This window comes from Actinophytocola sp. (assembly GCF_050699915.1).
In the GTDB taxonomy this organism is placed as follows: Bacteria; Actinomycetota; Actinomycetes; order Mycobacteriales; family Pseudonocardiaceae; genus Actinophytocola.
Map to the genome: position 1 here is coordinate 1 of NZ_JBOHGA010000029.1, position 44,096 is coordinate 44,096.

42 protein-coding genes, 2 tRNA genes and 2 pseudogenes are annotated in these 44,096 nt (G+C 70.4%); 29 read left to right on the plus strand and 17 right to left on the minus strand.

The annotated features are described in order from the left end of the window. Nucleotides 1-646 (plus strand): annotated as a pseudogene (locus ACRDSK_RS08115) (MFS transporter); the annotation flags it as partial. Here the strand turns inward: ACRDSK_RS08115 and ACRDSK_RS08120 are convergent. Continuing rightward, the gene (locus tag ACRDSK_RS08120) at nucleotides 615-2,033 is read right to left on the minus strand and encodes a CCA tRNA nucleotidyltransferase (RefSeq protein ID WP_431439375.1); all 1,419 of its coding nucleotides are present in this window, start codon (nucleotides 2,031-2,033) and stop codon (nucleotides 615-617) included. The pseudogene ACRDSK_RS08115 and the gene ACRDSK_RS08120 overlap by 32 nt on opposite strands. A gap of 122 nt (nucleotides 2,034-2,155) precedes the next feature. On the opposite strand from ACRDSK_RS08120, the gene ACRDSK_RS08125 reads away from it, so the two are divergent. The 9 genes from ACRDSK_RS08125 to ACRDSK_RS08165 all read left to right on the plus strand — a co-directional run bounded on the left by ACRDSK_RS08125 (nucleotide 2,156) and on the right by ACRDSK_RS08165 (nucleotide 12,493). Next, nucleotides 2,156-2,704: an NUDIX hydrolase gene (locus tag ACRDSK_RS08125; protein WP_431439333.1), complete on the plus strand. Its 549-nt coding sequence runs from the start codon at nucleotides 2,156-2,158 to the stop codon at nucleotides 2,702-2,704. A gap of 6 nt (nucleotides 2,705-2,710) precedes the next feature. Further along, nucleotides 2,711-4,873, plus strand: a complete 2,163-nt coding sequence (locus ACRDSK_RS08130) for a DUF6049 family protein (RefSeq protein WP_431439334.1) — start codon at nucleotides 2,711-2,713, stop codon at nucleotides 4,871-4,873. Between the two features lie 22 nt (nucleotides 4,874-4,895). Further along, nucleotides 4,896-6,518: a murein biosynthesis integral membrane protein MurJ gene (murJ, locus tag ACRDSK_RS08135; protein WP_431439335.1), complete on the plus strand. Its 1,623-nt coding sequence runs from the start codon at nucleotides 4,896-4,898 to the stop codon at nucleotides 6,516-6,518. An 80-nt stretch (nucleotides 6,519-6,598) separates the two neighbouring features. Next, nucleotides 6,599-8,149 carry a protein kinase family protein gene (locus tag ACRDSK_RS08140; RefSeq protein ID WP_431439336.1) on the plus strand — a complete coding sequence of 517 codons (1,551 nt, stop codon included), beginning with the start codon at nucleotides 6,599-6,601 and terminating at the stop codon, nucleotides 8,147-8,149. A gap of 53 nt (nucleotides 8,150-8,202) precedes the next feature. Further along, entirely contained in the window at nucleotides 8,203-8,829 is a 627-nt protein-coding gene (sigM, locus tag ACRDSK_RS08145) for an RNA polymerase sigma factor SigM (RefSeq protein ID WP_431439337.1), read from the plus strand. After that, on the plus strand, nucleotides 8,826-9,620 hold the full coding sequence (locus ACRDSK_RS08150) for a hypothetical protein (protein ID WP_431439338.1): 795 nt from the start codon (nucleotides 8,826-8,828) through the stop codon (nucleotides 9,618-9,620). The genes sigM and ACRDSK_RS08150 overlap by 4 nt, the downstream gene beginning before the upstream one ends. A 146-nt stretch (nucleotides 9,621-9,766) precedes the next feature. After that, nucleotides 9,767-10,774 (plus strand): thioredoxin-disulfide reductase, encoded by a 1,008-nt coding sequence (gene trxB / locus ACRDSK_RS08155; RefSeq protein WP_431439340.1) that lies wholly within the window; start codon nucleotides 9,767-9,769, stop codon nucleotides 10,772-10,774. A 40-nt stretch (nucleotides 10,775-10,814) separates the two neighbouring features. Continuing rightward, nucleotides 10,815-11,144 (plus strand): thioredoxin, encoded by a 330-nt coding sequence (trxA, locus tag ACRDSK_RS08160; protein WP_431439341.1) that lies wholly within the window; start codon nucleotides 10,815-10,817, stop codon nucleotides 11,142-11,144. A 203-nt stretch (nucleotides 11,145-11,347) separates the two neighbouring features. Beyond that, entirely contained in the window at nucleotides 11,348-12,493 is a 1,146-nt protein-coding gene (locus tag ACRDSK_RS08165) for an N-acetylmuramoyl-L-alanine amidase (protein ID WP_431439343.1), read from the plus strand. Between the two features lie 55 nt (nucleotides 12,494-12,548). On the opposite strand, the gene ACRDSK_RS08170 is transcribed toward ACRDSK_RS08165, so the two are convergent. Beyond that, the gene (locus tag ACRDSK_RS08170) at nucleotides 12,549-13,178 is read right to left on the minus strand and encodes a GNAT family N-acetyltransferase (RefSeq protein ID WP_431439344.1); all 630 of its coding nucleotides are present in this window, start codon (nucleotides 13,176-13,178) and stop codon (nucleotides 12,549-12,551) included. A gap of 196 nt (nucleotides 13,179-13,374) precedes the next feature. Between ACRDSK_RS08170 and ACRDSK_RS08175 the strand changes: the two genes are divergently transcribed. Then, nucleotides 13,375-14,694 carry a PLP-dependent aminotransferase family protein gene (locus ACRDSK_RS08175; protein ID WP_431439345.1) on the plus strand — a complete coding sequence of 440 codons (1,320 nt, stop codon included), beginning with the start codon at nucleotides 13,375-13,377 and terminating at the stop codon, nucleotides 14,692-14,694. A gap of 87 nt (nucleotides 14,695-14,781) precedes the next feature. After that, nucleotides 14,782-15,744, plus strand: coding sequence for a D-alanine--D-alanine ligase family protein (locus ACRDSK_RS08180; RefSeq protein WP_431439346.1), 963 nt, complete (start codon nucleotides 14,782-14,784; stop codon nucleotides 15,742-15,744). Between the two features lie 54 nt (nucleotides 15,745-15,798). Here ACRDSK_RS08180 and ACRDSK_RS08185 read toward each other — a convergent pair whose 3' ends face one another. The 8 genes from ACRDSK_RS08185 to rpmH all read right to left on the minus strand — a co-directional run bounded on the left by ACRDSK_RS08185 (nucleotide 15,799) and on the right by rpmH (nucleotide 21,316). Further along, nucleotides 15,799-16,788, minus strand: a complete 990-nt coding sequence (locus tag ACRDSK_RS08185) for a ParB/RepB/Spo0J family partition protein (protein ID WP_431439347.1) — start codon at nucleotides 16,786-16,788, stop codon at nucleotides 15,799-15,801. A gap of 5 nt (nucleotides 16,789-16,793) precedes the next feature. After that, nucleotides 16,794-17,696, minus strand: coding sequence for a ParA family protein (locus ACRDSK_RS08190; protein WP_431439376.1), 903 nt, complete (start codon nucleotides 17,694-17,696; stop codon nucleotides 16,794-16,796). Between the two features lie 73 nt (nucleotides 17,697-17,769). Continuing rightward, entirely contained in the window at nucleotides 17,770-18,477 is a 708-nt protein-coding gene (rsmG, locus tag ACRDSK_RS08195; RefSeq protein ID WP_431439349.1) for a 16S rRNA (guanine(527)-N(7))-methyltransferase RsmG, read from the minus strand. 53 nt (nucleotides 18,478-18,530) lie between these two features. After that, the gene (locus ACRDSK_RS08200; protein WP_431439350.1) at nucleotides 18,531-19,184 is read right to left on the minus strand and encodes a protein jag; all 654 of its coding nucleotides are present in this window, start codon (nucleotides 19,182-19,184) and stop codon (nucleotides 18,531-18,533) included. Nucleotides 19,185-19,218: 34 nt separating this feature from the next. Further along, the gene (gene yidC, locus ACRDSK_RS08205) at nucleotides 19,219-20,415 is read right to left on the minus strand and encodes a membrane protein insertase YidC (RefSeq protein WP_431439351.1); all 1,197 of its coding nucleotides are present in this window, start codon (nucleotides 20,413-20,415) and stop codon (nucleotides 19,219-19,221) included. 4 nt (nucleotides 20,416-20,419) lie between these two features. Further along, the gene (gene yidD / locus ACRDSK_RS08210; RefSeq protein ID WP_431439377.1) at nucleotides 20,420-20,764 is read right to left on the minus strand and encodes a membrane protein insertion efficiency factor YidD; all 345 of its coding nucleotides are present in this window, start codon (nucleotides 20,762-20,764) and stop codon (nucleotides 20,420-20,422) included. Nucleotides 20,765-20,787: 23 nt separating this feature from the next. Beyond that, entirely contained in the window at nucleotides 20,788-21,174 is a 387-nt protein-coding gene (rnpA, locus tag ACRDSK_RS08215) for a ribonuclease P protein component (protein ID WP_431439352.1), read from the minus strand. Nucleotides 21,175-21,178: 4 nt separating this feature from the next. Continuing rightward, entirely contained in the window at nucleotides 21,179-21,316 is a 138-nt protein-coding gene (rpmH, locus tag ACRDSK_RS08220; RefSeq protein WP_291413802.1) for a 50S ribosomal protein L34, read from the minus strand. A 509-nt stretch (nucleotides 21,317-21,825) separates the two neighbouring features. Here rpmH and dnaA point away from each other — a divergent pair. From dnaA to ACRDSK_RS08275, 11 genes are all read left to right on the plus strand, one after another. Beyond that, nucleotides 21,826-23,370 carry a chromosomal replication initiator protein DnaA gene (gene dnaA, locus ACRDSK_RS08225; protein WP_431439353.1) on the plus strand — a complete coding sequence of 515 codons (1,545 nt, stop codon included), beginning with the start codon at nucleotides 21,826-21,828 and terminating at the stop codon, nucleotides 23,368-23,370. A gap of 500 nt (nucleotides 23,371-23,870) precedes the next feature. Further along, nucleotides 23,871-25,004: a DNA polymerase III subunit beta gene (gene dnaN / locus ACRDSK_RS08230; RefSeq protein ID WP_431439354.1), complete on the plus strand. Its 1,134-nt coding sequence runs from the start codon at nucleotides 23,871-23,873 to the stop codon at nucleotides 25,002-25,004. Nucleotides 25,005-25,040: 36 nt separating this feature from the next. Next, nucleotides 25,041-25,955, plus strand: coding sequence for a phosphogluconate dehydrogenase (NAD(+)-dependent, decarboxylating) (gene gnd / locus ACRDSK_RS08235; protein WP_431439378.1), 915 nt, complete (start codon nucleotides 25,041-25,043; stop codon nucleotides 25,953-25,955). Nucleotides 25,956-25,957: 2 nt separating this feature from the next. Then, nucleotides 25,958-27,121 carry a DNA replication/repair protein RecF gene (recF, locus tag ACRDSK_RS08240; RefSeq protein ID WP_431439355.1) on the plus strand — a complete coding sequence of 388 codons (1,164 nt, stop codon included), beginning with the start codon at nucleotides 25,958-25,960 and terminating at the stop codon, nucleotides 27,119-27,121. A gap of 136 nt (nucleotides 27,122-27,257) precedes the next feature. Further along, nucleotides 27,258-27,827, plus strand: coding sequence for a DciA family protein (locus tag ACRDSK_RS08245; protein ID WP_431439356.1), 570 nt, complete (start codon nucleotides 27,258-27,260; stop codon nucleotides 27,825-27,827). Nucleotides 27,828-28,014: 187 nt separating this feature from the next. Next, on the plus strand, nucleotides 28,015-29,985 hold the full coding sequence (gyrB, locus tag ACRDSK_RS08250) for a DNA topoisomerase (ATP-hydrolyzing) subunit B (RefSeq protein WP_431439358.1): 1,971 nt from the start codon (nucleotides 28,015-28,017) through the stop codon (nucleotides 29,983-29,985). A 30-nt stretch (nucleotides 29,986-30,015) separates the two neighbouring features. After that, nucleotides 30,016-32,550 carry a DNA gyrase subunit A gene (gyrA, locus tag ACRDSK_RS08255; RefSeq protein WP_431439359.1) on the plus strand — a complete coding sequence of 845 codons (2,535 nt, stop codon included), beginning with the start codon at nucleotides 30,016-30,018 and terminating at the stop codon, nucleotides 32,548-32,550. A 482-nt stretch (nucleotides 32,551-33,032) separates the two neighbouring features. Continuing rightward, nucleotides 33,033-33,734: a DUF3566 domain-containing protein gene (locus ACRDSK_RS08260; protein ID WP_431439379.1), complete on the plus strand. Its 702-nt coding sequence runs from the start codon at nucleotides 33,033-33,035 to the stop codon at nucleotides 33,732-33,734. A gap of 55 nt (nucleotides 33,735-33,789) precedes the next feature. Beyond that, nucleotides 33,790-33,863: transfer RNA gene (locus ACRDSK_RS08265), tRNA-Ile, on the plus strand. A gap of 160 nt (nucleotides 33,864-34,023) precedes the next feature. Then, nucleotides 34,024-34,167 (plus strand): DLW-39 family protein, encoded by a 144-nt coding sequence (locus ACRDSK_RS08270; RefSeq protein WP_431439360.1) that lies wholly within the window; start codon nucleotides 34,024-34,026, stop codon nucleotides 34,165-34,167. Nucleotides 34,168-34,231: 64 nt separating this feature from the next. Further along, nucleotides 34,232-34,304: transfer RNA gene (locus ACRDSK_RS08275), tRNA-Ala, on the plus strand. A 51-nt stretch (nucleotides 34,305-34,355) separates the two neighbouring features. Here ACRDSK_RS08275 and ACRDSK_RS08280 read toward each other — a convergent pair. Further along, complete coding sequence (locus ACRDSK_RS08280; protein WP_431439361.1) at nucleotides 34,356-34,781, minus strand: YkvA family protein; 426 nt, start codon at nucleotides 34,779-34,781, stop codon at nucleotides 34,356-34,358. Nucleotides 34,782-34,857: 76 nt separating this feature from the next. On the opposite strand from ACRDSK_RS08280, the gene ACRDSK_RS08285 reads away from it, so the two are divergent. Then, nucleotides 34,858-35,409 carry a DUF2020 domain-containing protein gene (locus tag ACRDSK_RS08285; RefSeq protein ID WP_431439362.1) on the plus strand — a complete coding sequence of 184 codons (552 nt, stop codon included), beginning with the start codon at nucleotides 34,858-34,860 and terminating at the stop codon, nucleotides 35,407-35,409. Between the two features lie 59 nt (nucleotides 35,410-35,468). Here the strand turns inward: ACRDSK_RS08285 and ACRDSK_RS08290 are convergent, their stop codons facing one another. Further along, the gene (locus ACRDSK_RS08290) at nucleotides 35,469-36,155 is read right to left on the minus strand and encodes a hypothetical protein (protein WP_431439363.1); all 687 of its coding nucleotides are present in this window, start codon (nucleotides 36,153-36,155) and stop codon (nucleotides 35,469-35,471) included. 83 nt (nucleotides 36,156-36,238) lie between these two features. Between ACRDSK_RS08290 and ACRDSK_RS08295 the strand changes: the two genes are divergently transcribed. Both ACRDSK_RS08295 and ACRDSK_RS08300 read left to right on the plus strand, forming a co-directional pair. After that, the gene (locus tag ACRDSK_RS08295) at nucleotides 36,239-36,799 is read left to right on the plus strand and encodes a peptidylprolyl isomerase (RefSeq protein ID WP_431439364.1); all 561 of its coding nucleotides are present in this window, start codon (nucleotides 36,239-36,241) and stop codon (nucleotides 36,797-36,799) included. 72 nt (nucleotides 36,800-36,871) lie between these two features. Continuing rightward, a complete protein-coding gene (locus ACRDSK_RS08300) occupies nucleotides 36,872-37,708 on the plus strand; it encodes a rhomboid family intramembrane serine protease (protein WP_431439365.1) in 837 nt (278 codons plus the stop codon). Here ACRDSK_RS08300 and ACRDSK_RS08305 read toward each other — a convergent pair. Together ACRDSK_RS08305 and crgA are read right to left on the minus strand one after the other, a co-directional pair. Beyond that, nucleotides 37,705-38,124, minus strand: a complete 420-nt coding sequence (locus ACRDSK_RS08305; protein ID WP_431439367.1) for a PH domain-containing protein — start codon at nucleotides 38,122-38,124, stop codon at nucleotides 37,705-37,707. The two genes, ACRDSK_RS08300 and ACRDSK_RS08305, sit on opposite strands and share 4 nt — an antisense overlap. Before the next feature lie 141 nt (nucleotides 38,125-38,265). Beyond that, nucleotides 38,266-38,532: a cell division protein CrgA gene (gene crgA, locus ACRDSK_RS08310; RefSeq protein WP_431439368.1), complete on the minus strand. Its 267-nt coding sequence runs from the start codon at nucleotides 38,530-38,532 to the stop codon at nucleotides 38,266-38,268. Nucleotides 38,533-38,669: 137 nt separating this feature from the next. Here crgA and ACRDSK_RS08315 point away from each other — a divergent pair, with 137 nt between their 5' ends. From ACRDSK_RS08315 to ACRDSK_RS08325, 3 genes are read left to right on the plus strand one after another with little or no spacing between them, the layout of a single operon-like run. Continuing rightward, nucleotides 38,670-39,578 (plus strand): class E sortase, encoded by a 909-nt coding sequence (locus tag ACRDSK_RS08315; RefSeq protein ID WP_431439369.1) that lies wholly within the window; start codon nucleotides 38,670-38,672, stop codon nucleotides 39,576-39,578. Next, nucleotides 39,578-39,733 (plus strand): hypothetical protein, encoded by a 156-nt coding sequence (locus ACRDSK_RS08320; protein WP_431439371.1) that lies wholly within the window; start codon nucleotides 39,578-39,580, stop codon nucleotides 39,731-39,733. The genes ACRDSK_RS08315 and ACRDSK_RS08320 overlap by 1 nt, the downstream gene beginning before the upstream one ends. 28 nt (nucleotides 39,734-39,761) lie before the next feature. Further along, on the plus strand, nucleotides 39,762-40,415 hold the full coding sequence (locus ACRDSK_RS08325; RefSeq protein ID WP_431439372.1) for an aminodeoxychorismate/anthranilate synthase component II: 654 nt from the start codon (nucleotides 39,762-39,764) through the stop codon (nucleotides 40,413-40,415). Here ACRDSK_RS08325 and ACRDSK_RS08330 read toward each other — a convergent pair. The 3 genes and pseudogenes from ACRDSK_RS08330 to ACRDSK_RS08340 form a co-directional block, all read right to left on the minus strand. Next, nucleotides 40,412-41,452, minus strand: a complete 1,041-nt coding sequence (locus tag ACRDSK_RS08330; protein WP_431439373.1) for an NAD(P)/FAD-dependent oxidoreductase — start codon at nucleotides 41,450-41,452, stop codon at nucleotides 40,412-40,414. The two genes, ACRDSK_RS08325 and ACRDSK_RS08330, sit on opposite strands and share 4 nt — an antisense overlap. A gap of 3 nt (nucleotides 41,453-41,455) precedes the next feature. Next, on the minus strand, nucleotides 41,456-43,447 hold the full coding sequence (gene pknB, locus ACRDSK_RS08335; protein ID WP_431439374.1) for a Stk1 family PASTA domain-containing Ser/Thr kinase: 1,992 nt from the start codon (nucleotides 43,445-43,447) through the stop codon (nucleotides 41,456-41,458). An 85-nt stretch (nucleotides 43,448-43,532) separates the two neighbouring features. After that, a pseudogene (locus ACRDSK_RS08340) lies at nucleotides 43,533-44,096 on the minus strand (hypothetical protein); the annotation flags it as partial.

The following is a 44,096-nucleotide window of genomic DNA, read 5'->3' on the forward strand; positions in this document are numbered from 1 at the left end:
GCCGGACACCGCGGTCGCCGCGGTCGCGCACGGGCTCTTCGACGGCGCCCGGGTCGCCGCCCGCACGCCCAGCGTCGCGGCCGGGTTCTGCGCGCTGCTCGCGCACCGGGCGTCGTTCGGCATCTCGCTGCTGCTCACCGTGCTGCTGATGCGGTTCAGCTTCGAGGACTTCGGTCCGATCGAGGCCGGGCTGCCCGGCCTCGGCGTCGTGCTCGGCGCAGGCGCGGTCGGCATCTTCGTCGCCGGGCTGACGACCGCGCGGCTGGTCACCGGCCTCGGTCGCAAGCGGACCGTGCTGGGCGCGCTCGGCCTCGCCGCGCTCGCGCAGCTCGGGCTCGGCCTGCCCATGGTCCTGCCGACGGCACTCGGCGCGGCGTTCCTCATCTCCTTCGCCGGCCAGGTGGTCAAGCTGTGCGTGGACGCCGCCGTCCAGCGCGACATCGGCGACGAGACCCGCGGCCGGGTGTTCGCGCTCTACGACATGCTGTTCAACATCACCCAGGTCGTGGCCATCGCGATCGCGGCCGCGATGATCCCCGCCAACGGCGAGTCGGCCACGCTGATCGTCATCGCGACCGTGCTCTACCTCGTCGGCATGGTGGGCTTCGAGGCCGTCACCCGCCGGGGGGCGGTTCGGACGGGCTGATGCCCTGCTCGGCGGCCCAGCGGCGCAGCTCCGCGACCGCCTCGTCGTGCTCCAGCGGGCCACGGTCGAGCCGCAGGTCCTTGAGGAACCGCCAGGCCTGGCCGACCAGCGGCCCCGGCGGCAGTCCGAGCAACCGCATGATCTCGTTGCCGTCGAGGTCCGGGCGCACCCGCGCCAGGTCCTCCTCGGCGGCGATCCTGGCGATCCGCTCCTCGAGGCCGTCGTAGGTGCGCTGCAGTGCGGCCGCCTTGCGCCGGTTGCGGGTGGTGCAGTCGGCGCGGACGAGCTTGTGCAGCCGGGAGAGCAGGGGACCGGCGTCGGTGACGTAGCGGCGCACCGCCGAGTCCGACCACTCGCCGCGGCCGTAGCCGTGGAACCGCAGGTGCAGGTACACCAGCTGGGCCACGTCCTCGATGATCTCCTTCGAGTACCGCAACGCCCGCAACCGTTTGCGGGTCATCTTGGCGCCGACCACCTCGTGGTGGTGGAAGCTGACCCCGCCGCCCTGGACGAGCCGTCGGGTCGGCGGCTTGCCGATGTCGTGCAGCAGCGCGGCCAGGCGCAGCACCAGGTCCGGCCCGGCATCCGGGTCCTCGAGCGCGATGGCCTGGTCCAGCACAACCAGCGAGTGCTGGTAGACGTCCTTGTGCTGATGGTGTTCGTCGATCTCCAGCCGCATCGCCGGGACCTCGGGCAGCACGTGCTCGGCGAGCCCGGTGTCGACCATGAGCTCGACGCCGCGCCGCGGGAACGCACCGCACAGCAGCTTCGACAGCTCCGCCTGGATCCGCTCGGCGGTGATCCGGGTGAGCTCGTCGCGCATGTCGCGGATCGCGGCCAGCACCCGGGGGGCCGGCGTGAAGCCGAGCTGGCTGACGAAGCGGACCGCGCGCATCATCCGCAGCGGGTCGTCGGCGAAGGACTCCTGCGGGGTGGCCGGGGTGTCCAGCCGCCGCTTGGCCAGCGCGGAGAGCCCGTCGTGCGGGTCGATAAATGTCCTTGTCGACAGGTCGACAGCCATCGCGTTGACCGTGAAGTCGCGCCTGACCAGGTCGTCCTCGATCGAGTCGCCGAAGTGGACCTCGGGCTTGCGGCTCTTCCGGTCGTACGTGTCGGCCCGGAAGGTGGTGATCTCGAGCTCCGTGCCGTGCCGGCGCGAGCCGATCGTGCCGAAGGCTATCCCGGTGTCCCAGACGGCGTCCGCCCACCCGGTGACCAGCCGCCGGATCTGCTCGGGGCGCGCGTCGGTGGCGAAGTCGAGGTCGTTGCCCAGCCGGCCCAGTACGGCGTCGCGCACGGTGCCGCCGACGAGGTAGAGCCGGTGCCCGGCCGTGGCGAAGCGCTGCGCGAGCTCCTCGGCCACGGGAAAGTGCAGGCGCTCCACCATTGCATCGGGTCGGGTCAGGTTGGACACGGGGAACGAGCGTATCTGGCGGGTCTGGCCGCGGCGGGCACCGGCCGCCGGGCGAAGGCGGACCCGGCCACGAGCGCCACACTACGATCGCGTGCATGCCCTCGTCGTCCGGCAGGCCCCGGGGCGCCCGGTCGGGGCGCCGCGGACGACGTCGCGGTCGGCGGATGGCGGCGGTCGACGAGACGTCGGCGGGTGGCGTGGTGATCTCCGACGACCGGACGAGCGTGGCGCTGATCGGCCGGTTGGACCGGCGCGGCCGGCTGCTGTGGTCGCTGCCGAAGGGCCACATCGAGGAGGGCGAGACGCCCGAACAGACCGCGGTGCGAGAGGTCTCCGAGGAGACCGGCATCCTGGGCGAGATAATCCGACCACTCGGCACGATCGACTACTGGTTCGTCGCCGACCGACGCCGGATCCACAAGACGGTGCACCACTTCTTGATGACCGAGCGCGGCGGCGAACTGTCCGACGAGGACGTCGAGGTGACCGAGGTCGCCTGGGTCCCCATCGACGAGCTGGAGGAGCGGCTTGCCTACGCCGACGAGCGCCGGCTGGTGCTGCGCGCGCTCGAACTGCTCGGCACCCACGCGTCCCCGGACGGCACGGCGCCCGACGAGGAGCCGGCCAAGGCGGACGGGAGCTGAGCCGTCGTGACGAGGTGGAAGGCGGGCGCGGGCCTGTTCGCGACGGCGCTGCTGGCGCTCGCCCCCGCCGCGGTCCCGGCCGCGGCCGACCCGATCGGGCACGCCGTGCCGCAGCGGGAGGGCACCCAGCCACTGTCGCTCGAGGTCGAGTCCATGACTCCGCGGGTGATCACCTCGAGCACCCCAGAGCTGACCGTCACAGGCCGCATCACCAACACCGGCGACCGGCGGGTCGACGAGGTCCGCGTGAAGGTGCAGCGCGGCGAGCCGGTCGAGGGCGACACGCAGCTGCGTGACCTGGCCGACCTGGACACCGACTCGGCCAGCTCGCCGTTCGTGGACGTGGCCGACGAGCTCGACCGCGGCGACAGCGTGTCGTTCAGGGTCACTGTCGCGGTCCGCGGCGCCGAGCAGTCGCTCGCGCTGTCCCGGCCCGGCGTGTACCCGGCCCTGGTCAACGTGAACGGCCGGCAGGAGTACAGCGGGCAGGCCCGGCTCGCGGTGGTCTCGCTGCCGCTGCCGGTGCTGTCCGTGCCCGGCGGCAAGGCGGCGCAGCGCACGCCGTCCCCGCCCGGACTGACGTTCCTCTGGCCGATCATGGACACCCAGCCGCGCCGGCTGCCCACCACCGACGGCCAGGTCGTGCTCACCGACGACGGGCTCGCCGAGTCGCTGTCGGTCGGTGGCCGGCTGTTCGGCCTGGTGAACTCCGTGACCACGGCCGCCGCGGCGAACAGCGCGCTGCTGGGCTCGATGTGCTTCGCGGTCGACCCGGACCTGCTGCAGACCGTCGACGCGATGACCCGCGGGTACAAGGTGCGCGCCGAAGGCGGGCGGACGGTCGCCGGCACGGGCGAGGCGGCGGCCGAGGACTGGCTGAACCGGCTGAGCGAGCTGGCCGTCGGCCAGTGCGTGATCTCCGTGCCCTACGCCGACGCCGACCTCGTCGCGCTGTCCCGCTCGTCCGCGGTGGACCTGTCCGAGCTCGCGCTCGGCAGCTCGTCGGTCGTCTCGCAGCTGCTGTCGGTCAAGCCGGCGACGGAGCTGTTCTGGCCGGCGGGCGGCTCGGTCGACCAGCGCACGCTCGTCGACCTGGCCGCCAACGGACCGACCACGCTGCTCGCCGACCCCGGCCACCTGCGGGACGTCAAGGGGGCGGCGCCCTACCGGATCAACAGCCCGCACACCGCCAACCCGGTGCGCGCGCTGCCGGTCGACGCGCTGCTGTCCCGGACGCTCGCGCCCGTGTCGGGCAGCGGCGACCTCCAGGACGGGCTCGCCGCGCTCGCCTTCCGGACCCTGTTCGACACGCGCGCCGCGGACCAGGTCATCGTGGCGCCGCCGCGGCGGTGGACGGCCTCGGCCACCGACCTCGACCTCTACCTCGACCTCGCCGGCCGGCTCTTCGACGGCGGCTACGCCACCCCGCGGTCGCTGGTGCAGGCGCTGTCCGGCGCGGACCGGGGCACCGCGGCCGGCCTGACGTACACCCCGCAGGACAGCGCGCAGGAGGTGCCGCGCTCGGTCACCACGGACGTGCGGCGCATCAACGCGACCAAGCGCGACCTGCTCGACGCCATGGTCGACGACAACACCACCGACGTCGACCCGAACCAGCTGCTCTCCCCGATGCAGTACGGCCTGCTGCGCGGCGTGTCCACGGCCTGGCGCGGCCGGCGCGAGCAGGCGACCGCGTGGGTCGAGTACGTCGACCAGCAGCTGGCCGCGCTGTGCGGCAAGGTGGTCGTGAACGACCCCCGCCGCCCGCTGACGCTCGCCTCCGGAGAGAGCCCGATCCCGGTGAACATCACCAACCAGCTGCCGGTGGCGATGGTCGTCCGGATCAGGCTCAACGCGACGGCGGGCCTGCGGCCGGTCCCGTTCACCGACATCCGGATCCCGCCGCTGTCCTCGCGCAACCCGCTCATCCCGGCGGAGGTGATCCGCGCGGGCCGGTTCACCGTGGACGCCTCCCTGACCACGCCGGGCGGCACGCAGCTCGGCAGCACCGCGCGGCTGGAGCTCACGTCCACCTCCTACGGGTTCATCACGGTCGCGATCACCGGCGTCGCGGGCGGCGTGCTCGTGGTGCTGGTGGTGTTCCGGCTCTTCCGCCGGGTGCGCGCGGCGCGGGCCGGGACGAGGGACGAGGTCGTCGTTGACTCCTAGCCGCGGTACAGAATCGACGACCATGACCGGGCAGAGCGGCGAGCAGCCCTCGCTGGCGCGCGCCAGCGGGTCGATGGCGATCGCCACCCTGGTCAGCCGGATCACCGGGTTCGCGTGGAAGGTCATGCTCGCCTGGGCGGCGAGCCTGGGCGTGGTCAACGACTCGTTCACCGTGGCCAACACGCTGCCCAACATCATCTACGAGCTGCTGCTCGGCGGAGTGCTCGCGAGCATCGTGGTGCCGTTGCTTGTGCGCGCACAGGACGACGAGGACGGCGGCGCGGCCTACACCCAGCGGCTGCTGACGGTCGCCATGACGATGCTGCTGGGCGCGACGGTCATCGCGGTCGCCCTGGCTCCGCTGTTCACCCGGCTCTACATGGACGGCTCGACCGGCGAGGCCAGTCCCGAGCTCGCCACGGCGTTCGCCTACCTGCTGCTGCCGGAGATCGTCTTCTACGGCCTGTTCGCGCTGCTGTCGGCGATCCTGCAGGCCAAGCACGTGTTCGGGCCGCCCGCGTGGGCGCCCGTCGCGAACAACGTGATCGTCATGCTGACGATCCTGGTCTACGCGCTCGTGCCGGGCGAGATCTCGCTCAACCCGGTTCGGATGGGCGACGCGAAGCTGCTCGTGCTCGGCATCGGGGTCACGTTCGGCATCGCCGTGCAGGCGATCGTGCTGCTGCCGGCGTTGCGCCGCATCGGGTTCCGCTTCCGCTGGAACTGGGGCATCGACGCCCGGCTGCGCGAGTTCGGCGGGCTCGCGCTGTGGATCGTCGGGTACGTCGCGGTCAGCCAGATCGGCCTGGTCTTCACCATGCGGGTGCTGACCGCGGGTGCCTCGGGCGGTGCGGCGATCTACTCGAACGCCTGGCTGCTCTTCCAGCTGCCCTACGGCGTCATCGGGGTCTCGCTGCTGACCGCGATCATGCCGCGGCTGAGCCGCTCGGCGGCCGACGGCGACACGGCCAAGCTCGTCGACGACCTCTCCCTCGCCGGGCGGTTGTCGACCGTGCTGCTGGTGCCGCTGAGCGCGGTGCTCACGATCGCCGGCTCGGCCATCGGCGTCGCGTTGTTCAACTACGGCAACGCCGACGTCGTCGACGCGCGCCGGCTGGGCGACGCGCTGGCCTTCTCCGCGTTCGGCATCCTCCCGTACGCCCTGGTCATGTTGCAGCTGCGGGTCTTCTACGCGATGAAGGACGCGCGCACCCCGACGCTGATCATGATCGTGATGACGCTGGTGAAGATCCCGCTGCTGTACCTGTGCCGCGACCAGCTGCAATCCGAGCACGTGGTGATCGGCGTGCTGCTGGTCAACTCGCTGACGTTCGTCGTCGGCGCGGTGCTCGGGCAGATGTGGCTGTGGGTGCGGCTGGGTCGGCTGCAGAGCATGCGGGTGGTCCGGGTGATCGTGCAGAGCGTCGTCGCCGGCGTCGCCGGCGTCCTGCTCGGGTTCGGCGCCGGCCTGCTGGCCGGCATGGTGCTGCCCGACGGTTTCGGGGACACCGCGACCGCCTGGGTGCTGTTGGTCGTCCAGGGTCTGGTGACACTCGTGGCGACCTTCGGCTTGCTCGTCGCGTTCAAGGTGCCCGAGCTCGACCCGGCGTTGCGACGAATCACCCGACTGGTGCGTCGTAGGTAGGGACAAAGAGCGGCGATAACCCCCGCGACTCACGTAGGCTCATTTCGATCGGCCAACGAGAAGGGTGTCCGGCGAGAGCAGTGACCACGAGGCGAACCGACTCCCCGGCGGGAGAGTTGAGCCCCGGCGGTGGCGCCGGGGAGAACTTCCTGTTGCCGGGCGCCGTGATCGGCGAGGGGCGCTACCGGCTGCTCGCCCAGTTCGGCATCGACGAGCGGGTGAACGCGCACCTGTGGCGTGCCCGCGACAACCAGCTGCGCCGGGACGTGGCGCTCACCGTGCTCGTCGGCGAGCCCGGTGACGCGACCCGCGCCCAGGACGCGCGGCGCACGCTCGAGCGAGCCATGCACGCGGCACGGTTCAGCCACCCCGGGATGGCCCGGGTGCTGGACGTGCTGAGCCTCGGCAACGGGGTGGCCGCCGACGAGGGGCTGCTCGGCATCGTGGTCGCCGACTGGTCGACCGGCACCGACGTGGTGGACCTCGTCGCCGAGCACCCGCTGCCGCCCGCGACCGCCGCCCGGCTGCTCGAGCCGCTCGCCGCGGCCGTGGAGCGCGCACACGTCGCCGGCCTGGTGCTGGGCGTCGACCACCCGCAGCGGATCCGGGTCACCCCGGAGGGGGCGCTGCGCCTGGCGTTCCCGGGGGCGCTGCCCGAGGCCGTGCCCCGCGACGACGTCAAGGGCCTCGGCGCGATCCTGTACCTGCTGCTCACCGGCCGCTGGCCGCTGCCTGGTGGGCCGGCCGCCATCCCGGATGCGCCGGTCGCGCCGGACGGCTCGATCGTCGCGCCGGAGACGCTCACCCCGGTGCCGCACGAGCTGTCCGCGGTCGCGCTGCGCAGTCTCGAGGACACCTCGATCGGCGGCATCCGCAACAGCGCGACGCTGCTGGCGGTGCTCGGCGAGGCCGCCCGGTCGGCCGAGCAGACCGAGCACCTGCGGCCGGTCGTGCCGGGCGCGGAGGACGACGAGGGGCCGGTGTGGACCACCCGCCCGCCGGTCGAGGACCGGTTGAAGCGGCGCAAGCTCGCCATCGGCGTCACCGCGCTCGCCGTGGCCACCGTCGGCGTGCTCGCCTGGGCGGGCATGCTGCTGATCGACTTCTTCGGCGACGACACCGGCAGCTCGAACGCCCCGGTCACGATCACCCAGCCGCCGCCGGAGGAGGGCGAGAGCACGCCGCCCAAGCCGCAGGCGGCCGGCCCGATCGACCCGGCCGGCGTGTCCGAGTACAACCCCGAGGGCGAAGAGGACGACGAGCAGGACGCCAGCAACGTCACCGACGGCGACGTCGGCACCCTCTGGGAGACCGACACGTACAAGCAGCAGTTCCCCGCGCTCAAGCCGGGCGTGGGGATCATGGCGGCGTTCGCCGACTCGGTCCGGTTCGCCGCGGTGGAGATCGACTCGCCGAGCCCCGGCACGGTCGTCGAGATCCGCACCGCCCCGTCGCCGGATCCGCAGCTCAGCGAGACGAAGGTGATCGCTAAGGGCGAGCTGCAGGACGGCAAGACGCGCATCGAGCTGCCCACGACCGAGCCGACGCAGTACCTCATCGTGTGGGTCGCCCAGCTGGCCGACGGCAACCAGTCCTCGCTCGGCGAGCTGTCCTTCGTCCGCGCCAAGTGAGTGTCCGGGGCCACACCTCTGGTAGCTGACCGGCCGCCCGATATCCTCATCGCGTGACCACCGCCGCCAGCTCGGACGCCGATCTCATCGCGGCCCATGCCGCCGGTGACCCGCGTGCCTTCGCTGAGTTGGTCCGCCGCCACCGGGACCGGATGTGGGCCGTCGCGCTGCGCACGCTGCGCGACCCGGAGGAGGCGTCCGACGCGTTGCAGGAGGCGTTCATCTCGGCGTTCCGCGCGGCCAGCTCGTTCCGCGCGGAGTCGCAGGTCACGACGTGGCTGCACCGGATCGTGGTCAACGCCTGCCTGGACCGCGTGCGCCGCAAGCAGGCCCGGCCGACCGTGCCGCTGCCCGAGACCGGTCCCGGCGAGCCGGCCGCCCCGCGCGACTCGATGTCCGAGCGGGAGACCCGGCTGGTCGTGCAGAACGCGCTGAGCCAGCTGTCGGAGGATCAACGGGTGCCGATCGTGCTGGTCGACGTCGAGGGTTACTCGGTCGCCGAGACCGCCAAGATGCTGGGGATCGCCGAGGGAACCGTGAAGAGCCGGTGTGCTCGCGGACGGGCCAAACTGGCCAAAGTTCTCGGTCATCTCCGGAACCCCGATGGAGACGGCAGCGTCCCAGATGGCGCAGTTGAAGGGCGAGGTGTGCCGGCTAGGCGCCGCTGGGAGGGACGATGACGGACAGCGTGAAGGGGCCCGGTGGGCCCCCGTGGTCCGTCGACCTCCTCGCCGACCTGCACGCCGGTGTCCTCGACCCGGCCGAGTCCGCGCGGCTGTGGCCGCAGGTCAACGCCGACCCCGAGGCGCGAGCCGTGCTGGCCGCGCTCGACGAGGTCACGGTCGGTCTCGGTCAGCTGGGCACCGCCCCGGTCGAGCCGATGCCGGCTCAGTACGCCGCCCGGCTCGACGCCGCGCTGCAGGCCGAGGCCCGGGCCAGTGGCCGGGTGGCCACCGCCACGCCGCCGCCACCCCCGGTCGCACCCGTTGTCGACCTCGCCGCCGCACGCAGGCGCCGTGGCCGGATGGCCGCCTGGAGCGCGGGCGTGCTGACCGCGGCGGCCGCCGCCGCGGCGATCGCGTTCGTCGCGCTGCCCGGCAACCAGACCGGCGGCACGCCGAGTGCGCAGGACGGCAACACGCCGACGAACACCGAGGCGCCGGAGGGGAGCGCGGAAGCACCGCTCGCGCTGTCCGAGAACAACCTCGGCGCCGCGATCGGCCAGCTCACCGGCGACACCGACTACGGGCAGCTGGGCGACGAGCAGGGCCTGCGCGACTGCCTAACCGCACACGAGCTGCCGGCTCCGGACTCGCCGCTGGGCGTCAGCCCGGTGACCCTGGACGGCCAGGAGGGCGTCGCCGCGCTGCTGGGCGCCGGCCAGCCCGGCAAGTTCCGGCTGGTGGTCGTCGAGCCGACCTGCACCACCGACGACCCGGGCACGGTCCTCGCCGACACCGTGATCCCCTGACCGACAGACACCGGAGAAAGGCCGCGGGTACGCCCGCGGCCTTTCTTCGTGCTCGGTGCCGCCCGTCACCCGACGCCGCGGAACAACGGACGCCTACGATCGCGTTGAAGCGCATGTAAGTCATCGCGCCCCATCCCGGAGGTCAGATGCCCACCGACAACACCGCGCAGCCGGTCCGCAACGTGATCGTCGTCGGCTCCGGTCCGGCCGGTTACACGGCCGCCGTGTACGCCGCGCGAGCGCAGCTCGAGCCGCTGGTGTTCGAGGGCTCGCAGTTCGGCGGCGCGCTGATGACCACCACCGACGTGGAGAACTACCCGGGCTTCCGCGACGCGATCATGGGCCCCGACCTGATGGAGCAGATGCGCGCCCAGGCCGAGCGGTTCGGTGCCGAGCTGCGTGCCGAGGACGTCGAGCGACTCGAGCTCGAGGGCCCGGTCAAGTACGCGACGGTGAACGGGGTCCGCTACGGCGCGAAGGCGATCATCCTCGCCATGGGCGCGGCCGCGCGGTACCTGAACGTGCCGGGCGAGCAGCGGCTGCTCGGGCACGGCGTGTCCGCCTGCGCGACCTGCGACGGCTTCTTCTTCCGCGACCAGGACATCGCGGTGGTGGGCGGCGGCGACTCCGCGATGGAGGAGGCCACGTTCCTCACCCGGTTCGCGCGGTCGGTCACGATCATCCACCGGCGCCAGGAGTTCCGCGCCTCGAAGATCATGCTGACGCGGGCCCGGGCCAACGAGAAGATCCGCTGGCAGCTGGACTCCGCGGTCACCGAGGTCCTCGGCGAGAGCTCGGTGACGGGCGTGCGGCTGCGCGACACCAACACCGGCGAGGAGTCGACGCTGGACGTGACCGGCGTGTTCATGGCGATCGGCCACGACCCCCGCAGCGGCCTCGTCGCCGGACAGCTCGACCTCGACGAGGACGGCTACGTCCGGACCAAGCCGCACACGACCTACACCGGCATCGACGGCGTGTTCGCCTCCGGTGACCTGGTGGACCGCACGTACCGTCAGGCGGTCACCGCGGCCGGCTCCGGCTGCTCGGCCGCGATCGACGCCGAGCGCTGGCTCGCCGAGCACGAGGAGGAGTCCGAGGCGCACGTGGCCCCGGAGCTCGTCGGCGGCGGCTACGCACCCACGCGCAACTGACTCGTCCCCACCACACGTCCCACCACAACGAGGAGAGAAGATGGCCGGAAACACTGTCGTCGTGACCGACGCTACGTTCGCCGACGACGTGCTGAGCAGCGACGTGCCCGTACTCGTGGACTTCTGGGCGACGTGGTGCGGCCCGTGCCGGATGGTCGCCCCGGTGCTCGAGGAGATCGCCGGCGAGCACTCTGACAAGATCAAGATCGCCAAGCTCGACGTCGACGCGAACCCCACCGTGGCGCGCGACTACCAGGTGCTGTCGATCCCCACGCTGATCCTGTTCAAGGGCGGCGAGCCGGTCAAGCAGATCGTCGGCGCGAAGCCGAAGGCGGCGCTGCTCGCGGATCTGTCCGACTACCTGGGCTGACACGCAACCGTCGGCACCCTTGGTGACGTCCAAGTGATGTGGGTCGGGTGTCGGGGGTCACTGGACAGACGCACCATGTGACCCTCCGCGCCGGACCCACACCGGCAAGGCACAATGGGTTCGCAGTAGTTCGCGATCGCCAAGCTGGCGTCGATGTCACACGCGCCGACCACGAGTCGGTGCCCGACCCGAGCGAGGGGTGCATGCGGGTACTCCGCCGTGGTGAGGACGGTCCGGCCGTAGCCGAGGTCCGGTCCACGCTGACAGCGCTTGGACTGTTGCCGTCAACCAACGGTGCGGGGTCGGGGTCACTGTTCGACGAGGCGGTCGAGCACGCGGTACGCACCTTCCAGCAGATTCGGGGCTTGATCACCGACGGCGTGGTCGGCCCCGCGACCTACCGGGCGCTGCGGGATGCCACCTACCAGCTGGGCGCGCGCCCGCTGGCCTACCTGGTGTCGGCCCCGGTCTCCGGCGACGACGTGCTGACGCTGCAGAACCGGCTGCTCGAGCTGGGCTACGACGCCGGCCGCCCCAACGGCGTGTTCGGCGCGCAGACCGAGGCGGCGCTGCGCAACTTCCAGCGCGACTACGGGCTGGGCGTGGACGGCATCTGCGGGCCGGAGACGCTGCGTGCACTGCGCCAGCTGTCCCCGCGAGCCCGCGGCGGCTCGCCGGTGCTGCTGCGTGAGCAGGAGCGCGTACGCAAGGCCGGCCCACGGCTGCGCGGCAAGCGGATCGTCATCGACCCGGGCCACGGCGGCCCGGACGCCGGCGTGCTGGTTCGCGACATCCGCGAGGCCGACCTGGTGTGGGATCTGGCCAGACGGCTCGAGGGCCGCATGGTCGCCACCGGCATGCAGGCCCTGCTCTCCCGCGGCCGCGACCAGTGCCCGACCGAGGCCGACCGGGCGCACTTCGCGAACGACGTCGGCGCGGACCTGTTCCTGTCGCTGCACAACGACGCCAACCGCTCGCCGCTGGCCCAGGGCGTGGCGAGCTTCCACTTCGGCACCGCGGACGGCAGCACGTCCACGATCGGCGAGACGCTGGCCGGCTTCATCCAGCGCGAGCTGGCCGTGCGCACGGGGCTGCGGGACTGCCACGCGCACCGCAAGACCTGGGACACGCTGCGGCTCACCCGCTGCCCGGCAGTGCGCATCGAGATCGGCTACCTGACCAACGACGAAGACCGGCGGCGACTGGCCGACCCGGCGTTCCGCGACGTGGTCGCCGAGGGCATCCTCGTCGCCGTCAAGCGGCTGTACCTGCTGGGCGAGAACGACCAGCCCACGGGCACCTTCACGTTCGAGGACGTGCTCCGCCACGAGCTGGCGAAAGCCGAGTAGCGCACAGCCTTATCCACACCCGCACCACGTTGTCCACAGCCAACCTGTGGACAACTCAGCGCTGCAGTACCGGGCTCGCCGTGCTGACCGTGACGGTTCCGAGGAGTCGCTCCAGGGCCGCCTCGACGTCTTCCTTCCACGAGATCGCGCTGCGCAGCTCCAGCCGCAGCCGCGGCCACCGCGGGTGCTGGCGGACGGTCTTGAAGCCGACCCGCAGCAGGAAGTCCGCGGGCACCACACAGGTCGGCTCGTCCTCGTCCGGGCGGGCATCGCCGAAGGCCTCGATGGCCTTCACGCCGCGACGGGTCAGGTCCTTCGCGACCGCCTGGATCAGCATCCGGCCCATCCCGCCACCCCGGAACTCCGGGAGCACGTGGAAGCCGGTCAGCAGCACGGCGTCCGGGCTCGGCGGCGACGTGGGGAACGCCGAGGCACGCGGCACGGCGGTCGGCGGGGCGTACAGCACGAAGCCCACCGGCAGCTTGTCGCTGTAGACGATGCGACCGCAGGAGCCCCACTCCAGCAGCACGCTGGAGACCCAGGCCTCCTTCTCGAGCTCGGACGTGCCGAAGTCGTCCGCCTGCTCGCGCAGGTGCGGAGCCAGCTCCCAGAACACGCACCCTCTGCTGTGTTTGGGCAGATCCTCCAGGTTGTCCAGCGTGACGCCGATGACGCGTCGCGACACCCTGTACCTCCCCACACGGTGTGCATGCCTCGCGGTGCGGAACAACGCGCTTCACGTCCGACCGTGCAACGCGTACCGCTTGCCAGGATAAGCCCACTCCAGCGGGATGAGAAACAGTCCGGGGCGGATCAAGGTGGCGGTTACACTCGATCGATTACTCGCACCGACCCCCAGCACCGATCCGCACGGAGCCCGCATGACCTCGGTGGGACCACCGCCCGACAGACCGGGCGGCCGCAGTCTCGATCCCCATCTGCGCAGGTACGCGGCTCGCGCGGCCGGCATGACGGCCTCCGAGGTACGGGCCCTCTTCGCGGTGGCGAGCCGGCCCGAGGTCGTCTCCCTGGCCGGTGGCATGCCCAACCTCACGGCGCTCCCGCTCGACTCGCTCTCCGCCGAGATCGCGGACCTGGTCCGGGCGGACGGGCTGGTGGCGCTGCAGTACGGGTCCGCGCACGGGCTGCCCGAGCTCCGCGACCAGATCTGCGAGGTCATGGCGCTGGAGGGGGTGCGCGGTCATCCCGACGACGTCGTGGTGACGGTCGGCTCCCAGATGGCGCTCGACATGGTCACCCGGATCTTCTGTGATCCCGGTGACGTCGTGCTGGCCGAGGGGCCGTCCTACGTCGGCGCTCTCGGCACGTTCACCGCCTACCAGGCCGACGTGGTCCACGTGGCGATGGACGAGCACGGTCTGGTGCCCGAGGCGCTCCGCGAGGCGCTCACAGCCTGTGCGGCGGCCGGCCGGCGGGTCAAGTTCCTCTACACGATCCCCAACTTCCACAACCCCGCCGGCGTGACCCTGAGCGTGCCGCGCCGGACCGAGATCCTCGAGATCTGCGCGCGGCACCAGGTCCTCATCGTCGAGGACAACCCGTACGGGCTGCTGGGCTTCGACGGCCAGACCTACCCGGCGCTGCGCTCGATGGACCCGGACAACGTGGTCTACCTCGGGTCGTTCTCGAAGACGTTCGCCGCCGGGCTGCGGGTCGGCTGGGCGCTCGCCCCGCACGCGGTGCGCGAGAAGCTGATGCTCGCGGCGGAGTCGGCCACGCTGTGCCCGCCCACGCTGAACCAGATGATCGTCTCCCGCTACCTCGCGACCCACGACTGGCGCGGCCAGATCAAGTCGTTCCAGCAGGCCTACCGGGACCGCCGGGACGCGATGATCGCCGCGCTGGAGCAGTACCTCCCCGAGGGCTGCTCGTGGACCGTGCCGGACGGCGGCTTCTTCGTGTGGCTGACCGTGCCGGCGGGCGTCGACACCAAGGCGATGCTGCCCCGCGCGGTCACCGCCCGCGTCGCGTACGTGTCCGGCACGGGGTTCTACGCTGACGGCCTCGGCAGCCGCCAGATGCGGTTGTCGTTCTGCTACCCGACCCCGGAGCGGATCACCGAGGGAGTGCGCCGGCTCGCGGCCGTGCTGGCCGACGAGCTGGAGCTCGCCCAGACGTTCGGCCCGATCAACCAGCGGCCGGGCTCCGGCCCGCAGGTGCCCACGCCGGACACCGCATAACCGCCTTGCGCGGCAGACGAACCGCGGTCGCGGAGCACTGCGTACGGTCACAATGGACAGTCCGTTGTGGATGGTGAGGAGCGTCTGGTGTCCGATCGTTGTGTGGCGGTGCTGTCCGGCGGGCTCTCTCACGAGCGAGACGTATCGCTGCGGTCGGGCCGCCGGCTTTCCGCGGCGCTGCGCTCGGTCGGCGTGACCGTCGAGGAGTGGGACGCGGACTCGGCGCTGTTGGCACGACTGCGCGAGACAAGGCCGGACGCCGTCGTGGTCGCCCTGCACGGCGGTGAGGGCGAGGGCGGCTCGATCCAGACGGTGCTCGAGATGCTCGATGTGCCGTACGTGGGTGCCGACTCGCACGCCTGCCGGCGGGCCTGGGACAAGCCGACCGCGAAGACTGAGCTGACCCGCGCCGGCCTCGTGACGCCGGACTGGGTGGTGCTGCCGCACGCCACGTTCCGGGAGCTCGGCGCGCAGCCGGTGCTGACCGCGATGGTCGACCGGCTGGGCCTGCCGATGATGCTCAAGCCGGAACAGGGTGGCTCGGCGCTGGGCGCGCAGGTGGTGCGCGACGCGGCGGATCTGCCGGCCGCGATGGTCGGCTGCCTCGCCTACTCCGAGACCGTGCTCGCCGAACGGTTCGTCGAGGGAGTCGAGGTGGCGGTGACCGTGATCGACGGGCCGGACGGGCCCGAGGCGTTGCCGGCCGTGGAGATCGTTCCGGAGTCGGGCGTCTACGACTACACCGCCCGCTACACCGCCGGGCTGACCAACTTCCACACGCCGGCCCGGCTAGACGACCGCGCCGCGGCAGCGGTCGCCGACCTCGCTGTCGCCGCGCACCGGTTGCTCGGGCTGCGCGACGTGTCGCGGACCGACGCGATCGTGGCGGCGGACGGGACGGTCTACTTCCTGGAGGTCAACTCCTCGCCGGGGCTGACCGAGACCTCGCTCCTGCCGATGGCGATCGACGCCGCGGGCCGCTCGCTCGGCGACATCTACGCGGCTCTGATCGAGCGAGCGGTCGACCGATCGCGCGCTGACGCCGAGTGATCGAACGAGCACCCATCGCCATCGTCACCGTGACGTAAGTGCCTGGGGTGATCCCTAATCGGAATTCGATGTCCGATTAGTCCCGTTTTTCGCCATCAGCTCGACGATCCGCTCGAGATCGTCAACTGACCCGAACTCGACCACGATCTTGCCCTTGCGGCGGCCGAGTTCGACCTTCACCCGAGTGTCGAACGTGTTGGACAGTCGCTCGGCGACGTCCTGCAGACCCGGCGCCTGCATCGGCTTGCGCGGCGCCTGCTTCGGCTTCGGCGGCGCGGCGTTCTTCAGCAGGGTGACGGCTTCCTCGGTGGCCCGCACCGACAGCCCTTCCGCGACGATCCGTGCGGCCAGCTCCTCCTGCGCGCCCGCGTCCTCCAGTCCGAGCAGCGCGCGGGCGTGGCCGGACGAGAGCACGCCGGCGGCGACCCGCCGCTGCACGGGAAGGGGGAGCTTGAGAAGCCGGATGGTGTTGGTGATGGCCGGGCGGCTGCGCCCGATGCGCGAGGCGAGCTCCTCGTGCGTCACCTCGAACTCTTCGAGCAGCTGCTGGTAGGCCGCCGCCTCTTCGAGCGGGTTCAGCTGAACGCGGTGGATGTTCTCCAGCAGCGCGTCGCGGAGCATCGCGTCGTCGGTGGTCTGCCGAACTATGGCCGGGATGGTGGCCATCTCCGCCCGCTGCGCCGCACGCAGTCGTCGCTCGCCCATGACGAGCTCGTAGGCGGCGGTACCAGACTCGTCACCGAGCTCCCGCACGACGATCGGCTGCATGAGGCCGAACTCGCGGATCGAGTGCTCGAGCTCGCCCAGTGACTCCTCGTCGAAGACCTGGCGGGGCTGCTTGGGGTTCGGCCGAATCGCCTCGGTCGAGATCTCCCGGTAGACGGCACCGGCCACCACACCGCTCGGCGCCGGCTCGGTGGCGCCGCCCTTTGCCGACCGGGACGGTGGCGTCGGCAGCTTCACCGCGCCCTCGGGCGTCCCGGCCGGTCCCTGCGGGATCAGTGCGGCGAGGCCTCGGCCCAACCCACCCTTGCGTTCAGTCATCGGTATTACTTCTCCTCGCCGAACCCGCGTTCGGCCATCTCCCTCGCCGCGTCGAGGTAGCTCATCGCTCCCCGGGAGCCGGGGTCGTACGCGAGCACCGTCTGGCCGAAACCAGGTGCTTCGGAGACCTTCACGCTCCTGGGGATCACAGTACGCAGGACCGTGTCACCGAAGTGTTTGCGAACCTCCGCCGTCACCTGATCGGCGAGCTTCGTACGCCCGTCGTACATCGTGAGCAGGATGGTCGACACCTGCAGGTTCGGGTTCAGGTGGTTCTGCACCAGCTCGATGTTGCGCAGCAGCTGCGAGAGACCTTCCAGCGCGTAGTACTCACACTGGATCGGGATGAGCACCTCCTCGGCCGCGACCATCGCGTTGACGGTCAGCAGGCCCAGCGAGGGCGGGCAGTCGATGAACACGTAGTCGGGGCTCAGCTCGTCCAGCGCGCCGGTCGGCAGCGCCTCCTTGAGCCGGGACTCGCGACCCTCCATCGACACGAGCTCGATCTCCGCACCGGCGAGGTCGATCGTGGCCGGCACGCAGTAGAGGTTGTCCGACTGGTCGCTCACCGCGGCAGCGTCCGAGAGGGACACCTCGCCGATCAGCACTTCGTAGATCGAGGGCACGCCGGACCGGTGGTCGACCCCGAGCGCGGTGCTGGCGTTGCCCTGCGGATCGAGGTCGATCACGAGGACCTTGAGCCCGTGCATGGCGAGCGACGCGGCGAGGTTCACCGCACTGGTCGTCTTGCCGACGCCGCCCTTCTGGTTCGCCACCGTCATCACGCGCCGCCGCGGCGGCTTGGGAAACGTGTCCTTCGGGTGCAGCATGCGGGTCGCGCGTTCGGCTTCTTCGGCGATCGGCGTCCACCCGGACACCGCCTCCGCGGCCTCGACCGTCTCCTGCATGGCACTGTCCGACTGCTGAACGTGTCGTCCACTCACTGGTTGACCCACCTCGGTTTCACGTGAAACAGCATCGCTAAGACTGATCCTTCCTCGCTCGCCCCGTCCGGCGACTACGGACTCCCGGACGCCCTTGCGTCTCGACACGCTCCACAACGATGACAGTCGTCGGCACCTCCAGCACCTCGACCCCGCATCGCTCGATAATCGGGAGCGAGCCACCGGCCCGCCGAACCGCGGCGCCGTCGCGAGTCACCTCAGCCGTCGCGGTCTCACCTTTGAGCGCGACAAGCCGGCCACCCTGTCGAAGCAGGGGAGCGGTCCAACTCCACAACCGGTCGAGCGGAGCGACCGCCCGTGCGGTGACGACATCGGCACCCGCCAGCCGCTGCTTGATGGCCGGCTCCTCGGCACGTCCGCGGACCACGGTCGCCGACAGCTGGAGTGCCTCGATGACTTCCTCGAGCCACGTCACGCGACGGGCCATCGGCTCCAACAGTGTGACGTTCAGATCCGGTCTCGCCAAGCACAGTGGCACACCCGGTAGCCCGGCGCCCGATCCGATGTCGATGACTCGCGCGCCGCTGGGGATCCGCTCGCCGACCACGGCCGAGTTCAAGAGATGGCGATCCCACAGCCGATCGACCTCACGGGGTCCGATCAGGCCTCGCTCGATGCCGACGGCGGCGAGCAGTTCAACGAACCGCACCGCCGCCGGCATGGCGTCGCCAAAGATGGTCGAAGCGGACTCCGGGGGAGCGGGCGCTGATGGCTGCTCTGCCACCCTCGCAGTCTCCTCGCTTGGTCCGTTGTTTCACGTGAAACGAAGCGAGCGTGTCAGGGCTTGCGGAACACCACGACGCGTCGCCGGGGGTCCTCGCCCTCGCTCTCGCTATGCACGCCGTCCACCGCGGCCACCGCGTCGTGGACGACCTTGCGCTCGAACGGCGTCATCGGCTGCAGCCGGACGCGGTCCTCGCCGGCGAGCACGCGCTCGGCGGTGGCCTTGCCCAGATCCTGCAGCTCCTGTCGACGGTCCGCGCGCCAGCCCGCGATGTCAAGCATCAGCCGGCTACGCGTCCCCGTTTCCTGCTGCACCGCGAGCCGAGTGAGCTCCTGGATCGCCTCGAGCACGTTGCCCCGCGGGCCGACGAGCTTCTCCAGATCGTCGCCGCCGTCGATGCTCACCACCGCCCGGCCGGCCTCGACGTCGAGGTCGATGTCGCCGTCGTAGTCGACGAGGTCGAGCAGCCGCTCGAGATAGTCGCCGGCGATGTCGCCCTCTCGAACGAGGAGATCCTCGCTCGAGCTGCCCGAGCGATCCTCGCCGTCGTCGTCCTCATCGTCCTCGTCGGCGTCTTCCGCGACTGTGTCCTCGTCAGCCTCCGATTCGGCGATCACCTCGCTGTCCGCGGCCGCCTCAGCCGCGGTCTCCCCAGCTGGCTTGTCCTCGTCGTGCTCGGTCCCCGACTCCTGCACCGTCTCCGGCACGGCCTTCTCCTCTCCAGGCCCGGAGGCCGCCACCTCAGCGATTCTTCCGGCCTGTGTTCTTCTTACGGGAACGGTCTGCACCCAGACCGGACACTGTGCTGCCGTCGCCGGCGGTCTTGTCCGCGGCGCCGTTGCCGGACGACCCGGGAGTGTTGCCGGCCGGCTTCGTCTCGCCCGCCGGCTTCGCGGTGCCCGGCTTGGCGGTACCCGGCTTCGCGATGCCCGGCTTGGCGGTGCCGCCCGACTTCGTCGTGCCCGGCTTCGCGGTACTCGACTTCGCGGTCCCACCCGGCTTGGTCGTGTCGCTGGGCTTGGTCGTGCCACTGGGCTTCGCCGTGCCGGCCGGCTTGGTGCCGGACTGCTGCGTGCCGGCCGGACGCCTCTTGGCCTGGTTCGGCCGCTGGCCCGGCTTCGGCGCGAGGTTGCTCCGCTTCTCGATCGCCTCGGACTTCTTCTGCTCCTCCTCGGCGTCGATCCGCCGGTACACGATCCGCTGCTGTGCGAGCGTCCACGTGTTGTTCGCGAGCCAGTAGAGCAGCAGGCCGATCGGGAAGAAGAAGCCGAAGACCAACACACCCAGCGGGAAGATGTAGAGGGTGAGCTTGTTCATGATCGCGGTCTGCGAGGTGGCCGCCTCGGGGTTCTGCCGCGTCACCGAGTGCCGTGCGGTGAGGTGGGTCAGCGCGGCCGCGAGGACCATCAGCGGGATCGACACGATGATGACCGCGGTGCGGTCCGCGCCCAATGCGTCCAGCGCCGCCTGAGGCTGGGTGATGAAGTTCGACAGCCGTGCGCCGAAGATGTTCGCGTCGATGTAGGACGCCACACCCTGCTCGTCGAAGAAGTAGTTCTCGGTGTGGCCCGGCTGGAACGAACGCAGCACGTGGTACAGACCGATGAACACCGGGATCTGCAGCAGCATCGGCAGGCAGCCGCCGAGCGGGCTGAACCCGTGCTCGCGCTGGAGCTTCTGCATCTCCTGCGCCTGGCGCTGCCGGTCGTTCGCGTACTTCTTCTGGATCTTCTTCATCTCGGGCGCGAACTCCTGCATCGCGCGCATCGAGCGGACCTGCTTCACGAACGGCTTGAACATGATCGCGCGCAGGGTGAAGACCAGGAACATGATCCCCAGCGCCCAGGCGATGCCGCTGGAGTCCCCGAACACGTGCCCGAACACCCAGTGCCAGCACCACAGGATGAAGGACACGGGGTAGTAGATGAAGTCGAGCACTGAGCTACTCCTTGCCGAGGGTGTGGCGGGTCGGGCTCGGCGTTCCCGTCCCGTCGCGGTCAGCGTTCGTGGGCGCGGTGTTCGTGGGCCCCGTGCGGCGTGGCGGCACCGGGTCGTAGCCGGCGCGACCCCACGGGGCGCAGCGGGCGAGCCGGTGGATGGTGAGCCAGGAGCCCCGCAGCGCGCCGTGCGTGGTCAGCGCCTCGACTGCGTACGCACTACAGCTCGGCTCGAACCGGCACGTGGGGGGAAGGACCGGCGAGATCCAACGCCGGTAGAAGTTGATGGGCACGAGCAGCACCCGCGCCACGGGACCGGGCCTGCGGGTGGGCTCGCTCGTACCGCGCACGAGGTCCGTGTCCTCGGTGACGCTCACTGCCCACCACCGTCATCGCCGACCGCGAGTCGCAACCGCCGGAGGGCGGAGTCGATGTCCTTGCCGAGCTCGGCACTCGTCGCCTCGGCCGCGGGCGGGAGCGCTCGTACGACCAACGTGCAGCCGGGCGCAACGGTTCCGAGCCGACTGCGAAAGAGGTGTCGCAGGCGCCGCGTGACACGGTGGCGCAGCACGGAGTTCCCCACGGCCTTGCTGACGACGAAACCGACCCTGGTGTCGCCGGACCCGGCCACACCGAGTCGAGCGACCTCTTCGGCCGTGATCGCATGAACGACGAGCCTGGGCCGGCCCACTCGCCGGCCCTTCCTGGTCACCAGCCGAAAGTCGTCGCTACCGGTCAGTCGTGCGGACGCGGGGAGCACGCACTCAGGCGGACAGGCGCTTGCGGCCCTTGCCACGGCGAGCAGCGAGAATCGCCCGCCCGGCACGGGTGCGCATGCGCAGCCGGAACCCGTGGGTCCGCGACCGGCGGCGGTTGTTCGGCTGGAAAGTACGCTTGCTCACGGTGGATCTCCCGGTACTGGCTCGCCAAGTCCTAGTCCCCCCGCCGACGATCGGCGTCCCGGCCACAACGCCCGGTTACCGACGGACGGCGCGCAGAACCCACCCACACCTCGCGGGAGACCTTACAAGGCTACGCACCCTCGATCAGCGAGTTCAATCCGGGTGTCCGTTCACCGGCTGACGAAGGCCGGTCGGCGACACGCCGCACACGCCAGATGCTTGCTAGCGAACACATCTTGTGGCATAGCGCGGCGCTTGTTAGCGTGCGTGCTCTTGGTTGGCCAGATGGGAGTGGGAGCCCTACTGCGCCGCGCAAGTTATGTCGGACCTCCGGCGGGTACCGCTGCGGTTCGTCGTACCTTCGTGCACAGTTGTGGACAACCCTGTGGATGCTTCCCGTAGTCGGGGCGCGACCGAGCTCACCTGTGGTGAGCGGTTCGGGGTGGGTCGGAGGGTTGGACATGACCGAAGGCCGACGAGGGGAGGGGAGCTCGTAGGTGTCCGAGCAAATGAACTTGGGTGTGGTGTGGGAACAAGTCGTGCGGGAACTTTCCGCCGGCACACTTTCCCCCCAGCAACGCGCGTGGATGCGTGTCACGCGACCGATCGGCCTCCTCGACGGCACCGCGCTCCTCGCCGCCCCGAGTGACTTCGCCAAGGACGCGATCGAACGGGCGCTCCGCGAACCGATCACCGACGCGCTCTCCCGCCGGCTCGGCCGCGCGGTCTCGCTCGCGGTGAAGGTCGAACCCATGCCGGCGACCGTGACCGCGCCCGCCGCACCGTCCAATGGGGACACAGGCGTCGAGGGCGCGCGGCTGCCCGACTCGCCGCTGCCGCGGACCCCGATCCTGCCGCCCGTCGGCGACACCGACGGAGAGTCCGGCGACTCCGACGGAGACGAGGTGGACGAGGAGGGCGAGGCGCTCGCCACCGTCCACGAGATCTGGCCGACGTTCACCGGCGGCCAGCCCTCGAGCGGACAGCCGTTCACCGCGCCGGCGCAGCCGCAGACGTCGAAGACCCGGCTCAACGAGAAGTACACGTTCGACACGTTCGTCATCGGCGCCTCGAACCGCTTCGCGCACGCGGCCGCGGTCGCCGTCGCGGAAGCGCCGGCCCGCGCGTACAACCCGTTGTTCATCTGGGGCGAGTCCGGGCTCGGCAAGACACACCTGCTGCACGCGGTCGGCCACTACGCGCAACGCCTCTTCCCCGGCATGCGCGTGCGGTACGTGTCGACCGAGGAGTTCACCAACGACTTCATCAACTCCCTGCGCGACGACCGCAAGGTCGCGTTCCAGCGGCGATACCGCGACATCGACATCCTGTTGGTCGACGACATCCAGTTCCTGGAAGGGAAGGAAGGAACTCAGGAGGAGTTCTTCCACACCTTCAACACGTTGCACAACGCCAACAAGCAGATCGTGGTGTCGTCGGACCGGCCGCCGAAGCGCTTGGAAACACTGGAAGACCGCCTGCGCACGCGGTTCGAGTGGGGCCTCATCACCGACATCCAGCCGCCCGAGCTGGAGACCCGGATCGCCATCCTGCGCAAGAAGGCCGCGCAGGACCGGCTCAACGCACCGGCCGAGGTGCTGGAGTTCATCGCCGCTCGCATCGAGCACAACATCCGTGAGCTCGAGGGCGCGCTGATCCGCGTGACGGCGTTCGCTTCCCTGAACCAACAACCGGTCGACGTCGGTCTCGCGGAGATCGTGTTGCGGGACCTCATCCCCGACTCGCAGATCCCGGAGATCAGCGCCTCGACCATCATGGCGGTCATCGCGGAGTTCTTCTCCGTGTCGATCGATGACCTGTGCGGGCCGGGAAAGACGAAGGCGCTCGCGCAGGCGCGGCAGATCTCCATGTACCTGTGCCGCGAGCTGACCGACCTGTCGCTGCCGAAGATCGGGCAGACGTTCGGCGGCCGCGACCACACGACGGTCATGCACGCGGAGAAGAAGATCCGCAAGGAGATGGCGGAACGGCGCCGGGTCTACGACCAGGTCCAGGAACTCACCTCGCGCATCAAGCAACGCGCTCGAGGCTGACCCGAACTTCCTTGTGTGGCAACGATCTTCGCAGACCCCTTGGCATCACCCGGAAAGGGGATTCATGAGCGTCCCCAACCCTGTGCACGACCTGGGTACGAACCGGGCCAAGTCTGGGGAGCGAGCTGTGGGGAACTGGGGCCGTCGTGTGGACAACTCCGGTGCGCTCGCGAACCATCCACCGACCCGTCGAGCTGTCCACCGGTTCGGCACCTGGTTCATCCACAGCCGAACGCGCCGGGCGACGTGCGCGGACGAGCGTTGTCCACACAATCCACAGGACCTATTACTACCGCTGTTCTTCTCTCTTCTCTTCATCAACAACGAAAAGACAGGGGCCGCGAGTCAGCGAGCGACGAGACGCCCACCACCGCCGAAACCGCCGAGCCCCGAGTACCGGACTCGGTCGGCAAGCCGTACGGTGGCGGTCTACGTCGTGAGCTCTCTCGGGTTGGAACCCGCTTGCCCGCGGCTCCTTCTCGTGTCTGGAAAGGACAGTCATGAAGATCCGCGTCGAGCGCGACGGTCTCGCCGACGCCGTCGCCTGGGTGGCTCGCAGCCTGCCGTCCCGTCCGCCGGTCCCGGTACTCGGCGGGATCCTGCTGGATGCCGGCAAGGACGACGCGTTGACGATCTCCGGGTTCGACTACGAGGTCTCCGCGACGGTCGGCGTCGCGGCGACCATCGCCGACGGCGGGCGCACGCTCGTGTCCGGCCGGCTACTCGCTGACATCACCCGATCCCTGCCGGCGCAACCGGTCGAGATCATGGTCGACGGCGCCCGGGTGTCGATCGCCTGTGGCAGCGCGAAGTTCAGCCTGCCGACGATGCCGGTCGAGGACTATCCGCAGCTGCCCGCGATGCCGCCGCACGCGGGTGAGCTCACCGGCGAGGTGTTCGGGCTCGCGGTGAGCCAGGTCGCCGTCGCGGCCGGCAAGGACGACACGCTGCCGATGCTCACCGGCGTGCGGGTCGAGATCAACGGCGACAAGCTGACCCTCGTGGCGACCGACCGGTTCCGCCTCGCGATGCGGGAGTTCACCTGGACGCCGGACGCGAGCCTCGCCGACGCCGGCGAGCTCGCCGTGCTCGTGCCGGCGCGCACGCTGGCCGAGGCGGCGAAGGCGCTCGGCACCGCCGGCGCGACCGTGGAGCTCGCGCTCGCGCCGGGCGACGGGCTGATCGGCCTGTCCGGTTCCGGCCGTCGCACCACGAGCCGGTTGCTCGACACCGAGTTCCCGCGCTACCGCCAGCTGCTGCCCTCCGAGCAGTCCGCGACCGCGATCATCGACGTGGGCCCGCTCGTCGAGGCGATCAAGCGCGTGTCGCTCGTCGCCGAGCGCGGCACCCAGGTGCGGCTCGAGTTCGGCGAGTCCGGGCTGCGTCTGTCCGCCGGCGGCGACGACGAGGGCAGCGCCGAGGAGGAGATCGCCGTGGACTACACCGGCGAGCCCGTCACGATCGCGTTCAACCCGTCCTTCCTCACCGAGGGGCTCGGCGCGCTGCACGCCGACCGCGCGGAGCTGTCCTTCACCACGGCCAGCCGCCCGGCGTTGATCAAGCCGGTCGACGACGAGGGCAACGTGGTGCCGGGATACCTGCATCTGCTGATGCCGGTGCGCCTGCCCGGCTGATCGGTTCGACCGAAGGACTCCGCTGTGCCAAACAAGATCCAGCTCGGGCTGGTCGGGCTCGGCCGCATGGGCTTCAACATGCGCGACCGGATCCGCGCGGCCGGGCACGATGTCGTCGGCTACGACCGCAACCCCGACGTGAGCGACGTCGGCTCGCTCGCCGAGCTGGCCGACCGGCTCACCGCCCCGCGGATCGTCTGGGTCATGGTGCCCTCGGGCGACCCGACCCGGCAGACGATCGCCGAGCTCGCGGACGTGCTGTCCGCCGGCGACCTCATCATCGACGGCGGCAACTCGCGGTTCAGCGACGACACGGTCAACTCCGAGCTGCTGGCCGCACGGGAGATCGGCTACCTCGACTGCGGGGTGTCCGGTGGCGTGTGGGGCAAGGAGATCGGCTACGGCCTCATGGTCGGCGGCGACGCCGAGCACGTCGAGCGGGCGATGCCGATCTTCGACGCGCTGCGCCCGGACGGCCCGCGCGAGGAGGGTTTCGCGCACGCCGGCCCGGTCGGCGCGGGCCACTACGCGAAGATGATCCACAACGGCATCGAGTACGGGTTGATGCAGGCCTACGCCGAGGGCTTCGAGCTGCTCGAGGCGGCGAAGGTCATCGAGGACGTCCCGTCTGTGATCAAGGCGTGGCAGCGCGGGACGGTGGTGCGGTCGTGGTTGCTCGATCTGTTGGTGCGCGCGCTCGACTCCGACCCGGAGCTCGACGACCTGCGCGGCTACGTCGACGACTCGGGCGAGGGCCGATGGACCGTCGAGGAGGCGATCAACCTCGCCGTGCCGGCGCCGGTGATCTCGGCCGCGCTGTTCTCGCGTTTCCGCTCGCGCCAGGAGGACTCGCCGGCGATGCGCGCGGTCGCCGCGCTGCGCAACCAGTTCGGCGGACACGCCGTGCACCAAGCCGGGCCGACGTCCGGCGCGGGCAACACGCAAGGCTGACCTTGTACGTCCGGCACCTACAGGTCAGCGACTTCCGGTCGTGGGAGCACGCCGACCTGGAGCTCGAACCCGGCGCGAATGTCCTCATTGGACAGAACGGGCAGGGCAAGACAAACCTGGTGGAGGCGATCGGGTACACGGCGACCCTCGGCTCGCACCGGGTGGCCGTGGATCTTCCCTTGATCCGCCACGGATGCGCGCGCGCGATCGTGCGGACCGCGGTGGTGAACGCCGGGCGCGAGCTGACCGTCGAGCTGGAGATCACCGCGGGCAAGGCGAACCGTGCGCGGGTGAACCGGGCGCCGGTGCCGAAGACCCGGGACGTGCTCGGGATCCTGCGCACAGTGTTGTTCGCACCGGAGGATCTCGCGCTCGTGCGCGGGGACCCGAGTGAACGCCGCCGGTTCCTCGACGAGCTGTTGGTACTGCGTGCCCCTCGCTACGCCGGGGTGCGCGCGGACTACGACCGGGTGCTGCGCCAGCGCAACGCCTTGCTCAAGTCTTCCGGCCACGCCCGGCGCGCGGGTTCGAAGGGGGACATCGGCACGCTCGACGTGTGGAACGGCCACCTCGCCCGGCACGGCGCCGAGCTGCTCGCCGCGCGCCTGGACCTGGTCGCCGACCTGGCCGACCACGTCACCGCCGCGTACGCGGGAGTCGCGCCCGAGTCGCGGCCGGCGCGGATCCGGTACCGGTCGGGGATCGCCGAGTCCTTCCCCGCGGAGTACGGCACGCCCGGCGCGCGCGCCGACCAGGAGGTGTTGGTCGACGCGCTGCTCGCCGCGATGGCCGCCGCGCGCGACAACGAGCTCGACCGAGGGGTGAGCCTCGTCGGCCCGCACCGCGACGAGCTGGAGCTGACGCTCGACGACGTCGCCGCCAAGGGCTACGCGAGCCACGGCGAGGCGTGGTCGTTCGCGCTCGCCCTGCGCCTCGCCTCCTACGAGCTGCTCCGCGCCGACGGCGTTGAGCCGGTCCTCGTACTGGACGACGTGTTCGCCGAGCTGGACCGCCGGCGCCGGCGGCGACTCGCCGACGTGGCACGCGGGGCCGAACAAGTCCTCGTCACGGCCGCGGTGGAGGAGGATGTCCCCGACGAGCTCGACGGTGCTCGCTACGTGGTGTCGAACGGGGAGGTGTCCCGTGCCGGACCAGCCGGCCGATGATCGGCCGGAAGTTACCTACAGTGACGTGAGGCGTCGCACATCTGGGGACAACCCTGTGGATAGTGTGGATAACGCTGTCACTGTGCGCCCAGCCGTCCCCGTAGACCAACCGGATCTGCCTGCTACGGGCACCCGAATGGGTGCAAATGATGATCAGGCTCCCGCACCGGCCACCGAGAGTGACTATCCACAGCTGCGAGGCTCGGACCTCGCCCGCGCCGCGCTGCGCGCCGCCCGGGAGGCCTCCGGCGGCCCGGCCGCGAACTCCGCCGGGACCCGGAAGAAGCAGGTCAGGCGTACCGGCGGGATCCGCTCGCGGCGCCGGCGGTGGTCGGGAGCGAGCCCCGACGACCGCGACCCGCAGCCGCTCGGCCGGATCGCGGCCCGGCTCGCGGCCGACCGCGGCTGGTCGAGCCGGCTCACCACCGGCCGGCTCTTCGGCCAGTGGGGCGCGATCGTCGGCGAGGACGTCGCCGAACACGCGCAGCCGATGTCGCTCAAGGACGGCGAGCTGACCATCCAGGCCGAGTCGACCGCCTGGGCCACCCAGCTGCGGCTGCTGCAGCGCCAGCTGCTCACCAAGATCGCCGCGGGCGTCGGCCACGGGGTGGTCACCAAGCTGAAGGTGCACGGCCCGTCCACCCCGAGCTGGCGATACGGCCCTCGACACGTGCGCGGCAGGGGCCCCAGGGACACCTACGGGTGAACCGGAGCCCGTAAAGCTGCCAGAAGGGGTGTCCAGGATACCCGTCAGAGTCCGGTCTCTAGGCCGTTTCCGCGAGAGCGTCAGTGGCCACGCTAGGGGTGTCCTTGCCCCACTCCTGCAGGACCGCACCAGTACAATCGAGACAGGGAGTTTCGCGCCCGTTCCTGACGAGGGAGACACCACGCCCGTGGCCGCACCGAATAATCATGAATACAACGCGTCCTCCATCACCGTCCTGGAGGGCCTCGAGGCCGTGAGAAAGCGGCCCGGCATGTACATCGGTTCCACCGGCGAGCGCGGGCTGCACCACCTGCTCACCGAGGTCGTGGACAACGCCGTCGACGAAGCGATGGCCGGCCACGCGACCCGGGTGGAGGTCACGTTGCTCGCCGACGGCGGCGCCCGCGTGGTCGACGACGGCCGCGGCATCCCGGTCGAGCTGCACCCGGTCCACCAGAAGCCGACGCTGGAGATCGTGCTGACCACGCTGCACGCGGGCGGCAAGTTCGACAGCGACAGCTACGCGGTCTCCGGCGGCCTGCACGGCGTCGGCGTCTCGGTGGTGAATGCGCTGTCCACCGCGATGGACCTGACGATCTACCGCAACGGGAAGGTGTGGTCGCAGCACTACGAGCGCTCCGAGCCCGGCGAGCTGGTCGAGGGCCCAGACACCGACCGCAGCGGCACCTCGGTCACGTTCTGGGCGGACCCGGCCATCTTCGAGACGACGACGTTCAACGCGGAGACCGTCGCGCGCCGGCTGCAGGAGATGGCCTTCCTCAACAAGGGCCTCACGATCACCCTCCGAGACGATCGGGTGTCCGATGAGGACAGTGAGGCGGACGCCGAGGGCAAGGCCGCCCGCGTCAAGGAGCGCACCTATCACTACCCGGGCGGGCTCGAGGACTTCGTCAAGCACATCAACCACGCTCGCGAGGCCATCCACAAGAGCGTGATCGGGTTCGAGGCCAAGGGCGACGGCCTCGAGGTCGAGGTCGCGATGCAGTGGAACACCGGCTACAGCGAGTCGGTCTACACGTTCGCCAACACGATCAACACCGCGGAGGGCGGCACGCACGAGGAGGGCTTCCGCGCCGCGCTGACCCGGATCGTCAACGTGTACGCGCGCGACAAGAAGCTGCTCAGGGAGAAGGACGTCAACCTCACCGGCGACGACGTGCGCGAGGGTCTCGCCGCGATCATCTCCATCAAGCTGGCCGAGCCCCAGTTCGAGGGTCAGACCAAGCAGAAGCTCGGCAACACCGAGGCGAAGACGTTCGTACAGACGACCTGCAACGAGATGCTCGCCGACTGGTTCGAGCGCAACCCGGCCGACGCGAAGATCATCATCACGAAGTCGGTGTCCTCGGCGCAGGCGCGGATCGCGGCCCGCAAGGCGAAGGAGCTGGTGCGGCGCAAGGGCGCGCTCGATATCGGCGGCCTGCCCGGCAAGCTCAAGGACTGCCGGTCGACCAACCCCGAGGAGTGCGAGCTCTACATCGTCGAGGGCGACTCCGCGGGTGGCTCGGCCAAGGAGGGCCGGGAGTCGATGTTCCAGGCGATCCTCCCGATCCGCGGCAAGATCATCAACGTGGAGAAGGCGCGTATCGACCGCGTGCTGAAGAACACCGAGGTGCAGAGCCTGATCACCGCGCTGGGCACCGGAATCCAGGAGGACTTCGACCTCTCGAAGCTGCGGTACCACAAGATCGTGCTGATGGCGGACGCCGATGTGGACGGTCAGCACATCCGGACCTTGTTGCTCACCCTGCTCTTCCGCTTCATGCGCCCGCTCGTCGAGGCCGGGCACGTCTACCTCGCGCAGCCACCGCTCTACAAGATCAAGTGGCAGCGTGCCGAGCCCGAGTTCGCCTACACCGACCGCGAACGGGACGGTCTCATGAAGGCCGGCCTCGAGTCGGGCAAGAAGATCAACCGCGACGACGGGATCCAGCGGTACAAGGGTCTCGGCGAGATGAACGCCGACGAGCTGTGGGAGACGACCATGGACCCGGCGTACCGCCTGCTGCTCCAGGTGACGCTCGACGACGCCGCCACCGCGGACGAGCTGTTCAGCGTGCTGATGGGCGAGGACGTCGAGGCACGCCGCTCCTTCATCACCCGCAACGCCAAGGATGTCCGCTTCCTCGACGTGTAGTCCGGGTCTACGACAAAGGAACTCGAGTACGTGACCGAAACCTTGCCGCCGGAGGGCGACCGGATAGAACCGGTCGACATCCAGCAGGAGATGCAGCGCTCCTACATCGACTACGCGATGAGCGTCATCGTGAGCCGCGCGCTGCCGGACGTGCGGGACGGCCTCAAGCCGGTGCACCGTCGCGTCCTCTACTCGATGTACGACACCGGTCTGCGCCCGGAACGCAGTCACGTCAAGTGCTCGCGCATCGTCGGCGACGTCATGGGCAACTACCACCCCCACGGCGACTCGGCGATCTACGACGCGCTCGTCCGGCTCGCCCAGCCGTGGTCGCTGCGGTACCCGCTCATCGACGGGCAGGGCAACTTCGGCTCGCCGGGCAACGACCCGCAGGCCGCCATGCGGTACACCGAGGCGCGGATGACGCCGTTGGCCATGGCGATGCTGCAGGACATCAACGAGGAGACCGTCGACTTCTCGGACAACTACGACGGCAAGACCCAGGAGCCGGACGTCCTGCCGGCGCGGATCCCCAACCTGCTGGTCAACGGCAGCGGTGGCATCGCGGTCGGCATGGCGACGAACATCCCGCCGCACAACCTGCGCGAGGTCGCCGCCGGCGTCGTGTGGGCGTTGGAGAACTGGGACGCGTCCGACGACGAGACGCTCGCGGCGATGATGCTGCGGATCAAGGGCCCGGACTTCCCGACGCACGCCCAGATCCTCGGCACCCAGGGCATCGAGGACGCCTACCGGACCGGCCGCGGCTCGATCCGGATGCGCTCTGTCGTCGAGGTCGACGAGGACACCAAGGGCCGGACGATCCTGGTCGTCACCGAGCTGCCGTACCAGGTCAACCCGGACAACCTGATCGAGAACATCGCGCAGCTCGTCCGCGACGGCAAGGTCACCGGCATCTCCGAGGTGACCGACGAGTCCAACAAGCGGCTGGGCATGCGGATCGTGGTCACGCTCCGGCGGGACGCGGTCGCCAAGGTCGTGCTGAACAACCTGTACAAGCACACCCAGCTGCAGCACAACTTCGGCGTCAACATGCTGGCCCTGGTCGACGGCGTGCCCCGCACGCTGCGCCTCGACCAGATGATCCGGCACTACGTCCGCCACCAGGTCGAGGTCATCGTCCGGCGCACCCGCTACCGGCTGCGCAAGGCCGAGGAGCGGGCCCACATCCTGCGCGGTCTGGTCAAGGCGCTGGACGCCCTGGACGAGGTCATCGCGCTGATCCGCCGCTCGCCGACCGTCGACGAGGCGCGGACCGGCCTGATCGCGCTGCTGGACGTCGACGAGATCCAGGCGAACGCCATCCTCGAGATGCAGCTGCGCCGGCTCGCCGCCCTGGAGCGGCAGAAGATCATCGACGAGCTGGCCGAGATCGAGGAGATCATCGCCGACCTCCAGGACATCCTGGCGAACCCCGAGCGGCAGCGGTCCATCGTGCGCGACGAGCTCATGGAGATCGTCGACAAGCACGGCGACGACCGGCGCACGAAGATCATCCCCTACGACGGCGACGTGTCGATCGAGGACCTGATCGCGGTCGAGGACGTGGTCGTCACGATCACCCGGACCGGGTACGCGAAGCGCACGAAAACGGATCTGTACCGGGCACAGCGCCGCGGCGGCAAGGGTGTCCAGGGCGCGGGTCTCAAACAGGACGACATCGTCGCGCACTTCTTCGTGTGCTCGACCCACGACTGGATCCTGTTCTTCACGAACAAGGGCCGGGTCTACCGGGCGAAGGCCTACGAGCTGCCGGAGGCCAACCGCAACGCGCGCGGCCAGCACGTGGCCAACCTGCTCGCGTTCCAGCCGGACGAGCACATCGCCCAGGTCATCGAGATCAAGGACTACCAGGTCACGCCGTACCTGGTGCTCGCGACGAAGAGCGGGCTGGTCAAGAAGAGCAGGCTGTCCGACTTCGACAGCAACCGCGCGGGCGGTCTGATCGGTATCAACCTTCGTGACGAGGACGAGCTGGTCGGCGCCGTGCTGTGCGCCGCCGAGGACGACCTGCTGCTGGTGTCCGGGGGCGGCCAGTCCATCCGTTTCCAGGCCACCGACGAGGCGCTGCGGCCGATGGGCCGGGCGACGTCCGGCGTGCTCGGCATGCGGTTCAACTCCGGGGACGAGCTGCTCACCCTCGGTGTCGTCCGGCTGGACCAGTTCCTGCTGGTGGCCACGGACGGCGGCTACGCAAAGCGCACCCCGATCGAGGACTACCCGGTGCAGGGTCGGGGTGGCAAGGGCGTGCTCACCATTCAGCACGACACGAAGCGTGGCAGGCTGGTGGGTGCCCTCATCGTCGACGTCGACGACGAGGTGTACGCGATCACTTCCTCGGGCGGGGTCATCAGGACCAACGCCCGGGAGGTACGCAAGGCCGGCCGGCAGACGAAGGGCGTGCGGTTGATGAACCTGGGCGAAGGGACCACTCTGGTTGCCATCGCACGCAGCGCGGAGGAGGAGCCGTCGGAGCCCGGCGCGCCTCCCGCGGCGCCCGAGACGTCGGACAATGGTCAGCAGCCACAAGAGCCACCGCAGTAGAGAGCGACACGTAGGGGATCCTCGTGACACCACCTGAGAAGCCCGGAAGCACCGGCCAGAACACGGAGCGCGAGCCGGACCACAAGTCCGGCATCGCCACCGACGGCCAGGCCAAGCCGGTCGATCAGGCGGCCGACGGCAACAACGACCGCGGTCCCGAAGGCGGTCCCGAAGGCAACGGGAAGTCGTCGTCGGACGGCCCGACCGCGCGGGTGGCGACGTCCGAGGACCTGGAGCTGAGCCACGGCACCCCGCCGCCCTGGCAGCGGGTGACCAGCGACAACTCGCCGCCGGCGGCCCAGGCGACGACACAGCCGACGTCTTCGCAGACGACGAAGCCGACGTCGTCGGCACCGTCGCAGACCACCCAGCCGACGTCCAAGCCGGCCACGCAGCCGGCGTCGAAGCCTGCGACGCCGGGATCCGGTTCGCAGCTGCCGCCGCCGGTCCCGATGGTGCCGAACTCGACGCCGGCCAAGCCGATCCCGCCATCTCAGCCGCCGGTGACATCCGGCACGCCGGTCCCGCCGAGCGGGGAGAGCGTGCCGCCCAACCCGCCGCCGCATGGTGAGCAGACGGTGTCGATCGAACGCCCGGTCGTGACCGGTGCGGCCGCGGCGCGCCTGTTCGCCGAGGGCGGCCTGCCGACGGCGGCCACCGTGCCGGCCCCCGGCATGGGCATGCCGCACGGCGGTGCGGCGCCGGCCCGCACGACCGTGCACCTGGAGGGCTCCGTCCCGGCGGTCACCGGTCCGTCGACCGGCCCGCTCCGCGTGGGCGCGGCCGCTACGCCGAGCGCCCTGCGCCGGCCCGGCCGGGGTCCGCGGCGGGCGAACCTGCAGATCAAGCGGTTCGACCCGTGGTCGGTGCTGAAGCTGTCCCTGGTCCTGGGTGTGGCGCTGTTCTTCGTGTGGCTGGTCGCGGTCGGCGTGATGTACGCGGTCCTCGACGGCATGGGCGTCTGGGACAAGCTGAACGGCATCTCGAGCGAGATCCTCCAGCCGACGGACGAGGCGGGCGGCGAGCCACTGATCAGCGCGGGCCGCGTCTTCGGCGTGGCGGCCATCATCGGCGCGGTGAACATCGTGTTGTTCAGCGCGTTGTCCACGGTCGGCGCGTTCATCTACAACGTCTCCGCGGACCTCGCCGGCGGCCTGGAGGTCACGCTCGCGGAGCGCGAGTAGGCGGCATACCGGTTTGGGCGCGCGAGACGCCGTGCGATAGTCTCGTCGCCTGTTGGGGCCTATAGCTCAGGCGGTTAGAGCGCTTCGCTGATAACGAAGAAGTCGGAGGTTCAAGTCCTCCTAGGCCCACCGGATCAGGCCCTGTTCGTACCCACGGACAGGGCCTGACCTGTGCGGAAGCCGGGGTCTCTTGGCCCGGTGCCGCTTGTGGCAGACTTGTGGCCTGCTGCGGAGTCGTAGGGGTCGCAGCAGTCGATACGTGGTGGTTTTGCCGAAGGAGGCAATGGACGTGAAGAAGCTTCTCGCTCTGGTGGCCGTGGCCGGTGGCGTGCTGTTCGTGGTGCGCCGCAACAAGTCGGCCAAGGCCCAGGACGACCTGTGGCGCGAGGCGACCGCTCCGGCCTCCGGCGCCAACAACGCCAAGAAGGCCTGACCGCCAACCGCACCGCGGCCCACGGGCCGCGAACACCACACCGGTGCGCGACCCGCACCGGCCCGGGGACGTAGCTCAATTGGCAGAGCACTGCCTTTGCAAGGCAGGGGTTAGGGGTTCGATTCCCCTCGTCTCCACGAAGATCACCACAGGCCGAGGTCCGCGCCGCATTCCGCACGCGGTGGCCGTTACCGATCCTCTGTAGGCGAGAGGCGCGCGAGCCGGGTGAGTGCGACGAACCCGTCGTCGGTGCCGGGCCAGTGCGCACGGACGGCAGCGAGGCCAGCTCGCCGGATGACGCCGCGGAGCGTGGCCATGACGATGATCGCGTCGTCGGCGTAGCCGAGCACCGGGACGAAGTCCGGCACCAGGTCGATCGGCATCGCCAGGTACGCGAGCAGCAGCGCCAGCCGGACCCGCACCCCGCGCGGCAGTGTCTTGTCCGCGGCCAGCCGGCGAACTAGCCGCAGGACGTCGGGGAGAAGGCGCAGCGCCTCCCGCAGCACGCCACCGCGCGGACGCACCAGCACCAGCGCGACTACCAACGCCAGCCACGCCACCAGCAGCGCGACGACCACACCGATCGCCACGTCGAGCCAGAACGTGCCGGTCACGAGCGGACCTTACTGCGCGCCGGCGGGTCGACCCGCCGATCGGCGGGAGGATGCCTGCCGGGTCCACCGTGCGTGTGTGGTTGACTACCTGCCCGTGAAACGCGCCCTGTTACTCGGTCCCCTGTTGATCGTGCTCGCCGCGTGCAACAACGAGCCCGCGGAGGATCCGACGATCGTCCCGCCGGCGGACACGCCCACGAGCGAGGCAGCGCCGGCCGCCGAGGCGCCGCCGGTGCCCGAGCCGTCCGCGGACGGGCCCTGCCCGTACCTCGACACCGCCTTCGTCGAGGACACCAACGGGCAGCGGGCCGGGGACGTCAAGGTCTCCGCCGACGACCCGCCCGCCTGCTTCTTCTACCGCTCCGACGGCGGCATCCAGCTGACCGTCCGCGTCTTCCAGGGCGAGGCCCCGGTCGCCCAGGCGGTCGTCGACCAGGCGGCACCGGTCGACACGTCGAACCCCGCCGAGCTCGCGGGCGGCTGGGCCGGCGGCGCGCAGCCGACCGACGAGGGCGCGGTCTACGCCGTCGCCAAGGAAGGCACCGCGGTCGTGGTCGCCACCAACCAGGAGCAGACGATCAAGGCCAAGGTCGTCGCTCAGGAGGCGATCTCCGCGCTGGGCCTCTAGGACGCCCGACACAGCATTCGGCCCGCCAAGGGATCGCCTTGGCGGGCCGAAAGCTCGAATCAGCCTTGCTTGGTCGGCGACTTCTGCGGTCGCTGACCGTTGGCGGCCGCCGACGAGGGCGAATCCTCCTCGGCGGGCTCGTCGGCGCGGTGCCGTGGCTCCGGAACCGGGGCCGGCTCCGCGGACGTCGCCTTGCTGCGCACCACGTACGCGACGCCGCCCGCGACGACGGCAAGCAGCAGCACCTTCGGCCACCGACGCTTCTTGGGCGCCTCGGCGAGCTTCAGGGCAACCGCCTGCTCCTTGGCCTCGTTCCGCAACCTGGCCAGCTCGGTCTTCAGCGACGCCCGCAGTTCTTTGGCGTCCTTCCGAGCCTGCTTGGCCGACTTCACAGCCCGCTGAGCCGGCTTGCTCTTCTTGGCGTCCTTGCGTGCCTGCTTGGCCGCCTTCGCGAGCTCCTTGCGGGTGTGCTTGGCCTTGCGCGCCAACTTCTTGCGCGCCCGGCGGGTTGTCTTCGCAACCTCCTGGCGTGCTACCTCGGCGCTCTCGGCCAGTGCCACGGCCAGCTGCTGCGGAGCGACACCGCGCTCCGTCAGCTTCCGGTCCGCGGCGTGCGCCGCCTTCGTCGTGGCATCCGCGCTCACTTGACCAGCGCGTTTGGCACCACGGCGGACCGCAAGCCAGCCGGAGCCGACGGCCTTGCCGACCGTCTCTCCGGCCCGGTTCATGGCCTTCACATCGTCCATAGTGTGCTCCAGGGTGGCTTCATCGGACGGTTCCTATCCTGCCCCTTCCGGAGCGATCCTGCTGCGGATGGCACGATGACCAGGTGGCAGACAGCAATGGATCCCTCGTTGGAGTCAAGGTCTCGGCCACCCTGCACACTTCGCGGGGTGACATCCGGGTCAACCTCTTCCCTGATCACGCGCCCAAGACCGTGTCGAACTTCGTCGGCCTGGCCGACGGCACCAAGCAGTACACGACGCGCAACGCACAAGGTGAGACGTCCGGTCCGTTCTACGACGGGATGATCTTCCACCGGGTCATCGACGGCTTCATGATCCAGACCGGCGACCCGGACGGCACGGGCCGCGGCGGCCCCGGTTACAAGTTCGTCGACGAGTTCCACCCGGAGCTGCAGTTCAACAAGCCGTACATGCTCGGCATGGCCAACCCGGGCATCGCGGACAACAACGGATCGCAGTTCTTCATCACCGTCGCGCCGACGACCTGGCTGAACTTCAAGCACACGATCTTCGGCGAGGTGGCCGACCAGGAGTCGCGCAACGTCGTGGACGCGATCGCGAACACCCGGACCGCGCCGCCGAACGACAAGCCGGTCGAGGACATCGTGGTCGAGCGGGTCACCGTCGAGCGTTCCGAGAGCTGAGTGTCGGTCAACCGGCAACAGAACCTGCCGGCCTGCGTTCGTCATCCGGATCGGCCGACCGGTCTGCGCTGCGTGCGGTGCGACCGGCCGGCCTGTCCGGACTGCTTACGCGAGGCCTCGGTCGGCTACCAGTGCGTCGACTGCGTCAGCGAGGGCTCTCGCACGGTTCGCACACCACGCACGATCGGCGGTGCCCGGGCCACCCGCGCGCGCACGCTCGTCATGGTGCCCGTGCTGATCGTGGTCAACGTCGCCGCCTTCGCGGTGACCGCGATCCAGGCCGGGAGCATCGTCGACAACAGCGCCTCGACGCTGTTCCAGGACGGCACGCTGGTCCCGGCGTGGGTGTCCGCCGGCGAGTGGTGGCGGCTGGTCACCTCGGGCTTCCTGCACTTCGGCAACTACGGCGGCTACGGGCCGGTCCACCTGCTGTTCAACATGTTCGCGCTGTGGGTGATCGGCCGGGACCTCGAGGTGGCGCTCGGCCGCACCCGCTTCCTCGCCGTCTACCTGCTGTCGCTGCTCGGCGGCTCGACGGCGGTGATGCTGTTCGGTGACGCGGGCGGCGGCGTCGCGGGCGCGTCCGGCGCCGTGTACGGCCTGTTCGGCGGCATCGCGGTGGTGGTGTTCAAGGCGAAGCTGAACCCCAGCCCGGTGCTCGCCCTGATCGCGATCAACATCTTCCTCAGCGTCACGCTGCCCGGGATCTCGCTGCTCGGCCACGTCGGCGGGCTCGTCGCCGGTGCGCTCGCGACGGCCGCGCTGGTCTACGCGCCGCAGGCCCGCCGCGACCAGGTGCAGATCGGCGCCTGCGTCGGGCTGCTGGTGCTGATGGTGGTGGCGATCGCCGTGCGAGGAGCGGTGCTGGACTGTACGGCCGACTCGCTCGGCGTCTACTGCCTGACCTAGGTCCGCAGCGCCAGCAGCGCGTCGACGACGTCCTCCGGGTCCGTGCCGAGGTCCAGCCGGCCGAGCACGACCAGCTCGGGTACCTCCGCGCGGTCCGCGTCCAGCTCGATCGTGGCGACCTCCCGTCCGAAACGGCGGGTGCGCACGAGCCGCACGTTCACCTCTGCCCAGGTCCACCGCCGGTTGCCGGTCAGCCCGCGCACGGTCACGCCGGACGAGTCGCCGGCGAGGCGGGGCCGCACCAGCAGGCCGAACAGGCCGGCGAGAACCAGCCCGAGCGCCACCGTGCCGAGCAGGACCCGACCGGGTGGGTCATCGGCGAACAGCGCCCAGGCGGCCGCGGCCGCCGCGAGCACCCACGCCAGGGCGGTCAACTCGGCCTTCGGCGCCCAACTGTGGGCGGTCGGGACGGTCAACGAGGGTCACGCTCCGGATCTAGAAACGAGTTATCCACAGCGGTTATCCACACTGGGGATGACTTACACCCTTGTGGTTCAGTAACACTGCGCTGAACGGGTGCATCCGAGAGAAAACGTGGGTGGCCACGAGGTGGCCGGTCAGCGCCACCGCATGGTCATCAGCAGGCCGCCGATCATCAACGCGAACCCGACCGCGAAGTTCCAGTTGCCGAGATCCTGCATGAATGGGATCTTTTCTCCCGCGATGTAGTTCACCACGAGCCATGCCAGTCCCAGCACCATCACCCCGAGCATGACGCCCACGTAGATCGGGTGAGACGGCCCAGCCGCCTTCACCTTGACCGGAGTGCGTCGATCGGCGGGTGGTGTGTAGACCGCCTTCTTGCGAACCTTGGACTTGGGCATGTCGTCCTCACCTGACGTGTAGCTTGAAGTCGCATCCGCGAACGTGTCGCGAACGTGTCGAACCGTCCGCTCCCGCAACACGTTAACGTAGTTGAGCAGGTCGACTTATCAACAGGTCGGACCCGGAAGGAGCGCGCGTGGGCACGGTGCAGCACCTGGGTCACGGTTCTGGTCGGATTACGGGGGATCTCGGCGACATCGTCCCCTCGCCGCGGCCGCGCCCCGGCGCCCCGCGGCGACGACCGGACAAGACGCGGAACGCCGTACGCAACGCCGGCGAGGTGTTGATCACCCTCGGCATGGTCGTGCTGCTGTTCGTGGTCTACGAGGTCTACTGGACCGACCTGATCTCCGCCGGCAAGCAGCGCGACGCGACGACTGCGCTGGACACCCAGTGGGGCGACGCGACGGCCGGGGACCCCAAGCGCCAGGACCACTTCGAGGGCCTCGGCGAGGGCGACGGCTTCGCCAAGATGTACATCCCCTCGTTCGGCGCCGACTACCAGTTCACGATCGTCGAGGGCACCACCGAGGCCAGCCTCGAGATCGGCCCGGGCCACTACACGAAGACCGTCTACCCGGGCCAGCCCGGCAACTTCGCGGTCGCCGGCCACCGGGTGGGCAAGGGCGCCCCTTTCAACGACATCAACCTGATGCAGTCCTGCGACGCGCTCGTCGTGGAGACGCAGTACAGCTGGTACGTCTACCGGATGCTGCCGCTCGCCGAGGAGAAGGACGGCTGGGCGCAGGGCAAGGGCACCGACCCGAAGTGCAAGGACGTCGCCCCGCTCGGCGGTCCGTACGGCGAGCTCGAGGGCCAGCACATCGTGCTGCCCACCAACGGCGGCGTCATCGCGCCGGTCCCGCCGAGTGCCGCCACCCCGCCGAGCAAGGGCGAGATGGCCTCGCTGATGACGCTGACGACGTGCCACCCGCGCTTCTCCGACAAGGAGCGGCTGATCGTCCACGCGGTGCTGACCAAGCAGTGGGCGAAGGATCCGAAGAAGCCGAACGAGCGGCCGCCGGAGCTCGAGGAGTCGGTCTGATGTACGCCTGGATCTGGCGCCTGCTGCCGGGGCCGGTCGGGGTCCGCGCGGTACTCGCCGTGGTGTTGGCCCTCGGCGTGGTGGCGCTGCTGATGTTCGTGGTGTTCCCGTGGCTGGAGCCGTTCTTGCCATTCAACAACGTCGGCGTGGAGTAGCCCGCCCACAGCGCAGTAGGTTGTCGGCATGCGGGTGCTGGTGGTCGACAACTACGACAGCTTCGTCTACAACCTCGTGCAGTACCTGGCCCAGCTCGGGGTCGAGTGCGTGGTGCGGCGCAACGACGACGCGGACCTGGGCGGGCCGGCCGCGCTCGACGGCTTCGACGGGGTGTTGCTCAGCCCGGGGCCGAGCACGCCGGAGCGGGCGGGCGCGAGCATCGACGTCGCCCGGTGGTGCGCCGACCGCGGCACGCCGGTGCTGGGCGTGTGTCTGGGCCACCAGGCGATCGGCGTGGCGTGGGGTGCGGTCGTGGACCGGGCGCCGGAGTTGTTGCACGGCAAGACGAGCCACGTGCACCACAAGGGCGCGGGCGTGCTGGCCGGCCAGCCGGACCCGTTCACCGCGACGCGCTACCACTCCCTAACGGTCCTGCGCGACACGATCCCGGACGTCTTCGAGATCACCGGCCAGACCGACACCGGCATCGTGATGGCCATGCGCCACCGCGAGCTCCCGATCGAGGGCGTGCAGTTCCACCCGGAGTCGGTGCTTACCGAGGGCGGCCACCGCATGCTGGCCAACTGGCTGGCGACGTGCGGCCACCCCGTCCCGGAGTCCCGGGTCGCCGAACTGACCGAACAGCTGCGCACCCTCGCGGACGCCGCCACGACCACCTAGGCCGGCGGGATGTCCGGGACCGTGCCGTCGAGGAGCGCGGTTGCCAGGGAGGCGCCGATCGCCGGGGCGTGCTTGAACAGGTTGTCGCCCCAGGCGGCGGTTACCGGGCCCGCGCCGGCCACGTGGACGCCGTCGCCGAGGCCCGGGTGGAAGTCGCAGTAGAGCTCCTCCACGATCTCGTCCTCGACGCCCGTCAGGAACTCCCGCACGTACGCCCGCACCAGGTCCCGCGAGCGGGCCGTCACCGCCGCGCGGCCGCGTTCCCACGCCGCGTCCTCCGCCGGCAGCGACGCGCCCACCGACCACCGGCCCGGGCCCGAGCACTGCTGGTACGTCGTGAACCCGGGCCGCCACGACTCCGTCCGGTCCATCCAGCACGGCGGCCGCGCGGCCGGGTCGCTCAGCCGGAACGTGAACCGCACGTGGTGGGCCAGCGCCGTCGGCACGTACATGCCGACCTGCGCCGCCAGCTGCCACGTGCCGCGCCCGGCGGCCACCACCACCCGGTCGGCGTGCACCGGGTCGAAAGAGCCGAGCAGGGTCACGCCGGGGTCCGACACGTCGAGTCGGTGCACGTGACCCGACCGCAGGGCCGGCGCGGCTGCGGACCGCAGGAACTCCGCCGTCGCCGGCACGTCGATCACCCCGCCGCCCGGGTCCAGCAGCGCGGCGCCGGCGACCGAGGTCACCGGCAGACCGAGCGAACCCACGTCGTCGACGAGTGAGTGGGGCGCGGAGGCGGCGGCCATCGCCGCCGACCAGTCGCGTGCGGGCGGACCGGTGAGCACCGCGCCCTCGGTGCCGACCAGCGGCACGCCCGCGCGGTCCGACCACTCGGTCCACAGCTTCCGGGCCGCGGCCGCGTACCCGACCAGCTCGGGATCAGCGTGTGCCAGACGGAAGATCCGCGAGCTGCCGGTCGACCGGGCCGCCATCGGCACGTCCGCCTCGAGGCACACCACCTCCGCGCCGCGCCGCAGCAACGCGTCCGCGGTCGCCAGACCGATCACACCGGCACCGACGACCGCGATCCGCATCGGTCAGCCTCCGCCCCCGCCACCCGGGTCGAGCTCGGTCGCGATCGTGATCCCGATCTCTTCGTCCTTGTTGACCTGCTGCCCGTCGTTGAACTGGGCGTCGATGATCCGGTTGAACTCCGCCGGGTCGTCGGTCTGCCCGTCCTCGACGTTGAAGTTGCCGGTCCAGCCGAGCTGGCGCAGCGTCGCCTCCGCCTCCTGCTGGGTCTGCCCCACGATGTTCGGCATCGTGAACGTGTCCTCGTCCTGGCCCTTCGACACCTCGAGCGTGACCGTGCTACCCGGCGGCACCTCGGCGTTCTTCGGGTCCTGGTTGATGACCGTGCCCTTCGGCTGGTCGGAGTCCACCTCGTTCACGTCGACCTCGAAGCCGAGACCCTCCAGGTTGGCGCGCGCCGTGTCGACGTTCTGGCCGGTCAGGTCCGGCACGTTGACCGTCTCCTGCTCCTTGCCGACGATCAGCTTGACCTCGCTGCCCTTCGACACCGGCTGCCCGGCGGTCGGGTCGGTCGAGATGACCTTGCCGATGTCGTCGGAGTCCTCGACCTCCTGCTCCTCCTCCTGGGCGGCCACCGCGAGGCCGGCGTCCTTGAGCACCTTCCGCGCGTCATCCGGGCTGCGTCCCGACACGTCCGGAACGGGCACCTTCTCCGCGGGTGCGCCGACGAGCAGCGTGAGCCGGTCGGTCTTCTTCATCTTCTCGCCCGGCTTCGGGTTCGAGTCGATGACCTTGCCGATGCTGTCCGCGCCACACCTGCCGGGTTGGCCGTCGGCCGAGGGCTGGCACGGCACCGGCTGCAGGTCCACCTCGAAGCCCTGGTCGGTGAGCTCGCGCTGGGCGTCGTCGGCGATCCGGCCGACCACGTTCGGCACGGTGACCTCGTTGGAGATCGGGTCGGTGTTGAACACCGTGGTCATCAGCCAGGCGATGAAGCCGATGAGAGCGAGCGCGAGCACGGCCACCAGGGCGATGATCCAGCCCTTCTTCCGCCGGCGCCGGCGCTCCTCCTCCTCGTCCTCGTACGGGTCGTAGTCGTCGTAGTCGTTGGAGAGCGCCGCCGGGCGGTGCCGACCGCGGGTCGGCTCGGCCTGCCGGCCCTGCGACATGATCGTGGTGCGCTCGTCGTCGGTCATCACCATCGGCGCGAGCGGCCGCTGGTTGGACAGCACCCGCACCAGGTCGGTGCGCATCTCGGCGGCCGACTGGTAGCGGTTGGGCGCACCCTTCGACATCGCCTTCAGCACGATCGCGTCGAGCGCGGGCGAGACCCGCCCGTTGAGCGCCGACGGTGGCTTCGGGTCCTCCCGGACGTGCTGGTAGGCCACCGCGACCGGGGAGTCGCCGGTGAACGGCGGCTCGCCGGTGAGCAGCTCGAAGAGCACGCAGCCGGCGGCGTAGACGTCACTGCGCGCGTCGACGGCCTCGCCGCGGGCCTGCTCGGGGGACAGGTACTGGGCGGTCCCTATCACGGCGGCGGTCTGCGTGACCGCGGCCTGGCCGTCGGCGACCGCGCGGGCGATGCCGAAGTCCATCACCTTGACCGCGCCGGTCTTCGTGATCATCACGTTCGCCGGCTTGACGTCCCGGTGCACGATCCCGTGCCGGTGCGAGAAGTCCAGCGCCGCGGAGACGTCGGCCATGATCTCCATCGCGCGCTGCCCGGGGAGCGGGCCCTCGGTCTTCACGATGTCGCGAAGCGTCCGCCCGTCCACGTACTCCATGACGATGTAGGGCAGCGGGCCGTGCTCTGTTCTGGTCTCGCCCGTGTCGTAGACGGCGACGATCGCCGGGTGGTTCAGCGCCGCGGCGTTCTGTGCCTCGCGCCGGAACCGCTCCTGGAACTGCGGGTCGCGGGCCAGGTCGGCACGCAGCACCTTGACGGCGACGTCTCGGCTGAGGCGGACGTCCTTACCGCGGTGGACCTCGGACATGCCGCCGTAGCCGAGCACCTCGCCCAGCTCGTACCGATTGGAGAGCAGTCTCGGAGTGGTCATCGGTATGTCGTCTCGATCCTCGTCTGCTGGTGTGCTGCGCGTGCGCCAATCATGCCCGACGTGTGCTCCCGGCTACCGCGATTCATCACGGCGGGCCCTCTTCCTCGTTGCAGTAGATCGGGACCTCCGTTCCGACCAGCAGCGGTCGGTCCGCCTCGATCTCGACGACCGTGCAGTTGTCGGGGTCCTCCGGTTCCTTTCCACCCCTGGCGACGAGCACCGGGACGAGTCCCTCACGCTCCAGGCTGTCCGCCGCGTAGGACGCCGATCTACCGATGTACTTACGGTCGTCCACCTCGACGAACTCACCCGGTGTGCTCGGTTCCGACTCGTCGTGGCCCGGTCCCGGCGTGCTGCCGGGCTGGGCCCCAGCGCCCGCGCCGCCGTCATTCTCCCCGTCGTCCACCGGTCTCGACGACTCCGGTCGGGATTCGCCGCCCGTGTCGCGTTCGGGGCCGTCCACCAGCATGGCGAGCCCGAAACCCGCCAGCGCCAGCAGTACGCCCGCCAGGACAACGACGAGAACCCACAACGCGGTTCGGTTGCGGCGGGGTGGCGGTGGCGGCCCCAGCGGGAACGCACCCGTGCCCGGCGCCTGCGGCGGCAGGCTCGGCGGCCCGACCGGCAGCATCGCCGGGTTGCTCGCGCT

Excerpts from the sequence above, each read along its gene's own strand:
- ACRDSK_RS08120 (WP_431439375.1), bottom strand. The coding sequence starts at position 2,033 with ATGGTGGAGCGCCTGCACTTTCCCGTGGCCGAGGAGCTCGCGCAGCGC.
- ACRDSK_RS08125 (WP_431439333.1), top strand. The coding sequence starts at position 2,156 with ATGCCCTCGTCGTCCGGCAGGCCCCGGGGCGCCCGGTCGGGGCGCCGC.
- murJ (WP_431439335.1), top strand. The coding sequence starts at position 4,896 with ATGACCGGGCAGAGCGGCGAGCAGCCCTCGCTGGCGCGCGCCAGCGGG.
- ACRDSK_RS08150 (WP_431439338.1), top strand. The coding sequence starts at position 8,826 with ATGACGGACAGCGTGAAGGGGCCCGGTGGGCCCCCGTGGTCCGTCGAC.
- trxB (WP_431439340.1), top strand. The coding sequence starts at position 9,767 with ATGCCCACCGACAACACCGCGCAGCCGGTCCGCAACGTGATCGTCGTC.
- trxA (WP_431439341.1), top strand. The coding sequence starts at position 10,815 with ATGGCCGGAAACACTGTCGTCGTGACCGACGCTACGTTCGCCGACGAC.
- ACRDSK_RS08165 (WP_431439343.1), top strand. The coding sequence starts at position 11,348 with ATGCGGGTACTCCGCCGTGGTGAGGACGGTCCGGCCGTAGCCGAGGTC.
- ACRDSK_RS08175 (WP_431439345.1), top strand. The coding sequence starts at position 13,375 with ATGACCTCGGTGGGACCACCGCCCGACAGACCGGGCGGCCGCAGTCTC.
- ACRDSK_RS08185 (WP_431439347.1), bottom strand. The coding sequence starts at position 16,788 with ATGACTGAACGCAAGGGTGGGTTGGGCCGAGGCCTCGCCGCACTGATC.
- ACRDSK_RS08190 (WP_431439376.1), bottom strand. The coding sequence starts at position 17,696 with ATGCAGGAGACGGTCGAGGCCGCGGAGGCGGTGTCCGGGTGGACGCCG.
- dnaA (WP_431439353.1), top strand. The coding sequence starts at position 21,826 with ATGAACTTGGGTGTGGTGTGGGAACAAGTCGTGCGGGAACTTTCCGCC.
- dnaN (WP_431439354.1), top strand. The coding sequence starts at position 23,871 with ATGAAGATCCGCGTCGAGCGCGACGGTCTCGCCGACGCCGTCGCCTGG.
- ACRDSK_RS08245 (WP_431439356.1), top strand. The coding sequence starts at position 27,258 with ATGGGTGCAAATGATGATCAGGCTCCCGCACCGGCCACCGAGAGTGAC.
- ACRDSK_RS08290 (WP_431439363.1), bottom strand. The coding sequence starts at position 36,155 with ATGGACGATGTGAAGGCCATGAACCGGGCCGGAGAGACGGTCGGCAAG.
- crgA (WP_431439368.1), bottom strand. The coding sequence starts at position 38,532 with ATGCCCAAGTCCAAGGTTCGCAAGAAGGCGGTCTACACACCACCCGCC.
- ACRDSK_RS08320 (WP_431439371.1), top strand. The coding sequence starts at position 39,578 with ATGTACGCCTGGATCTGGCGCCTGCTGCCGGGGCCGGTCGGGGTCCGC.
- ACRDSK_RS08325 (WP_431439372.1), top strand. The coding sequence starts at position 39,762 with ATGCGGGTGCTGGTGGTCGACAACTACGACAGCTTCGTCTACAACCTC.
- ACRDSK_RS08330 (WP_431439373.1), bottom strand. The coding sequence starts at position 41,452 with ATGCGGATCGCGGTCGTCGGTGCCGGTGTGATCGGTCTGGCGACCGCG.
- pknB (WP_431439374.1), bottom strand. The coding sequence starts at position 43,447 with ATGACCACTCCGAGACTGCTCTCCAATCGGTACGAGCTGGGCGAGGTG.